The organism is Phycicoccus ginsengisoli (assembly GCF_054779295.1).
On sequence record NZ_BAAGYN010000003.1, the window covers coordinates 1 to 55,139 of the forward strand.

60 protein-coding genes (1 of these 60 running past the window's edge) are annotated in these 55,139 nt (G+C 73.4%); 26 read left to right on the top strand and 34 right to left on the bottom strand.

Annotated features, from left to right (window positions below; translation table 11 throughout):
- Positions 1-172: 172 nt before the first annotated feature.
- Positions 173-1,369 (bottom strand): acetoin utilization protein AcuC, encoded by a 1,197-nt coding sequence (locus ACYVDO_RS05145; protein WP_460933428.1) that lies wholly within the window; start codon positions 1,367-1,369, stop codon positions 173-175.
- A gap of 99 nt (positions 1,370-1,468) precedes the next feature.
- On the opposite strand from ACYVDO_RS05145, the gene ACYVDO_RS05150 reads away from it, so the two are divergent.
- Positions 1,469-2,134, top strand: coding sequence for a potassium channel family protein (locus tag ACYVDO_RS05150; RefSeq protein WP_460933430.1), 666 nt, complete (start codon positions 1,469-1,471; stop codon positions 2,132-2,134).
- A gap of 60 nt (positions 2,135-2,194) precedes the next feature.
- On the opposite strand, the gene ACYVDO_RS05155 is transcribed toward ACYVDO_RS05150, so the two are convergent.
- From ACYVDO_RS05155 to ACYVDO_RS05195, 9 genes are all read right to left on the bottom strand, one after another.
- The gene (locus ACYVDO_RS05155) at positions 2,195-2,719 is read right to left on the bottom strand and encodes a GNAT family N-acetyltransferase (RefSeq protein WP_460933432.1); all 525 of its coding nucleotides are present in this window, start codon (positions 2,717-2,719) and stop codon (positions 2,195-2,197) included.
- Between the two features lie 55 nt (positions 2,720-2,774).
- On the bottom strand, positions 2,775-3,302 hold the full coding sequence (locus ACYVDO_RS05160) for a GNAT family N-acetyltransferase (RefSeq protein WP_460933434.1): 528 nt from the start codon (positions 3,300-3,302) through the stop codon (positions 2,775-2,777).
- Positions 3,295-4,101 (bottom strand): pyrroline-5-carboxylate reductase, encoded by an 807-nt coding sequence (gene proC, locus ACYVDO_RS05165; RefSeq protein ID WP_460933436.1) that lies wholly within the window; start codon positions 4,099-4,101, stop codon positions 3,295-3,297. Before proC ends, ACYVDO_RS05160 begins: the two co-directional genes overlap by 8 nt.
- Before the next feature lie 37 nt (positions 4,102-4,138).
- A complete protein-coding gene (locus ACYVDO_RS05170; protein ID WP_460933438.1) occupies positions 4,139-5,089 on the bottom strand; it encodes a proline dehydrogenase family protein in 951 nt (316 codons plus the stop codon).
- A 66-nt stretch (positions 5,090-5,155) separates the two neighbouring features.
- Positions 5,156-5,890, bottom strand: coding sequence for an ABC transporter permease (locus tag ACYVDO_RS05175; RefSeq protein ID WP_460933440.1), 735 nt, complete (start codon positions 5,888-5,890; stop codon positions 5,156-5,158).
- A complete protein-coding gene (locus tag ACYVDO_RS05180) occupies positions 5,887-6,612 on the bottom strand; it encodes an ABC transporter ATP-binding protein (protein ID WP_460933442.1) in 726 nt (241 codons plus the stop codon). Before ACYVDO_RS05180 ends, ACYVDO_RS05175 begins: the two co-directional genes overlap by 4 nt.
- A gap of 89 nt (positions 6,613-6,701) precedes the next feature.
- On the bottom strand, positions 6,702-7,295 hold the full coding sequence (locus ACYVDO_RS05185) for a TetR/AcrR family transcriptional regulator (RefSeq protein ID WP_460933444.1): 594 nt from the start codon (positions 7,293-7,295) through the stop codon (positions 6,702-6,704).
- Between the two features lie 79 nt (positions 7,296-7,374).
- Entirely contained in the window at positions 7,375-8,214 is an 840-nt protein-coding gene (locus tag ACYVDO_RS05190; protein ID WP_460933446.1) for a sugar phosphate isomerase/epimerase family protein, read from the bottom strand.
- 136 nt (positions 8,215-8,350) lie between these two features.
- A complete protein-coding gene (locus ACYVDO_RS05195) occupies positions 8,351-9,277 on the bottom strand; it encodes a Ppx/GppA family phosphatase (RefSeq protein ID WP_460933448.1) in 927 nt (308 codons plus the stop codon).
- Positions 9,278-9,343: 66 nt separating this feature from the next.
- On the opposite strand from ACYVDO_RS05195, the gene ACYVDO_RS05200 reads away from it, so the two are divergent.
- The 10 genes from ACYVDO_RS05200 (at position 9,344) to ACYVDO_RS05245 (ending at position 17,772) form a co-directional block, all read left to right on the top strand.
- The gene (locus tag ACYVDO_RS05200; protein ID WP_460933450.1) at positions 9,344-9,868 is read left to right on the top strand and encodes a hypothetical protein; all 525 of its coding nucleotides are present in this window, start codon (positions 9,344-9,346) and stop codon (positions 9,866-9,868) included.
- A 4-nt stretch (positions 9,869-9,872) separates the two neighbouring features.
- Positions 9,873-10,676 carry a hypothetical protein gene (locus ACYVDO_RS05205; RefSeq protein WP_460933452.1) on the top strand — a complete coding sequence of 268 codons (804 nt, stop codon included), beginning with the start codon at positions 9,873-9,875 and terminating at the stop codon, positions 10,674-10,676.
- Positions 10,673-11,371, top strand: coding sequence for a class I SAM-dependent methyltransferase (locus tag ACYVDO_RS05210; protein ID WP_460933454.1), 699 nt, complete (start codon positions 10,673-10,675; stop codon positions 11,369-11,371). The genes ACYVDO_RS05205 and ACYVDO_RS05210 overlap by 4 nt, the downstream gene beginning before the upstream one ends.
- Positions 11,372-11,415: 44 nt before the next feature.
- Positions 11,416-11,844 (top strand): SRPBCC family protein, encoded by a 429-nt coding sequence (locus ACYVDO_RS05215; protein ID WP_460933456.1) that lies wholly within the window; start codon positions 11,416-11,418, stop codon positions 11,842-11,844.
- Positions 11,845-11,914: 70 nt separating this feature from the next.
- Positions 11,915-12,382, top strand: coding sequence for a GyrI-like domain-containing protein (locus ACYVDO_RS05220; protein WP_460933458.1), 468 nt, complete (start codon positions 11,915-11,917; stop codon positions 12,380-12,382).
- Positions 12,383-12,493: 111 nt separating this feature from the next.
- Positions 12,494-13,876 carry a DNA repair protein RadA gene (gene radA / locus ACYVDO_RS05225; RefSeq protein ID WP_460933460.1) on the top strand — a complete coding sequence of 461 codons (1,383 nt, stop codon included), beginning with the start codon at positions 12,494-12,496 and terminating at the stop codon, positions 13,874-13,876.
- A gap of 39 nt (positions 13,877-13,915) precedes the next feature.
- Entirely contained in the window at positions 13,916-14,992 is a 1,077-nt protein-coding gene (gene disA / locus ACYVDO_RS05230) for a DNA integrity scanning diadenylate cyclase DisA (protein WP_460933462.1), read from the top strand.
- On the top strand, positions 14,989-15,891 hold the full coding sequence (locus ACYVDO_RS05235) for an HhH-GPD family protein (protein ID WP_460933464.1): 903 nt from the start codon (positions 14,989-14,991) through the stop codon (positions 15,889-15,891). The genes disA and ACYVDO_RS05235 overlap by 4 nt, the downstream gene beginning before the upstream one ends.
- Positions 15,888-17,306 (top strand): MFS transporter, encoded by a 1,419-nt coding sequence (locus tag ACYVDO_RS05240; RefSeq protein WP_460933466.1) that lies wholly within the window; start codon positions 15,888-15,890, stop codon positions 17,304-17,306. The genes ACYVDO_RS05235 and ACYVDO_RS05240 overlap by 4 nt, the downstream gene beginning before the upstream one ends.
- Positions 17,307-17,367: 61 nt before the next feature.
- Positions 17,368-17,772 carry a VOC family protein gene (locus ACYVDO_RS05245; RefSeq protein ID WP_460933468.1) on the top strand — a complete coding sequence of 135 codons (405 nt, stop codon included), beginning with the start codon at positions 17,368-17,370 and terminating at the stop codon, positions 17,770-17,772.
- Positions 17,773-17,792: 20 nt separating this feature from the next.
- Here ACYVDO_RS05245 and ACYVDO_RS05250 read toward each other — a convergent pair whose 3' ends face one another.
- The 4 genes from ACYVDO_RS05250 to ACYVDO_RS05265 form a co-directional block, all read right to left on the bottom strand.
- Positions 17,793-18,293 carry an amino-acid N-acetyltransferase gene (locus tag ACYVDO_RS05250; RefSeq protein ID WP_460933470.1) on the bottom strand — a complete coding sequence of 167 codons (501 nt, stop codon included), beginning with the start codon at positions 18,291-18,293 and terminating at the stop codon, positions 17,793-17,795.
- The gene (locus ACYVDO_RS05255; protein WP_460933472.1) at positions 18,286-19,455 is read right to left on the bottom strand and encodes an LCP family protein; all 1,170 of its coding nucleotides are present in this window, start codon (positions 19,453-19,455) and stop codon (positions 18,286-18,288) included. The genes ACYVDO_RS05250 and ACYVDO_RS05255 overlap by 8 nt, the downstream gene beginning before the upstream one ends.
- 205 nt (positions 19,456-19,660) lie before the next feature.
- On the bottom strand, positions 19,661-22,183 hold the full coding sequence (locus tag ACYVDO_RS05260; RefSeq protein ID WP_460933474.1) for an ATP-dependent Clp protease ATP-binding subunit: 2,523 nt from the start codon (positions 22,181-22,183) through the stop codon (positions 19,661-19,663).
- Between the two features lie 237 nt (positions 22,184-22,420).
- A complete protein-coding gene (locus ACYVDO_RS05265) occupies positions 22,421-22,933 on the bottom strand; it encodes a hypothetical protein (RefSeq protein WP_460933476.1) in 513 nt (170 codons plus the stop codon).
- Between the two features lie 189 nt (positions 22,934-23,122).
- Between ACYVDO_RS05265 and ACYVDO_RS05270 the strand changes: the two genes are divergently transcribed.
- Both ACYVDO_RS05270 and ACYVDO_RS05275 read left to right on the top strand, forming a co-directional pair.
- Positions 23,123-23,959 (top strand): DUF4397 domain-containing protein, encoded by an 837-nt coding sequence (locus ACYVDO_RS05270; protein ID WP_460933478.1) that lies wholly within the window; start codon positions 23,123-23,125, stop codon positions 23,957-23,959.
- A gap of 40 nt (positions 23,960-23,999) precedes the next feature.
- Complete coding sequence (locus ACYVDO_RS05275; RefSeq protein ID WP_460933480.1) at positions 24,000-24,731, top strand: class F sortase; 732 nt, start codon at positions 24,000-24,002, stop codon at positions 24,729-24,731.
- 249 nt (positions 24,732-24,980) lie between these two features.
- Here ACYVDO_RS05275 and paaK read toward each other — a convergent pair whose 3' ends face one another.
- Positions 24,981-26,270: a phenylacetate--CoA ligase PaaK gene (gene paaK / locus ACYVDO_RS05280; protein ID WP_460933482.1), complete on the bottom strand. Its 1,290-nt coding sequence runs from the start codon at positions 26,268-26,270 to the stop codon at positions 24,981-24,983.
- A 195-nt stretch (positions 26,271-26,465) separates the two neighbouring features.
- Between paaK and ACYVDO_RS05285 the strand changes: the two genes are divergently transcribed.
- Genes ACYVDO_RS05285 through ACYVDO_RS05305 form a run of 5 tightly spaced genes read left to right on the top strand, consistent with a single transcriptional unit; the run spans position 26,466 to position 31,422 of the window.
- Complete coding sequence (locus tag ACYVDO_RS05285) at positions 26,466-27,329, top strand: S1C family serine protease (protein ID WP_460933484.1); 864 nt, start codon at positions 26,466-26,468, stop codon at positions 27,327-27,329.
- A 56-nt stretch (positions 27,330-27,385) separates the two neighbouring features.
- Positions 27,386-28,420 (top strand): AAA family ATPase, encoded by a 1,035-nt coding sequence (locus ACYVDO_RS05290; RefSeq protein WP_460933486.1) that lies wholly within the window; start codon positions 27,386-27,388, stop codon positions 28,418-28,420.
- Positions 28,399-29,295 carry a DUF58 domain-containing protein gene (locus tag ACYVDO_RS05295; RefSeq protein ID WP_460933488.1) on the top strand — a complete coding sequence of 299 codons (897 nt, stop codon included), beginning with the start codon at positions 28,399-28,401 and terminating at the stop codon, positions 29,293-29,295. Before ACYVDO_RS05290 ends, ACYVDO_RS05295 begins: the two co-directional genes overlap by 22 nt.
- Complete coding sequence (locus ACYVDO_RS05300) at positions 29,292-30,275, top strand: VWA domain-containing protein (RefSeq protein ID WP_460933490.1); 984 nt, start codon at positions 29,292-29,294, stop codon at positions 30,273-30,275. Before ACYVDO_RS05295 ends, ACYVDO_RS05300 begins: the two co-directional genes overlap by 4 nt.
- Position 30,276: 1 nt before the next feature.
- Positions 30,277-31,422 (top strand): VWA domain-containing protein, encoded by a 1,146-nt coding sequence (locus ACYVDO_RS05305; protein WP_460933492.1) that lies wholly within the window; start codon positions 30,277-30,279, stop codon positions 31,420-31,422.
- 69 nt (positions 31,423-31,491) lie between these two features.
- Here ACYVDO_RS05305 and ACYVDO_RS05310 read toward each other — a convergent pair whose 3' ends face one another.
- Positions 31,492-32,319, bottom strand: a complete 828-nt coding sequence (locus ACYVDO_RS05310; RefSeq protein WP_460933494.1) for an Fpg/Nei family DNA glycosylase — start codon at positions 32,317-32,319, stop codon at positions 31,492-31,494.
- A 35-nt stretch (positions 32,320-32,354) separates the two neighbouring features.
- Between ACYVDO_RS05310 and ACYVDO_RS05315 the strand changes: the two genes are divergently transcribed.
- The 3 genes from ACYVDO_RS05315 to ACYVDO_RS05325 all read left to right on the top strand — a co-directional run bounded on the left by ACYVDO_RS05315 (position 32,355) and on the right by ACYVDO_RS05325 (position 34,877).
- Positions 32,355-32,999, top strand: a complete 645-nt coding sequence (locus ACYVDO_RS05315; RefSeq protein ID WP_460933496.1) for a PadR family transcriptional regulator — start codon at positions 32,355-32,357, stop codon at positions 32,997-32,999.
- Positions 33,000-33,103: 104 nt separating this feature from the next.
- Entirely contained in the window at positions 33,104-34,120 is a 1,017-nt protein-coding gene (locus ACYVDO_RS05320; protein ID WP_460933499.1) for an ATP-binding cassette domain-containing protein, read from the top strand.
- A gap of 1 nt (position 34,121) precedes the next feature.
- Positions 34,122-34,877, top strand: a complete 756-nt coding sequence (locus tag ACYVDO_RS05325; RefSeq protein WP_460933501.1) for an ABC transporter permease — start codon at positions 34,122-34,124, stop codon at positions 34,875-34,877.
- A 21-nt stretch (positions 34,878-34,898) separates the two neighbouring features.
- Here ACYVDO_RS05325 and ACYVDO_RS05330 read toward each other — a convergent pair whose 3' ends face one another.
- A complete protein-coding gene (locus tag ACYVDO_RS05330; protein ID WP_460934265.1) occupies positions 34,899-35,264 on the bottom strand; it encodes a nuclear transport factor 2 family protein in 366 nt (121 codons plus the stop codon).
- Between the two features lie 9 nt (positions 35,265-35,273).
- Positions 35,274-36,236: a non-homologous end joining protein Ku gene (gene ku, locus ACYVDO_RS05335; protein ID WP_460933504.1), complete on the bottom strand. Its 963-nt coding sequence runs from the start codon at positions 36,234-36,236 to the stop codon at positions 35,274-35,276.
- 129 nt (positions 36,237-36,365) lie between these two features.
- Here ku and ligD (ACYVDO_RS05340) point away from each other — a divergent pair, with 129 nt between their 5' ends.
- Both ligD (ACYVDO_RS05340) and ligD (ACYVDO_RS05345) read left to right on the top strand, forming a co-directional pair.
- Positions 36,366-37,310 carry a non-homologous end-joining DNA ligase gene (gene ligD / locus ACYVDO_RS05340; RefSeq protein WP_460933506.1) on the top strand — a complete coding sequence of 315 codons (945 nt, stop codon included), beginning with the start codon at positions 36,366-36,368 and terminating at the stop codon, positions 37,308-37,310.
- Positions 37,303-38,178, top strand: a complete 876-nt coding sequence (gene ligD / locus ACYVDO_RS05345; protein WP_460933508.1) for a non-homologous end-joining DNA ligase — start codon at positions 37,303-37,305, stop codon at positions 38,176-38,178. The genes ligD (ACYVDO_RS05340) and ligD (ACYVDO_RS05345) overlap by 8 nt, the downstream gene beginning before the upstream one ends.
- Here the strand turns inward: ligD (ACYVDO_RS05345) and ACYVDO_RS05350 are convergent.
- The 9 genes from ACYVDO_RS05350 to ACYVDO_RS05390 all read right to left on the bottom strand — a co-directional run bounded on the left by ACYVDO_RS05350 (position 38,175) and on the right by ACYVDO_RS05390 (position 46,123).
- A complete protein-coding gene (locus tag ACYVDO_RS05350; RefSeq protein WP_460933510.1) occupies positions 38,175-38,726 on the bottom strand; it encodes a (2Fe-2S)-binding protein in 552 nt (183 codons plus the stop codon). The two genes, ligD (ACYVDO_RS05345) and ACYVDO_RS05350, sit on opposite strands and share 4 nt — an antisense overlap.
- Before the next feature lie 194 nt (positions 38,727-38,920).
- Positions 38,921-39,256, bottom strand: a complete 336-nt coding sequence (locus ACYVDO_RS05355; RefSeq protein ID WP_379116877.1) for a histone-like nucleoid-structuring protein Lsr2 — start codon at positions 39,254-39,256, stop codon at positions 38,921-38,923.
- 96 nt (positions 39,257-39,352) lie between these two features.
- Positions 39,353-39,565: a hypothetical protein gene (locus tag ACYVDO_RS05360; RefSeq protein ID WP_460933512.1), complete on the bottom strand. Its 213-nt coding sequence runs from the start codon at positions 39,563-39,565 to the stop codon at positions 39,353-39,355.
- Entirely contained in the window at positions 39,562-41,085 is a 1,524-nt protein-coding gene (gene lysS / locus ACYVDO_RS05365; protein WP_460933514.1) for a lysine--tRNA ligase, read from the bottom strand. Before lysS ends, ACYVDO_RS05360 begins: the two co-directional genes overlap by 4 nt.
- 102 nt (positions 41,086-41,187) lie before the next feature.
- Positions 41,188-42,078, bottom strand: coding sequence for a carboxylating nicotinate-nucleotide diphosphorylase (gene nadC, locus ACYVDO_RS05370; protein WP_460933516.1), 891 nt, complete (start codon positions 42,076-42,078; stop codon positions 41,188-41,190).
- Complete coding sequence (locus ACYVDO_RS05375) at positions 42,075-43,820, bottom strand: L-aspartate oxidase (protein WP_460933518.1); 1,746 nt, start codon at positions 43,818-43,820, stop codon at positions 42,075-42,077. The genes nadC and ACYVDO_RS05375 overlap by 4 nt, the downstream gene beginning before the upstream one ends.
- Positions 43,810-44,238 (bottom strand): aspartate 1-decarboxylase, encoded by a 429-nt coding sequence (panD, locus tag ACYVDO_RS05380; protein WP_460933520.1) that lies wholly within the window; start codon positions 44,236-44,238, stop codon positions 43,810-43,812. The genes ACYVDO_RS05375 and panD overlap by 11 nt, the downstream gene beginning before the upstream one ends.
- A 50-nt stretch (positions 44,239-44,288) precedes the next feature.
- Positions 44,289-45,230 carry a pantoate--beta-alanine ligase gene (panC, locus tag ACYVDO_RS05385; RefSeq protein ID WP_460933522.1) on the bottom strand — a complete coding sequence of 314 codons (942 nt, stop codon included), beginning with the start codon at positions 45,228-45,230 and terminating at the stop codon, positions 44,289-44,291.
- Positions 45,227-46,123 (bottom strand): Rossmann-like and DUF2520 domain-containing protein, encoded by an 897-nt coding sequence (locus tag ACYVDO_RS05390; protein WP_460933524.1) that lies wholly within the window; start codon positions 46,121-46,123, stop codon positions 45,227-45,229. The genes panC and ACYVDO_RS05390 overlap by 4 nt, the downstream gene beginning before the upstream one ends.
- Before the next feature lie 113 nt (positions 46,124-46,236).
- Here ACYVDO_RS05390 and ACYVDO_RS05395 point away from each other — a divergent pair, with 113 nt between their 5' ends.
- Complete coding sequence (locus tag ACYVDO_RS05395) at positions 46,237-47,199, top strand: SAM-dependent methyltransferase (protein WP_460933526.1); 963 nt, start codon at positions 46,237-46,239, stop codon at positions 47,197-47,199.
- On the opposite strand, the gene ACYVDO_RS05400 is transcribed toward ACYVDO_RS05395, so the two are convergent.
- Complete coding sequence (locus ACYVDO_RS05400; protein ID WP_460933528.1) at positions 47,183-48,388, bottom strand: cytochrome P450; 1,206 nt, start codon at positions 48,386-48,388, stop codon at positions 47,183-47,185. The two genes, ACYVDO_RS05395 and ACYVDO_RS05400, sit on opposite strands and share 17 nt — an antisense overlap.
- 125 nt (positions 48,389-48,513) lie before the next feature.
- Here ACYVDO_RS05400 and ACYVDO_RS05405 point away from each other — a divergent pair, with 125 nt between their 5' ends.
- Both ACYVDO_RS05405 and ACYVDO_RS05410 read left to right on the top strand, forming a co-directional pair.
- Positions 48,514-49,071 (top strand): hypothetical protein, encoded by a 558-nt coding sequence (locus ACYVDO_RS05405; protein ID WP_460933530.1) that lies wholly within the window; start codon positions 48,514-48,516, stop codon positions 49,069-49,071.
- 29 nt (positions 49,072-49,100) lie between these two features.
- Positions 49,101-50,273: an NADH-quinone oxidoreductase subunit D gene (locus ACYVDO_RS05410; RefSeq protein ID WP_460933532.1), complete on the top strand. Its 1,173-nt coding sequence runs from the start codon at positions 49,101-49,103 to the stop codon at positions 50,271-50,273.
- A 92-nt stretch (positions 50,274-50,365) separates the two neighbouring features.
- Here the strand turns inward: ACYVDO_RS05410 and ACYVDO_RS05415 are convergent, their stop codons facing one another.
- The 6 genes in view from ACYVDO_RS05415 to ftsH are tightly spaced (at most 12 nt apart) and all read right to left on the bottom strand, a layout consistent with a single transcriptional unit that may run on beyond the window.
- Entirely contained in the window at positions 50,366-50,851 is a 486-nt protein-coding gene (locus ACYVDO_RS05415; protein WP_460933534.1) for a DUF3180 domain-containing protein, read from the bottom strand.
- Positions 50,848-51,732 (bottom strand): 2-amino-4-hydroxy-6-hydroxymethyldihydropteridine diphosphokinase, encoded by an 885-nt coding sequence (folK, locus tag ACYVDO_RS05420; protein WP_460933536.1) that lies wholly within the window; start codon positions 51,730-51,732, stop codon positions 50,848-50,850. Before folK ends, ACYVDO_RS05415 begins: the two co-directional genes overlap by 4 nt.
- A complete protein-coding gene (gene folP / locus ACYVDO_RS05425) occupies positions 51,729-52,574 on the bottom strand; it encodes a dihydropteroate synthase (protein WP_460933538.1) in 846 nt (281 codons plus the stop codon). The genes folK and folP overlap by 4 nt, the downstream gene beginning before the upstream one ends.
- A complete protein-coding gene (locus ACYVDO_RS05430; protein WP_460933540.1) occupies positions 52,571-54,313 on the bottom strand; it encodes a phosphatidylglycerol lysyltransferase domain-containing protein in 1,743 nt (580 codons plus the stop codon). The genes folP and ACYVDO_RS05430 overlap by 4 nt, the downstream gene beginning before the upstream one ends.
- Positions 54,310-54,903, bottom strand: a complete 594-nt coding sequence (gene folE / locus ACYVDO_RS05435; RefSeq protein ID WP_460933542.1) for a GTP cyclohydrolase I FolE — start codon at positions 54,901-54,903, stop codon at positions 54,310-54,312. The genes ACYVDO_RS05430 and folE overlap by 4 nt, the downstream gene beginning before the upstream one ends.
- A gap of 12 nt (positions 54,904-54,915) precedes the next feature.
- Positions 54,916-55,139 carry the final stretch of an ATP-dependent zinc metalloprotease FtsH gene (gene ftsH / locus ACYVDO_RS05440; RefSeq protein ID WP_460933544.1) on the bottom strand. Its footprint extends 1,873 nt past the window's final position, so the window shows 224 of its 2,097 coding nt (coding positions 1,874-2,097); the start codon falls outside the window, past its right edge; its stop codon occupies positions 54,916-54,918.

Here is a 55,139-nt window from a genome sequence, read left to right on the forward strand (position 1 = left end):
AAGGCCCCAGCCGAAACACCGCCCTGCGGTACCCAACCCGCGAATATCAGACTGACCGCGCGTCGACCTGACACGCCGCCCCGGACACCCAACCCGCGTGAACGCAGAGGCGCCGCCGACAACCCAGCCGGCGGCGCCTCACCCTGCCCACTTGACAGGATGCGACTACATATCAGTCGAACCAGGGGTCGAGGCCGTGCAGCGGGAAGACCGCCTCGCGCGTGGCCATGATCGCGCGGTCCACGTCGCTGTGCGGGTTGTAGCCCATGTCCCAGGGCTGGTGCCAGATCGGCCCCTCTGCCGGGTCCAGGTCGCCCATCCGCCGGGGCCCCTCGCGCCCGTAGGCCGTCCGCACGTGGTCGAGCCAGTCGGCCGGCACCTCGGCGGTGAGGGGCACCGGCCGGTGCGCCGCGATGGCGGTCAGGTGCGTCCACGTGCGGGGCACGACGTGGACGAGCTCGTAGCCCCCACCCCCCAGCGCCACCCAGCGCCCGCCGCAGACCTCGTGCGCGAGCCGGTGCAGGGCGTCCGCGGCGGCACGCTGGGCGTCGACCGAGAGGGCCAGGTGGGCCAGCGGGTCCTGGACGTGGGTGTCGCAGCCGTGCTGCGTCACCAGCACGTCGGGACGGAAGGCGCGGACGAGGGGCAGCGCGGTCGAGTGCAGGGCCCGCAGCCAGGGCGAGTCCCCCGTCCCGGGGGGCAGGGCCACGTTGGCGGCCGACCCCTCGGCCCCGGGCCCGCCGGTCTCCGACGGCCAGCCGGTGCCGGGGAACAGCGCCCGCCCCGACTCGTGCACCGAGATCGTGAGCACCCGCGGGTCGTCCCAGAAGATGCTCTGCACCCCGTCGCCGTGGTGGACGTCGACGTCGACGTACGCCACCCGCTGCGCGCCGTGGTCGAGCAGCCAGCGGATGCCGACCGCGATGTCGTTGTAGATGCAGAACCCCGAGGCGTTGCCCGCCATGGCGTGGTGCAGGCCGCCGCAGAAGTTGACCCCGTGCTCGGCGCGGCCCTCCCAGACGTCGGCACAGACCTGCCGGGTGCCCTCCACGACCCGCGCGCTCGCCTCGTGCATGCCGCGGAACGCGGGGTCGTCGTCGGTCCCGAGCCCGCGCGAGGTGTCGGCCGCACCGGGGTCCACGGAGGCCTCCCGGACCGCCTCGACGTAGGCCGGCTCGTGCACGCTGGTGAGCAGCGCGTCCTCGGGTGGCTGCGGCGAGAAGACGTCGACGCCCTCGGCGTCGAACACCCCGAGGGCGTCGCACAGGCGTGCGGTGAGGTCGAGCCTCGCGGGGTTCATGGGGTGCCCGGGCCCGAAGTCGTACGCGGTGAAGCCGGGGTCCCAGACCACCCGCACCTGTGAGGGCATGCCGGCACGCTACCCGCCGGAGCAGGCCCGGGCATCCTCCGGTCCCCGGTGCGCCGACGGTGCGGCATACGGCGGGAGAACACGCGGTAGCGTTCCCCCGTGGCGAAGAAGCTGTACGAGGACGACGTCCTGGTGATCGGCCTCGGCCGGTTCGGCGGGGCGGTGGCCGTCGAGCTGCAGCGCCTGGGGCACACGGTCGTGGCCGTCGAGGTCGACCCGGTGCTGGCGGAGTCGTTCCTCGGCAAGGTCTCCAAGATCGTCCAGGCCGACGCCACCCAGCCGGCTGCCATGGCCCACCTCAAGGCGCGCAGCTTCAAGCTGGCCGTGGTCGGCATCGGCTCCTCGGTCGAGGCCAGCGTGCTGTGCGCGATGAACCTCGTCGACGCCGGCATCCCCACGATCTGGGCCAAGGCCCTCACCCCCGAGCACACCCGCATCCTGGAGCGGATCGGCGTGCACCACGTCATCACCCCCGAGGCCGAGAGCGGCCGCCGGGTCGCGCACCTGCTCAACGGCAAGCTGATGGACTACATCGAGTTCGACGACGGCTTCGCCATCGTCAAGATGCGCCCGCCGCAGGAGGCCATCGGCTTCACGCTGGCGCAGAGCGCCATCCGCTCGAAGTACGGCGTCACCGTGGTCGGCGTGAAGTCCCCCGGCGCCGACTTCACGTATGCCGTGCCGGAGACCAAGGTGAGCGGGCACGACACCCTCATCGTGAGCGGCCCGACGTCCCTGATCGAGCGGCTCGCGTCCCGCCCCTGACCCCGGCCTCGAGGGGGTCGAGGCAGGGGGGAACCGACGCGGGGTCGGGTCGGGTGGTGCTCAGCGCAGGGTCGGCACGCCGCGGTCGTCCCCGAGCGGCAGGACCATCGCGATCTCGTCCTCGTCACCGTCGCTGACCCGCATCGGCCGGCGGGTGTCCGTGGGGCGGAACCCGAACCCGCTGGCGAAGGCGACCGCCCGGCCGTTGTCCGTCCCGACCCAGTACGCGAGGTGGCTGCGGCCCTGGGCGCGGGCCGTGTCGGCGCCGGCCTGCACGAGCTGGGTCGCCACCCCGGTGCCCCGTGCAGCCGGGCGCACCCACAGGCCGAACAGCTCGGCCACCCGTTCGGGGGCGTCCTCGGCGTGCCCCACGCTCGCCACCCCCACGGCCTGCCCGTCGGCGTCCTGCGCCAGGAGGCGCTGCGAGCGGCGCATCCGCAGCCGCCAGAGCTCCTCGTCGTACCCCTGCTCCTGCGCGAGGGTCGCCGCGAAGGCCTCGGGCGACTCCTCCAGGGCGGCCAGCCGGACGGAGCGGTAGGTCTCCCACTCGTCCTCGGTCAACCCCCGCACGGTGATCTCGCTCATGCGCCCCACTCTCGCATGCACCGGGTCCGCGAAGTCAGATGGGTTCGCCCAGAGTTCACCAAGATCGAGCCCCGTCGCCACCGAGCACGAGCTCCATCTCCAGCTCGGTGATGGTGGGGTCGTGCGGCATCACGCTGGTCCGACCGGTGGGTACGAAGCCGATCCGCTGGTACAGCGCGCGGGCGGGGGCGTTCTCGTGGGCCACCTCGAGCAGCACCCGGGACAGGCCCTCGGCCACCGCCGAGTCGAGCACGGTGCGCACGAGCCGCTCCCCCACGCCCCGGCCGCGGGCCGCGGGGTCGACCCACATCCCGACCAGGACGCACTCGTCCCCGGGCTGGTCGGGCAGGCGGAAACGCGCCACGGACCCGAGCGGGCGGTCGCCGTCCAGCGCGAGCCAGGTGTGCGACTGGGCCACCATCCGACGCCACTCCTCGTCGCTGCGGGCGGCCGCCTCGGCATACGTCGTCCCGAAGGCGCGCGGCGCGTCCTGGAGCATGGCGAGCCGGACGTCCCGGTAGTTGCGCCAGGTCGACCCGTCGACGCGGACGACCCGCACCTCCTGCGTGGTGGTCTCAGTCATGGCCGGACGCCAGCTCGTGCGAGCGACGGGCCGCAGCCTCCATCGCCGAGATGAAGGCGGCCCGGACCTTGTGGTCGTCGAGCGTGCGCAGCGCGGCCGCGGTCGTGCCGCCCGGGGAGGTGACCTGCTCGCGCAGGACGGTGGGGTGCTGGCCGGTCTCCCGGATCATGGTGGCCGCGCCGAAGAGGGTCTGGACGACCAGCTCGGTGGCGGTGGGGCGTGGCAGCCCCAGGACGACGCCGGCCTCGATCATCGCCTCGACGACGTAGAAGATGTATGCCGGTCCCGAGCCGCTGATGGCGGTGACGGCGTCCTGGTGCTTCTCGGCGACCTCGACGACCCGGCCGCACGAGCGCAGCAGCTCGGCCGCCTCGGCCAGGTGCGGGGCGTCGGCGCTGCGGCCGCCGCTGATCGCGGCCATCCCCTGGTCGACGAGCGCGGGCGTGTTGGGCATGACGCGCACCACCGCGACGCCTTCCGGCAGCCGGCTCTCGAGGAACGACGTCGGTATGCCGGCGGCGAGGCTCACGACGAGGTTGCCCGGCTCGACGTGGTCGCGGATCTCCTCGACCAGGCCGGCCATGTCCTGCGGCTTCACGACCAGGACGAGCGTGTCGGCGGCCTCGGCCGCCTCGAGGTTGGACATCGCGCGCACGCCGTAGCGCTCGACGAGCTCGTCGGCGCGTTCGGGGCGCCGCGTGGTGACCACGAGGTCGGACACGCTGCGCCCGGACCGGACCAGTCCCGACAGCAGGGTCTCGCCCATGACGCCGGCGCCGAGGATCGCGACAGTAGACATGACGCCAGTCTCGCAGCCGGGCGGCGGCCGGCGCCCCTCAGTTCCTGGTGACGAGACCGCGCAGGAAGAAGGCGGTGTTGGCGGGGCGCTCGGCCATCCGGCGCATGAGGTAGCCGTACCACTGCTCGCCGTACGGCAGGTAGACCCGCATCTGGTCGCCGCGGTCCGCGATCCGCTTCTGCTCCTCGGGCCGGATGCCGTAGAGCATCTGGTACTCGAAGGTCGTGGCCTCGCGCTCGTGGTGCGCGGCGAGCGCGCCGGCGATCTCGATGAGGCGCGGGTCGTGGCTGGCGACCATGGGGTAGCCCCCGCCGCCCATGAGCACCTTGAGGCACCGCACGTAGCTCTGGTCGACCTCGGAGCGGGACTGGAAGGCGACCGACTCGGGCTCCTTGTAGGCCCCCTTGCACAGCCGCACGCGGCTGCCCTCGTGCGCCAGGTCGCGGCAGTCCGCCTCGCTGCGGCGAAGGTAGGACTGGATCACGGCACCGACCCATGGGAAGTCCTGGCGCAGCTCGCGCAGCGTCTCCAGCGTGGCGTCGGTGGTGGTGTGGTCCTCCATGTCGAGCGTCACCGTCGTGCCGGCGGCAGCCGCGGCCTCGCAGATCTCGCGGGCGTGCTCGAGGGCGATCTTGTCGCCGTCGCCGGGCAGGTACTGGCCGAGCGCGGAGAGCTTGAGGCTCACCTCGCCCATGCCGTGCTGCGACAGGTCGGCGTCGGCGAGGGCCCGCAGCAGCGCGAGGTAGGCGTCGCGGGTGCGGATCGCCTGGGTCAGGTCGGTGGTGTCCTCGCCCAGGTAGTCGATCGTCGCCAGCCGGTTGGTGGTGCGCAGCTCGGCCGTCGCACGGACGACGTCCGCCGTGCTCTCGCCGGGGATGAACCGGTGCACGACCTGGCGGCTGACCGGCGCCTTCTCGACGGTGCGCCGGACGGCGTCGCTCTTGGAGAGCTGGAGCAGGCTGTTGCGCAGCAGGTCACTGGCGTCCACGGGGTTCCTTTCGGGCGGGCCGCCGTCAAGGTTAGTGGTGGGCGGCCTCCTCCACGACCGCGGGCCTCAGGCCGTGCGCCGGCGCAGGGTGAGGCTGCCGAGGACCAGGGCGAGGACGACCCACAGCGCGATGACCGCCGCGTCGGACGCCACGTCCCCGCCGGGGGCGGCACTGGTGGTCACCGACTTCATGGCGTCCACGGCATACGACAGGGGCAGCACGTCCGAGACCCACCGCAGCACGTCGGGCATGCTGTCGCGGGCCACGAGCAGGCCGCAGAGCAGGAACTGCGGCAGCACGAAGGCCGGCATGAACTGCACCGCCTGGAACTCCGTGCGCGCGAACCCGCTCGCGAGCAGGCCGAGCGCGGTCCCCAGGACGGCGTCGAGGACGGCCACGACGACGAGCAGCCACAGCGACCCCGCGACGTCGAGCCCGCAGACCCACACGGCGAACGCGGTGGTGACCAGCGCCTGGGCGACGGCCATGACGCCGAAGGCGATCGCGTAGCCGAGCATGAAGTCGCCCTTGCCCATCGGCGTCGTGAGCAGCCGCTCGAGCGTGCCGGAGGTGCGCTCGCGGAGGGTGGCGACGCTGGTCACGACGAACATCACGATGAACGGGAAGACGCCCAGCAGGGCGGCCCCGATGGAGTCGAAGACCGGCGTGCCGCTGAAGACCCAGGCGAGCAGCCCCATGAGGACGAGCGGCACCACGAGCATCAGGGCGATCGTGCGGTGGTCGGCGCGCAGCTGGGCCAGGACCCGCCCGGCGGTGACGGCGGTGCGGCGCAGGTTCATCGGGCGGCCTCCTCGGCTCGGTCGATGAGGGCGAGGAACGCGCCCTCGGCGTCGTCGGCGCCGGTGCGGTGGCGGAGCTCCTCGAGGGTCGCGTCGGCCAGCACCTCGCCCTCGCGCAGCAGCAGGAGCCGGTCGCACCGGGAGGCCTCGTCCATGACGTGGCTCGACACGAGCAGCGAACGGCCCTGTGCCGCAAGGCGTCCGAACAGGTTCCAGAGGTCCCGGCGCAGCACCGGGTCGAGCCCCACGGTCGGCTCGTCGAGGACGAGCAGCTCGGGGTCGTCGACCAGTGCCGCGGCCAGCGACACCCGCGAGCGCTGGCCTCCGCTCAGCCGCCCCACGAGGACGTCGGCGTGGCTCGTCAGGTCGACGGCCTCGATGGCCGAGTCGACGGTGGCCCGGTCGGCGCCCAGGACGTCGGCGAAGTAGCGGACGTTGGCCCGCACGGTGAGGTCGTCGTAGACGCTCGGCGACTGGGTGACGTAGGCGACGCGCCGGCGCAGCGACGGCGAGCCGGCCGGTTCGCCCAGCACGCGCACGTCCCCGGCAGCCACGACCTGCACCCCCACGATCGCGCGGATCAGCGTGGACTTGCCGCTGCCGCTGGGCCCGAGCAGCCCCACCACCTGGCCGGCGGGGATCCGCACGGAGAGGTCCGGCAGGACGGTCCGTCCGCCGCGCACCACCCGGAGGTGGTCGATCTCGATGGCGTTTTTCATCATGCGTTGAATATAACTCCGTGCCCCGCCGGCGACAAGGGCCCCACGCCCGGCGATCCGCAGACGGACCGGGGCCCCGGCGGCACTCGAGGTCAGGGCACGAGGTAGCGCTGCAGGCCGGGGCCGACCCACGCCACGAGCTCGTCGTGGCTCGCGGCGACGACGGCCGGGAACTCCACGACGTAGCGCATCATGGCCACTCCGATCATCTGCGAGGCGGCCAGCCCGGCCCTCAGCTCGAGGTCCTCGGCGCAGACGCCGTCGGCAGCCAGCGCCTGGGTCACCCGGCCGAAGATCTCCCGGGTGAGGAACTCGCGCAGCATGCGGGTGGCCTCCTCGTGGCTCACCGCCGACCGGATCAGCGCCTGGAACCGCGGCCTGCCCTCGGGCGAGTCCCAGACCCCGAGGAAGGTGCGCACGAGCGCGGCGCCGACCTCCTCGCGCGGCCCGGCGAGAACCCGGTCGACCAGCGCGACGGGGTCCACCGGGACGTCCATGACCGCCGCGAACAGCTCCGGCTTGCCGTCGAAGTAGTGGTGCACCAGCGCCGGGTCCACCCCCGCCCGGCGGGCGATGGCCCGCAGCGAGGTCGCGTCGTAGCCGGCCTCGGCGAACTCGACCCGCGCCGCGGTGACGATCCCCGCCTTGGTGTCCGCGCCGCCCGGACGGCGCCCGCGCGGGCTCACCGGTCCCCCACCGTGGGCCTCACCGGGAGCCGCATGGGGCTCTCACCGGCGGCCGTCATCGCGTTCTCACCGGCAGCCCTCATCGGGACCTCACCGAGCCCTCACCGGGCGTCGCCGGGGAGGGCGCGGCGAGGTGCAGGCGGGCGAAGGCAAGCGCCTCGGCGAGGTCCACCTCGCGCTGCTCGGGCGCGACGCGGCGCGTCCCCACCTCGACGACGACGGCTCCGGCGAAACCGCGGGTGGCCAGCAGCTCGAGGAACTCGGCGCAGGGCTGGGCGCCGCGGCCAGGCACCAGGTGCTCGTCCTTGAGCGACCCCAGGCCGTCGGCGAGGTGCACGTGCCGCAACCGGGCCCCGAGCGCCCCGGCCATGGCCATCGCGTCGGAGCCCGCGGTGGCCGTGTGGGAGAGGTCGAGGGTGACGTTGTCGTACGCCTGTGGCACCGGGTCCCAGTGCGGCAGGTAGGCCTCGAACTCCCGCTGCCGCGCGCGCCACGGGAACATGTTCTCCACCGCCAGCGCCACCCCGCTCTCGTGCTCGCGCACGGCGATGCCCTCCACGAAGTCGCGGGCATACTCCTTCTGCCAGCGGAACGGCGGGTGCAGCACGACGGTCGAGGCGCCGAGCTCCCGGGCCAGCTCGATCGAGCGGTCCACCTTGGTCCACGGGTCGGTGCTCCACACCCGCTGGGTGAGCAGCAGCGTGGGGGCGTGCACCGACACGACCGGTATGCCGTGCAGCTCGGACAGCGCCGCGATGGCGCCGGCCTCCTGGGAGACGGGGTCGGTCCAGACCATCACCTCGACGCCGTCGTAGCCGAGCCGCGCGGCGGTCGCGAACGCCGAGGCGCACGACTCGGGGTAGACCGATGCGGTCGACAGGGCCACCGTGGCACCTGGGATCGACACCGCTGCGGCCATGTCCCGAGCGTACCGAGCGGTCCCCGCACGGGCCCGGGCCGCCGCCCACGGAGCGTGCCCGGACGCGGGGAGAGCGGGCCCCGGCGCGGGGAGGACGCCCCGGCGCAGGGACTGCGGGCGAGCCCCGTCCCGCGGCTCAGCGCATGGCGTCGAGGCGGTCGAGCAGCAGTCCCTCCCGCAGCGCCCACGGGCAGATGTCGAGGCGCTCGAGGCCGAGCAGGTCCATGGCCGCCTCGGCGACGAGCGCGCCCGCGAGAAGCTGCCGCGAGCGCTCGCGCGAGACGCCAGGGAGCTGGGCCCGCTGCGCGGCCGTCAGGGGCTCCACCCGGGCCACGATGGCGGTGACGTCGTCGCGCCCGAGCGAGCGCGGCGCGTACGGCCCCTCGCTGCTGGGCGCGGCCCCCGCGATCCGCGCCAGCGAGCGCATCGTCTTGGAGGTGCCGACCGCGCGGTCCACCGGCCCCACCTTGCTGATCGGGCGCACGGCCGACGCCATCCGCTGGCGCACCTGTCGACGCACCTCGCGGACGACCTCGGGCGGGGGCGGGTCCTCGTACAGCAGGTCGCGGGTGAGCCGGCCCGCCCCCAGCGGCAGGCTGACGGCGGCGTCGGGGTCCTCGTCCATGCCGGCGGCCAGCTCGAGCGAGCCGCCACCGATGTCGACCACCGCGAGCGTCCCGCTGGACCAGCCGAACCAGCGCCGGGCGGCCAGGAAGGTCAGCCGCGCCTCGTCCTCCCCGGAGAGCACCCTGAGGTCGATCCCCGTGTCGGCGCGCACGCGCTCGAGCACCTGCTCGCCGTTCGGCGCCTCGCGGATCGCGCTGGTGGCGAACGCCATCACCTCCTCGACCCCCTGGTCCTCGGCGACCGTGAGGCACTCGCGCACGAAGCCCGCCAGCGCCTCCTCCCCCGAGTCGGCGATCCGGCCGTCGTCGAGGACGTGCTCGGAGAGCCGCAGCTCGATCTTGTGCGACGTCGCCGGCAGCGGCTGCGCGCCGCGGTGGGCGTCGACCACGAGCAGGTGCACGGTGTTGGACCCGACGTCGACCACTCCGAGGCGCATGGGCCGACGGTAGACCCGGGTAGGCGCGCTCACGCGCCGACGACCGCCCGGTGGTCATGATGGGGGATGCCCTCCGCACCCGGCCCCCGGACCGACGAGCGCGCGCAACGGTCCCCGGTGGCCGACCGCGTGTGGCCGCGGACCGCGGCCCTGGTCCTCCTCGGCTGGGTGCTGCTCGCGTGGGACGTGTTCGCGGCCGGGATCAACACGGCACCGTTCTTCGGCGACATCCCGTCGCGGGACCGCTACGCCGAGTCAGGCGCCACCCTGCTGACCGCGCTGGTGCCGGTGCTGCTGCTCTGCACCATCGGCCTGTTGTCGCGCTGCCGGTCCGGGCTGCTGGCCCTGCTGGTCCCGGCGCTCCTCGTGGCGGTGGCTGGCGCCGACATGGCGGGCAGCCCGGGCGACCCCGCCGACCCGGACCCCGACCGGCCCTTCGCCGCCGCCGACCTCGTCTCGGACCTGACGAGGCTGAACTGGACCGCGACCGGCATCCTCGTCGTGGTGCTCGCGGTCGTGGTCGTCCACCACGTGCGCCGGTCCGCAACGCGGCCCGATCCGCAGTCAGGACAACGGCGCGACGTAGGGTGACCGCGTGGCAGAGACCCCGCTCGACACCGCCCGGATCTGGGTGGAGTTCACCGACCCCGACGACAGCGACCAGCGGTTCCGCTGCGACCTGACCTGGCTCACCTCGAGCTGGACGTGCATCTTCGGCAGCGGCTGCCGCGGCATCTACGCCGACCGGCCCGACGACGGCTGCTGCACCCTCGGGGCGCACTTCACCGACGACGACGACGTCAAGCGGGTCAAGCGGGTCGTCAAGGAGCTCGGCGCGGACGAGTGGCAGCACCACCCGGGCTCGACCAAGCAGGCCGCCTGGACGGAGGTCGAGGACGACGCGCTCAAGACCAAGGTCGTCGACGGCGCCTGCATCTTCCTCAACCGGCCCGGGTTCCCCGCCGGCGCGGGCTGCGCCCTGCACCAGCACGCCGTGCTCACCGGCAAGGCGCCGCACACGGTCAAGCCCGACGTGTGCTGGCAGCTGCCCATCCGCCGCACCTACCGCAAGGTCGAGCTGCCCGACGGGTCCTCCTGGCAGGAGGTCACGATCACCGAGTACGACCGTCGCGGGTGGGGTCCGGGGGGCCACGACCTCGACTGGTACTGCTCGGCCAACCCCGAGGCACACGTGGGCCGGGAGCCCGTCTTCCGCAGCAACAGGGGCGAGCTCGTCGAGCTCATGGGCGAGGGGGCGTATGCCGAGCTCGAGCTGCGCTGCGAGGCCCACCTCGCGAGCGTGAAGGCGGCGCAGAACGCCTACTCGCGCAAGATGCTGCCGCTCCTGGTCCACCCGGCGACGCTCGCCGCCCAGGACGCCGCGCGCAACCGCCGGTGAGCGACCTGCCCGGGCCCACGCGCAGCCCGAACATCTGGGACAGCCCGGACGTCTACGAGCTCGAGAACCTCGGCGCCGACCGGGCGGGCCTGGTCGAGGCCGCGATGGCCGAGCACCACCCCTTCGAGGGCGCCGACCTGCTCGACGTCGGGTGCGGCAGCGGCTTCCACCTGCCCCGCTTCCTCGCCCTCGGGTGCGCCTCGGTGCTCGGCGTGGAGCCGCATCCTCCCCTGGTCTCCCTTGCGCGCCAACGGGTTTCCGGTACGCCGCGGGTGCGCGTCGAGGAGGGCGTGGCCCAGGCCCTGCCGCTGCCGGACGACTCCGTGGACATCGTCCACGCGCGCTGGGCGTACTTCTTCGGGGCCGGCTGCGAGCCCGGCCTCGCCGAGGTGGAGCGGGTCCTGCGACCCGGCGGCACGGCATACGTCATCGACAACGACGCCACGCGCTCGACGTTCGGGCGCTGGTTCGCCCGCGCCTACCCCGGCTACGACGCCCTTGCGGTGCAGCGGTTCTGGACCCGGCAGGGCTGGCAGCGCCACCCGCTCACGATCACGTGGGAGCACGACAGCCGCGAGGACCTCGAGGCCGTGGTGCGGATCGAGTTCCCGGAGACCGCCGCGGAGGGCATCCTCGCCGAGCACGAGGGCACGTCCGTCGACTACGCGGTCAACCTGTGGTGGCGCCGCTTCTGAGACCGGCGCAGGATGTGGGGCACCGCAACCAAGGGAGGTTCCCCATGACCGGTTCCATCGCCAGGGCTCAGACCGAGGTCGCTGCCACCGCGCAGCGGGTGTGGGAGGCGCTGACCGACCCCGACCAGGTCGCGCAGTACATGATGGGCAGCCGGGTCGAGACGGACTGGCAGGTCGGCAGCCCGATCACGTGGTCGGGCGAGATGGACGGCAAGCCCTACCAGGACAAGGGCGAGGTGCTCAGGGCCGACCCGGGCTGGCTGCTCGAGGTGACGCACTACAGCCCGCTCATGGGCGGCGAGGACCGGCCGGAGAACTACCACACCGTCCGCTACGAGCTCGCGCAGTCCGACTCCGGCACGGTCGTCACGCTCACCCAGGACGGCTGCACCGACGAGGAGCAGGCCGAGCAGTTCTCCCAGAGCTGGCAGGGCATGCTCGACGGCATGAAGCGGGTCGTGGAGGGCGGCTGAGCCGGGTCGATGGTCCCTGCCCCGGTCCGCGCCGGGCTCCTAGCGTGGGAGGGGACGAAAGGGGCCCGCCGTGTACGACATCACCCTCACCCACGAGAGCGGTCGCCGGGTTGCCGTGACCTCCTACCAGGCGCGACCCGAGGAGATCGGCCCCAAGGCGCAGCAGACCTTCGCCGCAGTGGCGGCACACCTCGCGCGCGTGGGGGTGCCCGTGGGCGGGCCGGCCGTCTCCTGCTACACGATGGGGCCACAGGTGTTCGAGGTCGCGTCCGGGTTCGTCGTCGGCGAGGACTTCGAGCCCGGCGAGGGCGTGGAGGAGTGCAACCTGCCGCCGTGCGAGGTCGCGACCACCACCCACGTCGGGCGGTACGAGGACCTGGGCCAGGCGTACGAGGCGCTGCGCTCGGGCGTGGCCGCCCAGGGCCGGCGGCTGGCCGAGGACGGCATCATGTGGGAGGAGTACTGGAGCCCGCCCGGGACGCCGCCCGACCAGGTCAAGACCGTCATCAGCTGGCCCGTCGCTCCCCGCGAGGGCTGAGCCTCACGAGGGCTGAGCCCGCGAGGGCTGAGCCCATGAGGGCTGAGCCCTGCGCGGCGCGGGCGGGGCGCCTGCGGACCGCTGTCGGCCCCGCCCCGTAGGTTCGGGGCCATGGCGGTGAAGACGAAGAGCTCCGGCGGGTACCGCTGTTCGGAGTGCGGCTGGGGCACGGTCAAGTGGGTCGGCCGCTGCGGGGAGTGTCAGGCGTGGGGCACCGTGGGCGAGGTCGGCGCGGTGAGCGTGCGCACCACGGCGGCGACGCGGGTCGACCGGCCCGCGCTGCCCATCGGCCAGGTGGACGTGCGGCGTGCCGAGGCGAGGCCGACCGGGGTCGGCGAGTTCGACCGGGTCCTCGGTGGCGGCCTCGTCCCCGGCGCCGTCGTCCTCGTCGCCGGGGAGCCGGGCATCGGCAAGTCCACGCTGCTGCTCGACGTCGCGGCCCGGGCGGCCCGCCAGGAGACCGGCCGCACCGTCCTCTACGTCACGGGCGAGGAGTCGGCCGCCCAGGTCCGGATGCGGGCCGAGCGGATCGAGGCGATGGCCTCGACGCTCTTCCTCGCCTCCGAGACCGACCTGGCCACCGTGCTGGGCCAGGTCGAGGCGATCCAGCCCGACCTGCTCGTCGTCGACTCGGTGCAGACCATCGCCAGCGGCGAGGTCGAGGGAGCCGCCGGCAACGTCAGCCAGGTGCGCGAGGTCGCGGCGTCGCTCATCGCCGTGGCCAAGGCCCGGGGCATCGCCACCCTGCTCGTCGGCCACGTGACCAAGGACGGGTCGATCGCCGGGCCGCGCGTGCTCGAGCACCTCGTCGACGTCGTCGTGCAGTTCGAGGGCGACCGGCACTCGCGGCTGCGGCTCGTGCGCGCGGTCAAGAACCGCTACGGCCCCACCGACGAGGTCGGGTGCTTCGACCTGTCCGACGTCGGCATCGTCGGGCTCGCGGACCCCAGCGGCCTGTTCCTGTCGCGCAACACCCTCTCCGTGCCCGGCACCTGCGTCACCGTCACGCTCGAGGGCCGCCGTCCGTTGATGACCGAGGTCCAGGCCCTCGTCGCGAAGTCCGAGATCCCCACGCCCCGGCGCGCGACGAGCGGCCTGGACTCGGCCCGGGTCGCGATGATCGTCGCGGTCCTGGCCAAGCGGGCTGGCGCCCCCATCGGTGGCAGCGACGTCTACCTCTCCACCGTGGGCGGGGTGCGGCTCACCGAGCCGGCCTCCGACCTCGCCGTGGCGCTGGCGATGGCCAGCGCGGTCAAGGACGCGCCGCTGCCGACCGACGCGGTCGCGTTCGGCGAGCTCGGCCTGGCCGGCGAGCTGCGCCCGGTCACCGGCATCCCCCGCCGGTTGGCGGAGGCGGCCCGCCTCGGCTTCGGCACGGCCTACGTGCCGGCGGGCACGGCCGGCAACGGCCCGGCGCCCGAGGGCATGACCGTCGTGGAGTGCCCGGACATCCGCTCCGCGGTGCGCGCCGCGCTGCAGTCCCCGCCCGGATAGACTCCCGCCAGACCGACCGGCAGAAACAAGGGGCCCTGAGTGGAACTTCGCGAGGACGATGCGCTGCGCGCCACCCTCGCCGCCGTGGCACCCGGCACCGAGCTGCGGGACGGCCTCGAGCGGATCCTGCGCGGGCGCACCGGCGCCCTCATCGTGCTGGGCCACGACCGGGTGGTCGAGAGCCTGTCGACCGGCGGCTTCCCGCTGGACGTCGAGTTCTCGGCGACGCGGCTGCGCGAGCTGGCCAAGATGGACGGCGGCATCGTCCTGGACCAGGAGGCCTCGCGGATCCTGCGCGCGGCGACCCAGCTGGTCCCGGACCCCTCGATCGAGACGAGCGAGTCGGGCACGCGCCACCGCACGGCCGAGCGCGTGGCCAAGCAGACCGGGTACCCGGTCATCTCCGTGAGCCAGTCGATGCGGATCGTCGCGCTCTACGTCGACGGGCGCCGGCACGTGCTCGAGGACTCCAGCGCGATCCTGTCGCGCGCCAACCAGGCCCTGCAGACCTTGGAGCGGTACAAGGCTCGCCTCGACGAGGTGACCGGGACGCTGTCGGCCCTGGAGATCGAGGACCTCGTGACCGTCCGCGACGTCGCGAGCGTGCTGCAGCGCCTGGAGATGGTGCGCCGGATCCGCGACGAGATCTCCGGCTACGTCGTCGAGCTCGGCGTCGACGGCCGGCTGCTGACCCTCCAGCTCGAGGAGCTCACCGGGGGCCTGGGCAACGACCGCGAGCTCGTCATCCGCGACTACCTCCCCGAGGCGCGAGCCGAGCTCACCCTCGAGGAGGCGATGGAGGCCCTCGAGGCGCTCACGTCCACCGAGCTGCTCGACCTGTCCGCCGGGGCCAAGGCCGTCGGCTTCACCATCGGCGGCGACGCGCTCGACTCGGCCGTGAGCCCGTGCGGGTACCGCCTGCTGAGCAAGGTGCCGCGCCTGCCGGGGGCGATCGTCGACCGGCTCGTCGACCACTTCGGGAGCCTGCAGAAGCTGCTGGCCGCCAACCTCGAGGAGCTCATGGACGTCGAGGGCGTGGGCGAGGGCCGCGCCCGGGCGGTCCGCGAGGGCCTGTCGCGCCTCGCCGAGTCGAGCATCCTCGAACGCTACGTGTGACCCGCTCGGCAGCCCCCGAGCTGCTGCACGCCCGCGTGCTCCCCTGGTATGCCGCGAGCTCCCGTGACCTGCCGTGGCGCCGGGACGACGCGACCGCCTGGGGTGTGTTCGTCTCGGAGGTGATGCTGCAGCAGACCCCGGTCGTCCGGGTCCTGCCCGTGTGGCAGGAGTGGCTGGCGCGCTGGCCCGCCCCGGCCGACCTGGCCGCCGAGGCGCCCGGAGAGGCGGTGCGCGCCTGGGGGCGGCTCGGGTACCCCCGGCGGGCCCTGCGGCTGCACGCGGCGGCGACCGACATGGTGGCGCGGTTCGGCGGCGCCGTCCCGGGCACCGAGGCGGAGCTGCTGACCCTGCCCGGCGTCGGCACCTACACGGCGGCCGCCGTCGCCACCTTCGCCTTCGGCGAGCGCACGACCGTGGTCGACACCAACGTCCGCCGGGTGATCGCCCGGGTCGTCGAGGGGGTGGAGTACCCCGCACCGTCCCCGACCCGGGCCGAGCTCGTCCGCGCAGGAGATCTCGTCCCCACCGCGCCCGAGCAGGCGCGCACCTGGAGCGTCGCGGTGATGGAGCTCGGCGCCCTCGTCTGCACCGCACGCACCGCGCGCTGCGACCAGTGCCCGTTGGCCGACCTGTGCGCGTGGCGGCTCGCGGGCCACCCTGCCCACACCGGACCGGCACGTCGTGGGCAGTCGTGGCACGGCACCGACCGGCAGCTGCGCGGCCTGCTCCTCGCAGCCCTGCGGCGCAGCCCCGACCCCGTGCCGCGATCGGTCCTGGAGTCGGTGTCGGACGACGTGGTCCAGCGTGAGCGCTGCCTGGACTCGCTGGTGGCCGACGGACTGGTCGAGCCCCTCGACCACGACCTCTTCGCGCTGCCGGGCCGGCGTCCGTCCGCATGAGCACCGGTCCCCGGCCCGCGGGGGGCGACCGCCCGGACGCGAGGCACCGCAACACCGAGGGGCTGCGGCGCGGAGCCGCACGAGCGGGCCGGGCGATCGGCCGCGGCACCGTGGCAGGAGCCCGCCGGGCGCGCGCGTACACCGCCTCCGCCGGCGCGGGCGAGACCGGGCTGGCACGGCTCATCGAGCTGCACTTCGTCAACCTCATGGGCGACGCCGCCCTCACGGTCTCGCTCGCCGGCACGATCTTCGCGATCCCCACGGACGAGGCCCGTGGCCAGGTGGCGCAGTTCCTCGCCCTCACCATGGCGCCCTTCGCCCTGCTGGCGCCGTTCATCGGGCCGCTGCTCGACCGGTTCAGGCACGGACGCCGGTGGGCCATCGGGACCACGCTGGCCCTGCGCGCGTTCCTCTGCTGGGTGCTCGCGGGGGCCGTCGCCGAGCACTCGGCATGGCTGTTCCCCGCCGCGCTCGGCTGCCTCGTCGCCTCCAAGGCCTACGGCGTGACCCGGTCGTCCGCGGTGCCCCGCCTCCTGCCGGCCGGGTTCAGCCTCGTCAACGCGAACTCGCGCAGTGCGCTCGCAGGCGTGGCCGGGATGGCCATCGGCGGCGGCCTGGCCGGCGCGGCCGCGCAGGTCGGCCCGGAGTGGTCGCTGCGGCTGGCGTTCCTCATCTACGTCGTCGCGACGATCCAGGCGATCCGGCTCCCGGCGCGCGTCGACTCCAGCGTGGGCGAGCGCGACATCGCCGACACGGTGCCGCTGCACCTGCCGCCTGCCGCCGGGCACGAGTCCAGGGGCGGCCCCTTCCGGCGAGCGCGGGCCCGGGTCGCCGCCCTTCCGGCGACGGTCCTGGCGGCTCTGTGCAGCGCCATCGGCTCCCGGCTGCTCGCGGGCTTCCTCACCCTCTTCATGGCCTTCCTCATGCGGGAGAACCCGATCCCCGGCCACAGCGGCACCGTCGTGCTCGCGCTGGTCGTGGGCGCCGCCGGTGCGGGCAACGCCCTGGGCACGGTCGCCGGCAACGCGTTGCGACGCCGGCGGCCGGACGTCATCGCGGCCGTGGCGCTCATCGCCGACGTCCTGGCCTCCCTGGCGGCGGCCGTCTTCTACTCGCTCGGCACCCTGCTCGCCCTCGGCCTCGTCGCCGGGCTCACCACCCAGCTCATCAAGCTCAGCAGTGACGCGGTGGTGCAGCGGGACATCGACGAGTCGGTGCGGACCAGGGTCTTCGCCTGGTCGGAGACCGTGCTCCAGATCGCCTGGGTGGTCGGCGGAGGCCTCGGGATCGCCCTGCCCCTCGTGCCGCAGCTGGGGTTCGGTGTCGTCACCGCCGTCCTGGTCCTCGTGCTCGCGGCTTCGGTCCGCATCCGGATGCGGGCGCACCCTCGCGCGAGCGGGTGGACGCCCGCCTGACGCGCGACTGTCAGCCGGTCCTGCCACGGTGGGGGTCCCGACGTCCGCGAGGAGGAGTGCCGTGACCGACGACCTCACACCCGAACCACGCCCGCACCTGACCGGGTGGCTCGGCACCGTGCTGAACACCCCGGACCCCCGGAAGCTGGCTCGCTTCTACCGCGACCTGCTCGGGTGGCCGATCGGCACCGACGACCCCGAGTGGTGCACGATCCGCGTCCCGGGCGCCCGGGCCAACCTCGCCTTCCAGCGCGAGCGGGCCTACCAGCACCCCACCTGGCCGGCTCGCCCGGGCGACCAGCAGATGATGCTGCACCTCGACGTGGGCGTGCACGACCTCGCGACCGCCGTTGGGCACGCGGAGGCGGCCGGGGCGACGGTGGCCGACTTCCAGCCGCAGGAGGACGTCCGGGTGATGCTGGACCCCGACGGCCACCCGTTCTGCCTGTACCTCGACCGGGACTGAGGGATCGTCGACCGGCCGGCTCAAAGCGTGCGGAGCATGCGGGTGTTGCCCAGGGTGTTGGGCTTGACCCGTTCGAGGTCGAGGAACTCGGCCACGCCCTCGTCGTAGGAGCGCACCAGCTCGGCATAGACCTCGGGGTCCACCGCCTGGCCCTCGATGACCTCGAAGCCGTGCCGGGCGAAGAAGTCCACCTCGAAGGTGAGGCAGAACAGCCGGCTGAGCCCGAGGGCACGCGCGTCGTCCACCAGCACGTCGAGGAGCCGGCCGCCGACGCCCGTGCCCTTGGCCTCCGGGCGGACAGCAAGGGTGCGGACCTCGGCGAGGTCCTCCCACATGACGTGCAGGGCGCCGCAGCCGACCACGACGCCGTCGAGCTCGGCCACCCGGAACTCCTGCAGCGCCTCGTAGTACGTCACGGCGTCCTTGGACACCAGCACCCGCGACTCGGCCAGGGGCCGGACGATCTCCCGGATCGTGCGGATGTCACCCGCCCGGGCCGGGCGGACGACCAGGTCAGGCACTGAGGTGACCGTCCTTCATGTCCGCGAAGACCGACCTGGCCCCGCCGCCGAGGAGCACCACCGACTGCCCGTCGCGGGTGCCGACGTCCCCCGGCACGACCTTGTTGGGGATCCTCTCGGCAGGAGAGAGGTACAGGCTTGCCGACAGGTTGAGCACCTCCTCGACCGACAGGTCGGTCTGCAGGTGCGGCGCCATCCGGGAGAGCATCCTTGCGAGCTGCGCGGCCCCGGCCTTCTGGGCCATGGCGACGCCGGCCTTGATCAGGACGCCCTGGTTGGCCGAGCGGCCGAAGTCGCCGTTGGGCAGGTGCTTGCGCTCGCGCGCGAAGGCGAGGGCGTGCTTGGCATCGAGCCGGTTGGTGCCCGGCTTGACGATCTGGAACCCGTCGACGCTGGTGAGCGACTTGCTGGCGACCATGACGATGCCACCCAGGCCGGACACCATCGCCCGGAACCCCTTGAAGCCGGTGATGACGTAGCCGTCGATGGGCAGGCCGGAGACCCTGGACACGGCGTGCACGATGCCCGACACACCCCCGAAGACGAGCGCCGCGTTGATCTTGGCGTTGCCGCCGCTCGCGAGCGGCACCCACGAGTCACGCGGGATGCCGACGATGCCGCCCACGCCCTTGGCGGGGTCGACGCCGATGATGTGCAGGGCGTCGCCACGGCACTTGGTCACCGGCTGGGGGTCGCGGGCGTCCGAGCCGATGGCAAGGACGCGCATCGTCCTCAGCGCCGGGCGGCCGACCGACAGCGACGGCCACCAGCCCCCGACGACCGTCCAGCCCTTTGCGCCCTTGACCAGCAGCGTGAGGTCCTTGCCCGTCGTCACGGTGGCGATGGACGTCCCCTTCCACGTCCCGGTCGTGCCCACCACCTGCGGGGGCTGGGCGACCGGCTTGCGCTTGCCGAGGGCCGCGGCCACCGCACCCGAGGAGGCGACGCCCCCACCGAGGTACAGGGCAGTCAGCACGCCCAGCAGGTCGGCGGGCAGTCCGGCGCCGGTCACCCGGGGCTTGGGCGGGGCGGTCGTGGTCGTCGTCGACGACGAGCTCGGGGCCGCGGCCTTGGGCTTGGCCTTGGAGCAGGCCGCCAGCACGAGGGAGGCCGCGACACCGCCGAGGACCACGGAACGACGGGGGAGGTTCTCGAAACGCACGGTCTCCAGAGTAGGGGGGCGCAGGCTCCGTCCCGACCACGGGACACGCGAACGGCCTGGCTGACCGCGCCCGGACAGGCGAAGGGGCGGCACGGCGCAGGGGCGGCACGGCGAAGGGGCGGCACCCCGTTCGGGTGCCGCCCCTTCGTGGCCTTCCGGTATGCCGCGTGGTCGCCCACGCGGCATACCGGCTGGTGCGTCCGGCTCAGCTCTCGCTGGCGTCGCCCACGGTCTGCACGATCGGCAGGTCGAGGCTGCCGGGGTGCGGGGTGCCGGTGAAGGTGAACGTCTCCGCCTTGCCCTCGCCCTCCGTCGCGACCAGGACCAGCTCGCCGGCCTTGAGCTCGCCGTAGAGGATCTTCTCGGACAGCACGTCCTCGATCTCGCGCTGGATCGTGCGCCGCAGCGGACGGGCGCCGAGGACCGGGTCGTAGCCCTTCTTCGCCAGGAGGCTCTTGGCGTCGATGGTGAGCTCGATCCCCATGTCCTTGTCCTTGAGCCGCTTGTCGAGCTTGGCGATCTCGAGGTCGACGATGGCGACGATCTCCTGCTGCGTGAGCTGGGGGAAGACGATCGTGTCGTCGACGCGGTTGAGGAACTCGGGGCGGAAGTGCTGCTTGAGCTCGTCCTGGACCTTGTTCTTCATCCGCTCGTAGTCGCTGCGGGAGTCGGGCCCGGCGGAGAAGCCGAGCGAGACGCCCTTGGCGATGTCACGGGTGCCGAGGTTCGTGGTCATGATGATCACGGTGTTCTTGAAGTCGACCATCCGACCCTGGGAGTCGGTGAGCCGGCCGTCCTCGAGCACCTGCAGCAGGCTGTTGAAGATGTCCGGGTGGGCCTTCTCCACCTCGTCGAACAGCACCACCGAGAACGGCTTGCGCCGCACCTTCTCGGTGAGCTGGCCGCCCTCCTCGTACCCGACGTAGCCGGGAGGCGAGCCGAACAGCCGCGAGACGGTGTGCTTCTCGGAGTACTCGCTCATGTCGAGCTGGATCAGGCTGTCCTCGTCACCGAAGAGGAACTCGGCGAGCGTCTTGGCCAGCTCGGTCTTACCGACACCGGTCGGGCCGGCGAAGATGAACGAGCCACCGGGACGACGCGGGTCCTTCAGGCCGGCACGGGTGCGGCGGATCGCCTGGGACAGCGCCCTGATGGCGTCGTCCATGCCGACGATGCGCTTGTGCAGCTCGTCCTCCATGTGGAGCAGCCGCGAGGACTCCTCCTCGGTGAGCTTGAAGACCGGGATGCCCGTGGAGGCAGCCAGGACCTCGGCGATGAGCTCCTCGTCGACCTCGGCCACGACGTCCATGTCGCCGGACTTCCACTGCGACTCGCGCTCGGCCTTCTGGGCGAGCAGCTTCTTCTCGTCGTCGCGCAGGCGCGCAGCCTTCTCGAAGTCCTGCCCGTCGATGGCCGACTCCTTCTCGAGCCGCACCGAGGCGATCTTCTCGTCGAACTCGCGCAGGTCCGGCGGAGCCGTCATCCGGCGGATGCGCAGCCGCGCGCCCGCCTCGTCGATCAGGTCGATCGCCTTGTCCGGCAGGAACCGGTCGTTGATGTACCGGTCCGCGAGGTTGGCCGCCGAGACCAGCGCGGCGTCCGTGATGGACACGCGGTGGTGCGCCTCGTAGCGGTCGCGCAGGCCCTTGAGGATCTCGATGGCGTGCGACAGCGTCGGCTCGGCCACCTGGATCGGCTGGAACCGGCGCTCGAGCGCCGAGTCCTTCTCGATGTGCTTGCGGTACTCGTCCAGGGTCGTCGCGCCGATGGTCTGCAGCTCGCCGCGGGCCAGCATCGGCTTGAGGATGCTGGCGGCGTCGATCGCGCCCTCGGCGGCACCCGCACCCACGAGGGTGTGGATCTCGTCGATGAACAGGATGATGTCGCCGCGCGTGCGGATCTCCTTGAGGACCTTCTTCAGCCGCTCCTCGAAGTCACCGCGGTAGCGGCTGCCGGCGACGAGCGCGCCGAGGTCGAGGGTGTAGAGCTGCTTGTCCTTGAGTGTCTCCGGGACCTCGCCCTTGACGATGTCCTGGGCCAGGCCCTCGACGACCGCCGTCTTGCCCACACCGGGCTCGCCGATGAGGACGGGGTTGTTCTTGGTGCGGCGGGACAGCACCTGCATGACCCGCTCGATCTCCTTCTCGCGCCCGATGACCGGGTCGAGTTTGCCCTCGCGGGCGGCCATGGTGAGGTTGCGGCCGAACTGGTCGAGCACCAGCGAGCCGGCAGGAGTGCCCTCCTGCTGGACGCCCGCGCCGACACCGGCGGTCGCGCCACCCTCCTTGCCCTGGTAGCCGGAGATGAGCTGGATGACCTGCTGGCGCACCCGGTTGAGGTCCGCGCCCAGCTTGACGAGGACCTGGGCCGCGACGCCCTCGCCCTCGCGGATGAGGCCGAGCAGGATGTGCTCGGTCCCGATGTAGTTGTGGCCGAGCTGGAGAGCCTCGCGCAGGCTCAGCTCGAGGACCTTCTTCGCACGGGGCGTGAAGGGGATGTGGCCGCTCGGGGCCTGCTGGCCCTGGCCGATGATCTCCTGGACCTGCTCGCGGACCGACTCCAGCGAGATGCCGAGGCTCTCGAGAGCCTTGGAGGCGACGCCTTCACCCTCGTGGATGAGGCCGAGCAGGATGTGCTCGGTCCCGATGTAGTTGTGGTTGAGCATGCGCGCCTCTTCCTGCGCGAGCACGACCACCCTCCGGGCCCGATCGGTGAACCGTTCAAACATCTCTTCTGCTCCTGCCTATCGAGATCATCTCGATGCTATCCGTGCTGCCTGACCGTGGCGCGGTCCATTCGGCGACCGATACGGGATCGGGACGAACGGACCAGTCCTCCCGCGTCCGAACTGCGGGCCGGCCACGTGGCTCACCGTGCGCAACGCGGCGGTTCTCCGGCCTGTTCCCGGGGCTGAGTCGGGTCCGCTCCATTCCGCCGTGGGCGGACACGCCTGCCGTCGGCAGCGTCACGCGGCGGGCCCCTTCCTGCGGACCTCCTCGACCTGCTCCATCGCCGTGCGGAGCTCGCCGAGCCAGGCGTCCGACCGCTCGCCGACGAGCTTGACGCACCAGGCGAGCGCGTCGGCCCGCGAGCGCGCGACCCCGGCCTCGACGAGGGTGTCGAGCACCCGGCGCTCCGGCTGGCGCAGCCGCGTCATCACCGGCGCGGCGAGGTGCGTGAAGAGCGACTCGTGGCCGCCGACCCGCACCCCCCAGCTGACCTTGCGGCCGGAGAGGTGCTCGAGCTCGCGGGCGATCTCGACGCGGCGCTCGCGGGTCTCCTCGCGGAAGGTCTTCGCCCGACCCCGGGCCGCCACCTCGCGGTCGGCGTCGTCGGTGTCGTCGGGCAGCTCCGGGGCGGCGAGGTCGCCCCAGATGATGAGCTCGTCGCGGTCGCGGGCGACCTCGACGGGGCCGGTGAACCATTCCTGCGGCAGCCGGCCGGCGAGCCAGGCCTCGGCTGTTGTTCGTGTTGTCATGTAATCATGATTACCCAGCAACGCCATTCGGGGAAGGCGTGCGGCGTCCGCCCACGGCGAACGGGGCGCAGAGGGACAAACTTGTTCATCACGACGTCTCCGTGAAGAAGTTCCAATCCGTTCTCCACCGGGGTGCGAACGACGGGCACCAGGCACCCGCCGGGGGTTGCCTCGTCGAAAGGAACTGTCATGAGCGCTACCAGGAGCACGACCCTCCGCGCGGTCCTGGCCGCCGGAGCCGTCGCCGCCGGGACCGCCGGCCTCGCCGCGCTGCCCGCCCAGGCCGCCTCCACGGCCACGGTCACGGTGGTCCACGGCATCCCGAAGACCCCCGTCGACGTGTACGTCGACGGGAAGAAGGCCCTGTCGGACTTCACCTTCAAGACCGTCACCGACCCCATCAGCCTGCCGGCCGGCTCGCACCAGATCGCCGTCCGCCCCGCCGGCGCGGCCAGCGGCTCGAAGCCGATCCTCACCCTCGCCCCGAACCTGCCGGCCGGCGCCAACGCCACGGTGGTGGCCTACCTGACCGCGGACGGCAAGCCCGCCCTCAAGCCGTTCGTCAACCCGACGACGGCCGTCCCTGCCGGGATGGGTCGGGTCATCGTGCGGCACACCGCCGCCGCCCCCGCGGTCGACGTGCTCGCCGGCGGCAAGCCGATCATCACGAAGCTGACCAACCCCAACGAGTCCATGCTCATGGTGCCCGCCGGCACGGTCTCCGCCTCGGTCGCAGCGGCCGGGACCACCAAGCCCGTCATCGGCCCGGTCGACCTGCCGGTGACCGCAGGCAAGACCCTCGTGGTCTACGCCATCGGCAGCCTCCAGGACGGCAGCCTCACCGCCGTGACCCAGAGCTACGCGAGCGGCGGCAGCTCCGCCCCCGGCTCGGTCAACGCGGGCACCGGCGGCCAGGCGGGCGACCGTGGGCCGGCGACCGCGCTGCTGGTCCTCTCCGGCCTCGCGGGCGCCGCCCTCGTGGTCGGCGGCTCGCGCCATCGGGCGACCGCGACCGTCCGGCGCTGACGCAGCGAGCCCAGACAGCACGGACAGCGCAGACAGCACCGTGAGCGACACCGGGCGCCGGTCAGGGCGGGGCATCCTCCCCGTCGTGGCCGGCGTCCTGGTGCTCGCGGCCACCGCGGTCGGGGTCGCCGTCAAGCTGTCCGACCGGCCCCTGCCGGACGCCGGGTCCCTCCCCGTCGCCGCGCGGACCTCGTCCTCGACCCCGTCGTCCTCGACCCCCTCGTCCACCACCGAGACCTCGGCGCCCGGGCCCAGCACCCCCGTGGGTGACCCCACGCCAGCACCGACCGCCCCCTCGAACGGCCTGACCATCGCGCCCGACCGCTCGTTCGAGCCCACGACCCTGCGCGTTCCCGCCATCGGCGTGGTCGCGCCGGTGGTGCCGACGGCGGTCGACGGTCGGGGGGCACTCGGCATCCCCGACGACCCGCGCCAGGTCGGCTGGTGGTCCGGCGGCGCCGCACCGGGGTCCCCCTACGGCACCACGCTGCTCGCAGGTCACGTCGACTCCGCGAGCAAGGGCCTCGGCAGCCTCGTCGACCTCAGCCGCACCCCCATCGGCGCGCGGGTCACGGTCAGCGGGCCCGGCGGCGCCAGCCAGGCCTACCGGGTCGTGGCCCGCCGCTCCTACCCGAAGGCGACCCTCCCCGTCCGCGAGCTCTTCCGCCAGGACGTGCCCGCCCGGCTGCTGCTCATCACGTGCGGCGGCCAGTTCGACCGCAGCACGGGCCACTACGAGCGCAACGTCGTCGTCTTCGCCGTCCCGGCCTGACGAAGGGAACGACCGGCGGCTTCCCTCCTGCCCGTGACGGTGACATGCCGAACGGGGCTCGCTCGGAACCGTTTCGCCTCCAGCCCTCGGGCGCGCACCGCAATCGGGCCCGCGCGGAACCGCTTCCGCCCGAGGAGGCGCCGTGCGCCGGGAATCGGACCCGTGCGGAACCGTTTCGCACAGGGGGAAGGCGGGCGGGGCGCCGAGGGGACGACCGCGCGCTCGACCTGGGGGGCAGGGGCGCCAGGCTCAGCGCAGGTGGCGCTGGTCGCTGATCCGCCTGGCCTTGCCGAGCGACCGCTCGAGGCCGTGCGGGTCGAGCACCTCGACCCGCACGGTCACGCCGATCCGGTGCTTGATGCGGCTGGCGAGCTCGCGCGCCATACCGGCCCGCCCGTCCGCGCTCGACGACGCGGACGCGGCCTCGACCTGGACGGTCAGCTCGTCCATCCGCCCCGGCCGGGTGAGCACGCACAGGTAGTGCGGCGTGAGGCCCTCGACCGTCAGGATCTGCTCCTCGACCTGCGAGGGGAACACGTTGACCCCGCGGACGATCATCATGTCGTCGGTGCGCCCGGTGATCTTGGCCATCCGGCGGAACTGCGGGTGCGCGGTCCCCGGCATGAGCGTCGTGAGGTCGCGGGTGCGGTAGCGGACCACGGGCATGGCCTGCTTGGTGAGCGACGTGAAGACCAGCTCGCCCTCCTCGCCGTCCGGGAGCACGTCGCCGGTGATCGGGTCGACCACCTCCGGGTAGAAGTGGTCCTCCCAGACGTGCAGGCCGTCCTGGGTCTCGCCGGACTCCTGCGAGACGCCGGGGCCCATGACCTCGGACAGCCCGTAGATGTCGACGGCGCGGATGTTGGAGCGGCGCTGCACCTCCTCGCGCATCGCCTCGGTCCACGGTTCGGCGCCGAAGATGCCGATCTCGAGCGAGGTGTCCTTCGGGTCGACCCCCTGCGCCTCCATCTCGTCGAGGATCGCCAGGAAGTACGACGGCGTCACCATGATCACCCGCGGGCGGAAGTCGACGATCAGCTGGACCTGCCGCTCGGTCATCCCGCCGCTGACCGGCACCACCGTGCAGCCGAGCCGCTCGGCCCCGTAGTGCGCGCCGAGCCCGCCGGTGAACAGGCCGTAGCCGTAGACGACGTGCAGGACGTCACCCGGCCGCCCGCCCGCCGACTCGATCGAGCGCGCCATGACGTCCGCCCAGGTGTCGATGTCGTCCCGGGTGTAGCCGACGACCGTGGGCCGGCCCGTCGTCCCGCTCGAGGCGTGGATGCGCACCACCTGCTCGCGCGGGACCGCGAACATCCCGAACGGGTAGTTGTCGCGCAGGTCCGCCTTGGCCGTGAACGGGAACCGCGCCAGGTCCGACAGCTCCCGCAGGTCGTCGGGGTGCACGCCCGTGTCGTCGAAGGCCTTGCGGTAGTGCGGGACGTTCTCGTAGGCGTGGCCCAGGCTCCAGCGGAGCCGCTCGAGCTGCAGGGCACGGAGCTCTTCGACGGTGGAGACGACGCTGTCCATGCCCGTCATCCTCGCACCGGCCGGTCCGCGCCGGTATGCCGTGTGCCCCGGGCGGTGCGCCCCGCCCGCGCCCCGCCCGCGCCCCGTCCGCGCCCCGTCCGCGCCCCGCGAGGGTCCCGCTCCGGGCGGCTCCCCACCTGGGAACTTCCGGTGAAACCGCTGCACCCGTGTCGCGCCGCGACGTTCGGACGTACGCTCGCAAGGGTGGACCGGCTGGGGCTCCCTTCGGTCGACCGCGAGCCCAGGGGGGAGACGGTCGACCCCTCGCCACGCCGCCCGTGGCACGACCGGCTGCCCCGTCCGCGCGGCCGGGCCCTCCTCGCCACCCTCGTCCTCCTCGTAGGGCTGCTGGCGCTGGGGACCTGGGCCATCACCCGCGGGCCCGACACCCCTGCGCTCACGAGGGCGGACGTCGACAGCGCGGTGCGCAAGGGCGTCGCCGACGCCCAGCAGAAGGCGCGCCAGGCACCACCCGACGCGGCCACGGCATACGACACCGCGCGGCCCTCGCTCGTCACGGTCGAGGGCAGGCTGCCGGACGGCACGTCCACCGGCGCAGGCACGGTCATCGCGCAGGACGGCTCGGTGCTGACCGCGCTGCACGTCGTCGCCGGGGCCACCGGCGTGCAGGTCACCTTCGCCGACGGCACCACGTCGCCCGCGACCGTCGCGAAGCAGGACGCGTCCGCGGACATCGCCGTCCTCACGCCGAGCGGGCTGCCGCAGGTGCTCGTCCCCGCCGTCCTCGGTGGCGGGGTGGAGGTGGGGGACGCGGTGTTCGCGCTGGGCAACCCGCTGGGCCTCACGCACTCCCTGTCGGCAGGGGTCGTCTCTGCGACCGGCCGCACCGTGGAGGTCGACAAGGGCCGGACCCTCAAGGACCTCATCCAGTTCGACGCCGCCGTGAACCCGGGGAACTCCGGCGGCCCGCTGCTCGACCGGGACGGGCAGGTGGTCGGCGTCGTCACCGGCCTGGCCAACCCCTCGCGACAGGGCTTCTTCGTCGGCATCGGCTTCGCCGTGCCCATCGCCACCGCGGGCGGCGCCGCCGGAGCCCCGCCCCAGTGACCGCACCGCCCCGTCCGCACGACGGCGACCACCCCACGACCCCCGAGGAGCACGGCATGGACCCGCACCGACCCGAGGCCGGCGGCCAGCACCCGCTCGAGCAGGCGCTCTACGAGGTGAAGAAGACCATCGTGGGGCAGGACCAGCTGCTCGAGCGCATGCTCGTCGCCCTCCTCGCCCGCGGCCACCTGCTCGTGGAGGGCGTGCCGGGCCTGGCGAAGACGATGGCGATCAAGACGCTGGCCCAGGCGATGGGCGGGCAGTTCCAGCGGATCCAGTTCACGCCCGACCTCGTGCCGGCCGACGTGGTCGGTACCCGGATCTGGAACCAGAAGGAGGGCGACTTCCAGGTCTCGCTGGGGCCGGTCTTCGCCAACCTCGTCCTGGCCGACGAGATCAACCGGGCCCCCGCCAAGGTGCAGAGCGCCCTGCTCGAGGTCATGCAGGAGCGCCAGGTCACCATCGGCCGGCAGACCTTCGGGGCACCCGACCCGTTCCTCGTCATGGCGACCCAGAACCCGATCGAGTCCGAGGGGACCTACGCGCTGCCGGAGGCGCAGGTCGACCGGTTCATGCTCAAGGTGCTCATCGGGTACCCCTCTGCCGCAGAGGAGTTCGTCGTCGTCCAGCGGATGACCACGACCTTCGAGAAGGCCCAGCAGGTGCTCACGACGGAGCAGCTGCTGGAGTACCAGCAGCGCACCGACCGGGTCTACGTCGACCCCGCCGTGGTGGAGTACGCCGTGCGGCTCGCGACGGCGACCCGCTCCCCCGGCGACGTCGGGCTCGGTGAGCTCGCGCGCTACATCTCCTTCGGCGCCAGCCCGCGCGCCTCGATCAACCTGGTCCTCGCGGCCAAGGCGCTGTCGTTCCTGCGCGGCCGCGACTTCGCCCGTCCCCAGGACGTGCGCGACCTCGCCCGCGACGTGATGCGGCACCGGCTGGTCCTGTCGTACGAGGCGCTCGCGGAGGGCATCTCCGCGGACGACCTGCTCGGGCCGGTCCTCGACGCGGTCGGTATGCCGGACGTCCCGCTGCGCGACCGCCGCCACCACTCCAGCGAGGCACCGTGGACGCCGCAGCCACGCTGAGCCCCGAGAGCCTCCTGCGCCGGCTGCAGTGGCGCGTCGTGCGCCGGCTCGACGGCCGGCTGCAGGGCGACCTCCGCACGCTGTTCCGCGGCAGCGGCCTGGACTTCACCGACCTGCGCGAGTACGAGGCGGGCGACGACCTGCGGCACATCGACTGGAACGTCACGGCGCGGATGGACACGCCCTACGTCCGGGAGTACGTCGAGGACCGCGAGGTCACGGCCTGGCTGCTGCTCGACCGGTCCGCCTCGATGGCGTTCGGGCCGGTGGACCGGCAGAAGTCGCTGGTGACGACGGAGGTGGCGATCACGCTGGCCTACCTGCTCGCCCGGAGCGGCAACCGGATCGGCGCACTGCTGCTGGACTCGGGCGTGCGCACGATCCCTCCCGGCTCGGGGCGCAACCAGGTGCTGCGCATCTCGCGAGCCCTGCTCGAACCCCCTCATGAGCCGGCGGACAGGGCCACCACCGACCTCGGGGTGCTGCTCCACGCGGGTCTGGGCGTCGCCCGCCGCCGCTCCCTCGTCGTGGTCGTCTCCGACTTCATCAGCCAGCCCGGATGGGAGCGGCCGTTGTCGCTGCTCACCCGTCGCCATGACGTGGTGGCCCTGCAGGTGGCCGACCCGCGCGAGACCGACCTGCCCTCGGTGGGGATGGTCTACGTCGAGGACGCCGAGACCGGGGAGCAGATCTTCGTCGACACGAGCGACCCCGTCTTCCGCGAACGGATGGCGACGACTGCCCGGGAGCGGCAGGAGAAGCTGGTCGCGGCGGCCCGTAGGGCCGGCACCGACCTGCACCGGGTTGGCACCGACGACGACCTCGTGCGCTCCCTCGCCCGGATCTCCGAGCTGCGCCGCAGGAGGCGCGGATGACCTTCGAGTGGCCCCTCGCCCTGCTGGCCCTCCTGGCGGTGCCGGTGCTCGTCGTCGCCTACCGCGCCCAGCAGCGCCGCCGGGCGGCGGGCCGCGAGCGGCTCGCGGCGCAGGGCTTCGTGGTGCCCGACCACGCAGGGGTCGACCGCGGCCGGCACCTGCCCGCCGTGCTGCTGCTGGGCGCCCTGACGCTCCTGCTGGTCTCGCTGGCGCGGCCCGCCGCCACCGTCGCCGAGCCGCACCGGGAGGGGACGGTCGTCCTCGCCTTCGACGTCTCGACCAGCATGGGAGCCACGGACGTGACCCCCACGCGCCTCGATGCCGCCAAGGCCGCGGCGAGGACGTTCGTGCGCAGGCAGCCCTCGGCCGTCCGCCTCGGGGTCGTGGCGTTCGGCGACAGCGCGGTGGTGGCCCAGCAGCCCACCGACGACCGGACGCAGGTGCTGGCCGCCATCGACCGGCTCAGCCCGCAGGGCGGGACCTCCCTCGGGCAGGGCATCGTCGCGGGCCTGGGGGCCATCGCCGGCAAGCCGCTCACGCTGCCCTCCAAGGAGGACGGCGCCCTCGACGGGGTGGACATCGGCTACTACCGCTCGGCCGCCATGGTGCTGCTCTCCGACGGCGAGAACACCACGCCCCCCGACCCGCTGGCGGCGGCCGACCTCGCCTCCACGGCCGGGGTCCGCATCTACCCCGTCGGGCTCGGCAGCCCGAGGGGGACGGTGCTCAAGGTGGACGGCTTCTCGATCTCGACCGCCCTCGACGAGGCCACCCTGCAGCAGATCGCCCAGCGGACGGACGGCACGTACCGGTCGGCGTCGGACGCGGCCGCCCTCGCCAGGGTCTACGACTCCATCGACCTCGCGTGGACCACGCGCAGCGAGAAGCGCGAGGTGACGTCGTGGTTCGCGGCCGGCGCCGCGCTGCTGCTGCTCGCCGGCGCCGCCCTGTCGATCCTGCGCTCGGGGCGGGTGGTCTGACGTGCGCATCGGCCTCCCCTACGCCCTGCTGGCCCTGCTCACCGTGCCGGCTCTGGCGGCGGCGTACGTCTGGCAGCAGCGCCGTCGCCGACGCCAGGCGATCCGGTTCTCCAGCGTCTCCCTCCTGCGCGCGGCGCTGCCGCGGCAGCGCCGGTGGCGCAGGCACGTCCCCGTGGCCCTGGTACTGGCCGCGCTGGCTCTGCTGGCCGTGGCCGGCTCCCGGCCGCAGGTGCGGGCGCAGGTGCCGGTGTCGAGCTCGGCGGTCATCCTGGCGATCGACGTCTCGGGCTCGATGTGCTCCACCGACGTCCAGCCCAACCGGCTCACGGCCGCCCAGCAGGCGGTGCGGCAGTTCATCGAGCGGCAGGACGGCGACCTGCGCATCGGGCTCGTCGTCTTCTCCGGGTTCTCCGAGCTGGCGGTGGCGCCCACGACCGACCACGACCAGCTGCGACGCGCCGTCGACGGGCTGACGACGGGCCGGGGCACCGCCATCGGGTCGGCCATCCTGAAGTCGATCGACGCCATCGCCGAGATCAACCCCGAGGTCGCCCCGTCCGACAGCACGGCGGCACTGCCCCAGACCGACCCCAACCAGCCGGCCCCCTCCCCGACGGTGCCGGGTACGCCGACGCCCGGGGCCCCCGCGCCCGGCGCCCCTCCGAGCGGGGTCCGGACGGCGCCGGAGATCGTGGTGCTGCTCACCGACGGCGCCAACACCAGGGGCGTCACGCCTGCGGCGGCCGCCCAGCAGGCGGCCCAGCGCGGGGTGCGCGTCTTCCCGATCGGCTTCGGGACGACCCAGCCCACCCAGATGGTGTGCACCCGCCAGCAGCTCGGCGGCGGGGCGCTCGACGGTCCGCCCGGAGGCTTCGGCGGCGGTTTCGGCGGGGCCATCGGCCCGGGGGGGCGCAACTTCCTCGTGGTCGACGAGCCCGCGCTCGAGAACGTCGCCCGCACCACCGGCGGCCGGTACTTCAAGGCGGAGGACTCCGGCCAGCTGCAGGACGTGCTCAGGGACCTGCCGGCCCAGGTGGACCGGCAGGAGCGCACCGTGGACGTCAGCGTGGGCTTCGCGGCGCTGGCCGCGCTGGTGCTCGTCCTCGGCCTCGCCCTGTCGTGGCGGTGGGCGGTCCACCCGCAGTGACCCTGGAACCGCAGTGAGGCTGGAACGGCAGTGAGGCTCGAACGGCGCTGACGGTGGAACGCCTCGGGGTCAGCGGCGACGCTGGCAGCGGCCGCACCAGAACAGGTTCCGGCCCGCGACGACCTGGGTGCGCACCCGGGAGCCGCAGACCCGGCACGGCTCGCCCTGGCGCCGGTAGACGTAGGAGGTCCGCTCGGCCAGCGGCGTGGCCGACCCGCCGGCGAGCTCGGCCCGGACCTGCTCCACCTGCTCCTCGACCGTGACGATGCGACCGGTGGCCACGCCCAGCGGGAGCAGCTGGACCAGGTCGCGCCAGATGGCGTCCCAGGTCGTGCGCCGGATCTCGCGGCCGGGACGGAACGGGTCGACCCGCTGGCGGAACAGGACCTCGCACCGGTAGACGTTGCCCACGCCGGCGAGCACCGACTGGTCCATGAGCAGCTCGGCGACGGTCTTGCCGCTGCGGCTGATCCGCCGCCACGCGACCTCGGGATCGGGTTCGGGCCGCAGGGGATCCGGTCCGAGCCGCGCCGTGACGGCCTCGACCTGCTCGGGCGTGATGACGGCACAGAGGTTCGGGCCGCGCAGGTCGGCGACGTGCCCGTCGGTCTGCAGCCGCAGCCGCACCTGCCCGGTGACCGGCGTGGCCCCGGCATACTCGTGCCCGTCGACCGAGAACTTGCCGATGAGGCCCAGGTGCACGTGCAGCCACGCGTCGCCCTCGAACTCGACGAACAGGTGCTTGCCCCACGACGTGGCGTGCACGAGCTCGCGCCCGCTCAGCAGCGCCGCCCCGGCGGCGAATCGCCCCTGGGGGCTGGTGGCCTCGGGGCGGGTCCCCGCGAAGGCCCGGTCGAGGTCCCGCGCGAGGGCGTGGAGCGTGTGGCCTTCGGGCATGTCTCCCATTCTCGGGCAGACCTACACTGCTCGGCATGGCGGCCACCGAGACCCGACTGCTGCTCCTCGGCACCGTCATGCTGTTCGAGCCGGTCAACGGCTACCAGCTGCGGCGCGAGCTGTTGTCGTGGCAGGTCGAGGACTGGGCCCACGTCAACCCCGGCTCGATCTACTCGGGGCTGGCCACCTTGGCCAAGCAGGGCAACCTCGAGCGCCACGACCTCGTCGACGGCAGCCGCGAGGTCGCCGTCTACACCAGCACCCCGGCGGGGCGCGGTGAGTTCGAGCGCCTGTGGACCGAGGCCGTCGAGGAGGTGGACCTCCTCTCGCCGCTGCCGTTCCACACCGGCCTGGCCCTCATGCCGCTGATGCCCCGCGACCGGGTCCTGCAGGCCCTGCGCACCCGGCTCGCACACCTCGACGCCAAGGTGCGCGAGCAGATGGACCAGAAGCGCGACCTCGGCGCGATGCCCCCGCACGTGCGGGCGATGGCGGACCTGTGGATGGGGCTGGCCCAGACCGAGCGGGAGTGGCTCGTCGACCTCACCCGGCGGATCGGTGCCGGCGAGCTGTCCCTGCGGGGCGAGCCCGCCGACTGGGAGGCCCCCGCGAACGACCCGGGCTGGCAGATGGCCGGCGACCGCCGGCGCTACCTGGAGCTGCTCGCCCGGAGGCGATGAGTTCGACGCCCCGGCCCGGTCCTAGGGATGTAGGCCGCTTGACGCCGAGTGTTCAATGTTGAACACTGTTCAAGCTTGAACACTATCCGGGGACAGGAGCGGGGATGATCCACGCACGAGGTCTGGTGCAGACGTTCCAGACGCGCGAGGGAAAGAAGAAGACACAGGTGCGGGCGGTCGACGGGGTCGACCTCGACGTGGCCGAGGGCGAGGTGGTCGGCTTCCTCGGCCCCAACGGCGCGGGCAAGACGACGACGCTGCGCATGCTCACGACGCTGCTCAAGCCGACCGCGGGCACGGCGACGGTGGCCGGGTACGACGTGGTCACCGAGAGCGAGAAGGTCCGGCGCAACATCGGCTACGTCTCGCAGAGCGGCTCCACGGGCACGTTCGCCCGCGCGGGCGACGAGGTCGTCGACCACGGGATGCTCTACGGCATGCGGTCCGCCGACGCCGAGCGCCGGGGCAGGGAGCTGTTCGCCCAGCTCGACCTCGAGGGCCTGTGGACCCGGCAGCCCAAGACCATGTCCGGGGGCCAGCGCCGCCGGCTCGACATCGTCATGGGCCTGATCCACGAACCGACCCTGGTCTTCCTCGACGAACCCACGACCGGGCTGGACCCGCAGGCCCGGGCCAACCTCTGGACCCACATCCGCGACCTGCGCACCCGCCGGGGGGCGACCGTCTTCCTCACCACGCACTACCTCGACGAGGCCGACGCCCTCAGCGACCGGATCATCATCATCGACCACGGGACGATCGTGGCCGCCGACACCAGCGACAACCTCAAGGCCCAGGTCTCGGGCGACCTGGTCGACCTCCAGGTCGTCGACCCGGACCTGGTCACCGAGGCGGCCAAGCGGCTCGACGCCATCGCCGAGGAGGGCCGTGACGGAGCCGACGCGGTCGAGGTCGACGGCAACCACGTGCGGGCCCGGGTGCAGCGGGCGGGCAAGGCCGTCCCCGGTCTGCTCACCGACCTGCGCGAGGCCGACGTCGACCTCGAGTCGATCGAGGTGATCCGCCCGACCCTCGACGACGTGTTCCTCACCCTCACCGGCCGGTCCCTGCGCGATGCCGAGGACACCAACCCGGCCGGCACGACCTCGAAGGAGAAGTGACGTGCAGTTCCTGCGTGAGTCCTTCATCATCTTCCGCCGCCAGCTGCGGATGAACCTGCGCAACCCCGCTTGGGTGCTCATCGGCCTGATGCAGCCGGTGCTCTACCTGTTCCTCTTCGGGCCGCTCCTGGAGCCGCTGGCGAAGCAGTTCGGCTACGCCAACAGCTGGACCTTCTTCGTGCCCGGCATGCTCGTCCAGCTCGGGGTCTTCGGCGCGTTCTTCGCCGGCTTCGGCCTCATCTCCGAGTGGCGCGACGGCGTCATCGAGGCGGAGCGGGTGACGCCCGCGAACCGCACCGCCCTGCTCATGGGACGGCTGTGGCGCGACCTGCTCCAGCTGCTCGTCCAGGCCGTCGTGCTCATCGGGCTCGGGTACGTGCTGGGGATGGACGCCTCCTTCGGCGGCGCGGTGCTCGGCGTCGTGCTGACCCTGCTCATGGGCGGCGCCTGCGCGGCCGCCTCGAACGCCCTCGCCCTCACGACCAAGAGCGAGGACGTCATGGCGCCGGTCATCAACGTCGTGATGATGCCGGTCCTGCTGCTGTCGGGGATCCTGCTGCCGATGACGCTCGGCAAGGAGTGGCTGCAGCGGGCGAGCGACTTCATGCCGGTCCGGTGGATCACCGACGCGGTCCGCACCTCCTTCGTCGGCGACTTCGGCAACGACAAGATGCTCTGGGGGACGGTCTGGGCGCTCGTCCTCTTCGTCCTCGCGATGTGGTGGGGCACGGCGACCTTCCGGCGGGAGAACGCCTGACGCCTCCGGCGCCGGTCCCGGTCAGCCGGCCGGGACCGGCGTGCCCTGGTGGTGCCGCAGCTGCCAGCGTCCGTCGCGGCGCACCCACACCGACGAGCGGTGCGCCCGCCCCCGCGCCGTGACCGAGTCGTAGGTCAGCAGGACCACGTCCGGCGCCAGGGCGGTGGGGACCAGCTCCTCGGCGCGGACGTCGACCCGCCCCTCGTGCGCCTCGGCCTCCATCAGGTCCAGGACCGAGTCGCGGTCCCAGACGGTGCCGGACGCACCGACCTCGCGGAAGTCGGGGTGCAGCAGCAGCCCGGCGCTGAGCCGGTCACCGCGCACCGAGCCGGTCAGCAGCGCGCGTTCGCAGTCCTCGACGACGGACAGGTCGTCGGCGGTGGGCATCGCGCTCACTCAGCTGGCCTTCTTCGCCGTCTTCTTGGCGGCTGTCCCGGACGCCGACTTCGAGGCGGACTTCGAGGCCGCCTTCTTCGCCGGCGCCTTCTTCGCCGGCGCCTTCGTCGCGCCCGCCCGGCCGGTGGAGGCCTTCGTCGCGGGAGCCTTGCCGGCCGCCGACTTCCGCGGGGCGGGCGCCTCGCCGCGGGAGGCCTTGGCCTTGTCGACCGACCGCTTGAGCGCGGCGAGCAGGTCGACCACCTCGCCGGACTCGTCCTTGGACTCGGGCGTGAACTGCACCTCGCCGCCCTCGACCTTCGCCTTGACCAGGGCCTGCAGTGCCGCGGCGTAGTCGTCCTCGTACTCGTCCGGCTCGTAGTCGCCGGCGAGCTGCTCGATGAGCAGGTCGGCCATCGCGAGCTCCTGCTTGGTCGCCTTGGCGTCGTCGTCGAGCGTCGCGAAGTCGGGCTTGCGGATCTCGTCCGGCCACAGCATCGTCTGCATGACGATGACGCCCTCGTGCACGCGCAGCACCGCCATCGTCATGCGGGTGCGGATCGACACGGTGACGACCGCCATGCGGTTCTCGCGCTCGAGCGCGTCGCGCAGCAGGATGTACGGCTTGGTCGAGGCCTTGTCGGGCTCGAGGTAGTACGACTTGTCGAACAGCATGGGGTCGATCTGCTCGGCCGGGACGAACTTCTCGACCGAGATCTCCTTGCTGCTGGTCGCCGGCAGGTCCTTGAAGTCCTCGTCGGTGAGGACGACCATCTCGCCGTCCTCGGTCTCGTACCCCTTGGCGATGTCGTCGTAGGACACGACCTCGCCGTCGATCGAGCAGATCCGCTGGTACTTGATCCGGCCGCCGTCCTCGCGGTGCACCTGGCGGAACTGCACGTCGTGGTTCTCGGTGGCGGAGTACAGCCGGATCGGCACGTTGACCAGCCCGAACGACACCGCACCCTTCCAGATGGCTCGCATGGGTTCGATCTTCGCGTATGCCGCGCGGCGGCGCCACGTCCCTTTTCCGCAGGCCACGCGCCCGGCCGGCTGCCGCCACGCTCACGGCGGACCCGTCGCCGGCGCGCCGGCGCTGACAGAATGCCCGACATGCGCCCGATGCTGGCCACCCCGGCCACCGCCGTCCCCACGGGGCCGGCCTGGCTGCACGAGGTCAAGTGGGACGGCATGCGAGTGCTGGCCGACGTCCGCGACGGACGGCTGACCCTGACCTCGCGGGCGGGGAACGACGCCACGGCCAGCTTCCCCGAGCTCGCCGGGCTCGCCGACCTCTACGACGACATGCTCCTCGACGGGGAGGTCGTCGCCCTCGACGGCGGGCGGCCCTCGTTCGGCGCCCTCGCCGAGCGGATGCACGTGCAGGACCGGCGCAAGGCCGAGCGACTCGCCACCGTGCGACCGGTGACCTTCATGGTGTTCGACCTGCTGCGGCTCTACGGGTCGGACCTCACCGGCCAGCCGCTGTCGGCCCGGCGCGAGCTGCTCGAGCGCCTCGACCTCGACGGCCGGCACTGGCAGGTGCCGCCGGTCTACGACGACGGGCAGGAGCTCTTCGCCGCCACGCTCGAGCAGGGGCTCGAGGGCGTCGTGAGCAAGCGACGCTCGTCGACCTACCTCCCGGGGCGGCGGTCCACCGACTGGGTGAAGTCACCGCACCGCACGACCCAGTCGGTCGTCGTCGGGGGCTGGCGTCCCGAGAAGACCAACGACTCCGGCCGGCTCGGCGCGATCCTGGTCGGCGTCCCGGACGGCTCGGGCGGCTGGGCCTTCGCCGGCAAGGTGGGCAGCGGGATCGCCGGGCGCGCCGCCACCCTCCTCGCGGAGGACATCGGCACCGAGACGATCGCCCGGTCGCCGTTCTCCACCCCCGTGCCGCGGCCGGACTCGGCCGGCACCACCTGGGTGGAGCCCCGGCTCGTCGTCGAGGTGCGCGCGCTCGAGGTGACGAAGGACGGCCGGCTGCGCCAGCCGGCATACCTCGGGGTGCGCACCGACCTCACCCCGGCGGACCTGCAGGAGGTGGACGGTGCCTGAGGGGGAGGTGACCCGCGTCGAGGTGGCGGGGCGGCGTCTCAAGCTGACCAGCCTGGACAAGCTGCTCTACCCGCACACCGAGACGACCAAGGGCGAGGTGCTCAACTACTACGCCCAGGTGGCGGACGTGATCCTGCCGCACCTGGCCGGGCGCCCCGTGACCCGCGTGCGCTGGCCGCACGGGACGTCGGACCAGAGCTTCTTCGAGAAGAACCTCCCGTCCGGGGCGCCGTCGTGGCTGCCGCGCGTCCAGGTCGACGACGTGACCTACCCGATGGTGCAGGACCTGTCGCACCTCACCTACCTGGTCAACCTCAACTCGATCGAGCTGCACGTGCCGCAGTGGCGCGTCGACGACGACGGGCGCCGGCTCCACCCCGACCGGCTCGTGGTCGACCTCGACCCGGGCGCCCCCGCCGGGCTGGCGGAGTGCGCGCAGGTGGCGCTCATGGTGCGCGAGCGGCTCGGCGAGCTGGGACTGGACCTCTACCCCGTCACCAGTGGCAGCAAGGGGATGCAGCTCTACGCGACGATGCCCGGCGACCTGTCGTCGGACCAGACGCGGGACCTCGCCCAGCAGCTCGCGCAGGAGCTCACCAAGAAGCACCCCGACCTCATCGTGTGGAAGATGACCAAGTCGCTGCGGCCGGGGAAGGTGTTCCTCGACTGGTCGCAGAACGTCGCCGCCAAGACGACGATCTGCCCGTACTCACTGCGCGGCAAGGACTCCCCCACCGTCGCAGCGCCGCGCACCTGGGAGGAGGTCGAGCAGGGCGCCGAGGGCGGACGGTTCGAGCAGCTCGACCTCGAGGAGGTGCTCGAGCGGCTCGACTCCGGCGGCGACCTGCTGGAGGACCTGCTGGACTAGCCCGGCGGCGTCACGTCTGGTGGCTGCCCCACGGCCGGGTGTCCCACGGCCGGATGTCCCACGGGAGGCACCGCGCCGGTGGCGCCCGTGGCGAGGGAGGGAGTACGACGCCGCAGCCGGGGGCACCCGGTGCATTCGTGCGTCCCCGGCAGGACGTAGAGGTAGCAGCAGGAGCCGCGCTCCGGTGCGGGCAGGCCCCGGGCCCGGGACAGGGCGATCGACCAGACGTCGCGGACCATCTCCAGCCGCTGGTGCGGCCCGAGGTGGACCCCCGGCCGGTACGTGAGCGCCAGCTCCGTCGCCGGCCCGAGGTATGCCGTGTGCGCGGCCTCGACCCGGCGCTCGAGCGGCGCCGCAGTCGCCGTCGCGGCGCGCAGCTGGACGGCGACTGGGTAGAGCTGGTGCGGCTCGAGCGCGAAGCTCAGGCCCGCGCCGAGCGGGTCGACGACGTGCCCGGTGTGCACGGCGGCGAAGGCGGCCGGGACGGCCGCGACCTCGAGCAGCCACTGGAGCACGAACGCCGCGGGCATCGCCGGTGGGGGCGGCACGGTCCGCTGCCGGGCCGTGCCCTGCGACAACGCTGCGCGCCACGGCGCGGTCGGGTCGTCCCCGGCGCGCTGGCCGGCGAGGACGTCCGCCCAGCGCCACGGCAGGTCCGGGTCGTCCGGACCCGCCGCGCACAGGGTCGGGTAGGGCAGGACCGGCCGGAGCCGGTCGACGAGGGAACGGGCGGAGATGGCGGTCAGTGCGCCTTGTCGTACGCCGCCTGGATCTCGGCGGAGATGCGGCCGCGGTCGCTGACCTGGTGGCCGTTGGCCCGCGCCCACTCGCGGACGTCGGCGAGGTCGCGCTTGGCGCCGCCACCCGACCGGCTCGAGGTGGAGCGGGCGGGGGCCCGGCGTCCCGACGCGCGGCGGGCGTGCCCGACGTACGGCGCCAGGGCGTCGCGGAGCTTGGCGGCGTTCGCGGCGCTGAGGTCGATCTCGTACGTCGTGCCGTCGAGGGCGAACGACACCGTCTCGTCGGCCTCGCTGCCGTCGAGGTCGTCCTCGAGGACGATGTTCACACGCTGGGCCATCTGGGTTCCTCTCAGGGAAAAGGAAATCCTTACGAGAGGAAGATAGCCGGGAAAAGCGGCGCCGCAAAAGCGGGAGGTTGATTTCCCCGGCCTTTCTCAGTCCTTTTCCGGGGGTGCCGGGGAAATGTCCGCCGCCTTTTCCCGGGATTGTTCCTTTTCGTGCTCGCGTTCGTGCTCGCGGTCCCACTGGGAATGCGCGAGGCGTTCCTTGCGGTCCCCCTCGATCATGTTCTTGACGACGATCCAGAACAGGAACCCGACACCGGCCGAGGGGATGATGGCGGCGATGTAGGGCCAGACACCGCTCATCGGGAGACCTCCGGCTTGAGGTGCGGGAAGAGGATCGTCTCGCGGATGTTGGCCCCGGTGAACAGCATGATCATCCGGTCGATGCCCAGGCCGAGGCCACCCATCGGCGGCGCGCCGTACTCGAGCGCCCGCAGGAAGTCCTCGTCGAGCTGCATCGCCTCGTGGTCGCCGCCGGCGGCCTTGACCGACTGGGCGGTGAGGACCTCGCGCTGCACGACCGGGTCGACGAGCTCGGAGAAGCCGGTGCCGCGCTCGACCCCCGCGATGATGAGGTCCCACGCCTCGATGTGGCCCGGCTTGGAGCGGTGCGGCCGGGCGAGCGGCTGCGCCACCGCCGGGTAGTCGCACAGGAAGGTCGGCTGCAGCAGGGTCGGCTCGACCAGCTCGCCGAGCAGCTCCAGGAAGACCTTGTCCTTGTCCCAGCCGGGGTCGACGTCGACGTCGTGCTTCGCGGCATACGCCAGCAGGGTCTCGAGGTCGGTGTCGATGGTGACGGTCTCGCCGAGGACCTCGCTCACCGCGTCGTAGACCGGGAGCCAGCGCCACTCGGCGTCGAGGTCGACGGTGCCGCGCTCGGTCTGCACCGTGCGGGAGCCGAGCGCGTCCGCGACGCCGAGGTAGAGGTCGCGCATGAGGGCGCCGATGGTGGTCTGGTCGCCGTAGGCCTGGTAGGCCTCGAGCATGGTGAACTCGGGGCTGTGGGTGGCGTCGACACCCTCGTTGCGGAAGATCCGGCCCATCTCGTAGACGCGGTCGACGCCGCCCACGACGGCCTTCTTGAGGTTGAGCTCGAGCGCGATGCGCAGGGTCATGTCCTGGTCGAAGGCGTTCATGTGGGTGCGGAACGGCCGCGCCGCCGCGCCGCCGTGGACCAGCTGGATGATGGGGGTCTCGACCTCGAGGTAGCCCTGGCCGTCGAGGACGCCGCGGATGGCGGACAGCGCGCGGGCCTTGGTGCGCACCATGTCGCGGGACTCCTGGCGCACGATGAGGTCGGCGTACCGCTGGCGGACCCGGGCCTCCTCGGACAGGTCGTGGTGCAGCACCGGCAGGGGGCGCAGCGCCTTGGACGCCATCTGCCAGGTCTTCGCCATGACCGACAGCTCGCCGCGCTTGGAGGAGATGACCCGGCCCTCGACGAAGACGTGGTCGCCGAGGTCGACGTCGGCCTTCCAGGCCGCGAGCGACTCCTCGCCGACCTCGGCCAGGCTGAGCATCACCTGCAGGCGGGTCCCGGCGCCCTCCTGCAGCGTGGCGAACGCGAGCTTGCCGGTGTTGCGGATGAAGATGACCCGGCCGGCGACCCCGACGAGCTCGTCGGTCTCCTCACCGGCCTCGAGGTGGCCCCACTGCTCGCGGACCTCGCCGAGCGTGTGGGTGCGGTCGACCCAGACGGGGTAGGCATCCCGGCCCTCGGCGAGCAGGCGGTCGCGCTTGTCCCGCCGGACCTTCATCTGCTCGGGCAGGTCGGTCTCGGGCGTGGCGACGGTCGTCTGGCCGGGGCTCTGGGTCACCCGCAAAGGGTACCCAGCGCGCCTGCGCCACCCTCAGCCGCGGTCGAGGAGGCAGGACATGCCGACGTCCGGCGCCGCGCGTCGGCATGTCCTGCCTCCTCGACGGGTTCAGGCGGGGTCGGCGTCGTCGACCAGGTCGAGGGCGAGGTCGAGGATCGGGCTGGAGTGGGTGAGGCCGCCGACGGACAGGTAGTCCACGCCGGTCTGGGCGTACTCGCGCGCCACCCCCAGGGTCAGGCCGCCTGTCGCCTCGAGCTCGACCTGCTCGCCCGTGGCCCGGACCGCCTCGACCGTCTCGCGCAGCAGTGCCGGCGACATGTTGTCGCAGAGCAGGAAGCGGGCGCCCACGCCGACCGCCTCGACGGCCTCCGCCACGGTGGTGACCTCCACCTGCACCGGCACCTCGGGGTGGGTGGCGCGCACCGCGGCATACGCCCTGGAGAGCGAGCCCGCGGCCAGCTTGTGGTTGTCCTTGATCATCGCCACGTCGTACAGGCCCATGCGCTTGTTGGTGCCGCCACCGGCCCGGACCGCGTACTTCTCCAGCGCCCGCAGGCCCGGCGTCGTCTTGCGGGTGTCGAGCACGGTCGCGCCCGTGCCCTCGAGCCGGCGGGCCCAGTCCCACGTGTGGCTCGCGACACCGGAGAGGCGGCAGACGAGGTTGAGCATCGTGCGCTCGCCCTCGAGCAGCACCCGGGTCGAGCCGCGCAGGACGGCCAGGACGTCGCCGGCGCCGACGAGGTCGCCGTCCTCGTGCGGGCAGTCGATGACGAGCGGCTCGGCCCCGAGCCGCCGGGCCACCTCGTCGAAGACCAGCCCGATGACCGGCGTGCCGGCGAGGACGCCGTCGGCCCGCGCGACGAGGTGGGCCGTGCTCACCTGGTCGCCCGGGATGGTGGCGTCGGTCGTGACGTCGACGCCCTGCGGGCCGAGGTCCTCCTCGAGGGCGGTGCGGACCACCGCGAGCGCGGCCTCCTGGGGGAACTGCAGGTCGGTCACGCGGGTGCCTCCGTCTGGACGGGTTCGTAGGTGGTGGTCACGACGCCGTCCCGTCCGCGCGAGGCCACGGTGTGGCCCCGCCAGCGGGCGTCGTCGAGGTCGGGGAAGTCGTCGCGCACGTGACCGCCGCGGGTCTCCTCGCGCAGGGCCGCGACCACCGCGAGGAGCTGGCCGACGTGCAGCAGGTTGGTCGTCTCCCACGACTGCGGCCCGGGCTCGGCGGTGTCGGCGTCCAGGGGCTCGGCCGCCAGCAGGGCGAGCTCGCCGGTCGTGCCGGCGAGCGACTCCGCCGTCCTCACCGCACCCGCCCCGGCCGTCATCGCCGTCTGCAGCCGGACCCGCTCGGCCTCACCGAGCAGGGCGGCGGCCCCGGGTGGGCGCCCGGCCTGCCCGGGCGGCACCGGCGGCAGCTCGCCGGCCGCCAGCCGGGTGGTGAGGTCGTCGGCGATCCGCGAGGCGAAGACCAGGCCCTCGAGCAGGGAGTTGGACGCGAGCCGGTTGGCGCCGTGGACACCGGTGCACGAGACCTCGCCGCAGGCGTAGAGGCCCTCGACCGAGGTCCGGCCGTGCAGGTCGGTGCGCACGCCCCCGGAGGCGTAGTGCTGGGCCGGCGCGACGGGCAGCAGGTCGGTGGCCGGGTCGAAGCCGAGCTCCCGGCACCGGGCGACGATGGAGGGGAACCGCCGCTCGAGGAACTCGCGGCCGAGGTGCCGAGCGTCGAGGTAGACGTGGTCGCTGCCGGTCTCGCGCATCCGCTGCGCGATGGCGCGCGACACGACGTCGCGTGGGGCGAGGTCGGCGAGCGGGTGGCGGCCCTGCATGAAGCGGACCCCGTCGCCGTCGACGAGGAACGCCCCCTCGCCACGCACCGCCTCGGAGATGAGCGGCTGCTGGCCGCTGGCTCCCGGGCCCAGCCACAGCACCGTCGGGTGGAACTGCACGAACTCGACGTCGGCCACGTCGGCACCGGCCCGGACCGCGGCGGCGAGCCCGTCGCCGGTGGCCACGGAGGGGTTGGTCGTCGCCGCATACACCTGGCCCAGGCCACCGGTCGCCAGGACGACGGCCCGCGCGCGGGCGGCACCCACGCCGTCGCGCTGGCCCTCCCCGATGACGTGCAGGGTGACGCCGCACGCGCGCCCGGTCGCGTCGAGCAGCAGGTCGAGGACGAGCGCGTGCTCGATGACCTCGATGCCCGGGTCGTCCAGGACCTGGTGCAGGGCCGCGATGAGCGCCCGCGAGATCTCCTTGCCGGTGGCGTCGCCGCCGGCGTGCGCGATGCGGTCGCGGTGGTGGCCGCCCTCGCGGGTCAGCTTGAGCTCGCCCGCCTCGTCGAGGTCGAACTCGGCGCCGAGCGCCACCAGCTCGCGCACCCGCTGCGGGCCCTCGGTGACCAGCGCCCGCACGGCGTCGACGTCGCAGATCCCGACGCCGGCGACGAGGGTGTCGTGCAGGTGCTCCTCCGGGGAGTCGGCCGGGTCGAGGGCGGCCGCGATGCCGCCCTGGGCCCACTGGGTCGAACCCTCCGAGAGCACCGTCTTGGTGACCAGCAGGACGTGGTCGACCCGCTGGCGCAGCCGCAGCGCGGCCGTGAGGCCGGCGATGCCGGAGCCCACGACGATGACGTCGGCCTGCGCGGTCCACCCGGGCTGCGGGGCGCGCAGCCGGCCGGGCAGGCGGAGTATGCCGGTGTGCTCGGTGCCGTCCAAAGTGCCGACGGGCGTGCCGGCCTCAGGCGTCATGGCCGCGGTGGGTGACGGCGGAGGTGTGCAGCCCGAACCCGTCAGGCACGTCGCCGGCGTCGTGGCCGACCTCGACGATCCGGTTCTGCCGGTCGACGAAGACGACCTGGGGCTCGAACGTCCGCGCCTCGGCGTCGTCCATCGCCGCGTACGCGATGATGATGACGGTGTCGCCGGGCGAGATCAGCCGGGCCGCCGCGCCGTTGATGCAGACGGTCCCCGAGCCCCGCTCCCCCTCGATGGCGTAGGTCGTGAGCCGGTTGCCGTTGTCGACGTCGACCACGTCCACCTGCTCCCCGGGGAGCAGGCCCGCGGCGTCCATGAGGTCGCGGTCGAGGGTGAGCGACCCGACGTAGTGCAGGTCGGCCTGCGTGACGGTCGCGCGGTGGATCTTCGCGTAGAGCATGAAGCGCTGCATGACGGGTTCCTGGGGGCGCTGCGGCTGGGACGGTCGGCTGCCGGTCGCGGTCAGGCGGTGGTGGCCGAGTCGACGTCGGAGAAGACGTCGAGAGCGCCTCCGCCGGGGCCGACGGAGATGGGCAGGTTGTCGATCAGCCGGGTGGTGCCGACGCGGCCGGCGACCGCCAGCAGCGCCTCGCCCCGGTACCACTCGGGGACGTCCTCCAAGGTCGCCGGGTGGACCAGGACGAGGTAGTCGATCAGTGCCAGTGGCTCCCGGACGAGCACGGCCCGCGCCGCGCGGCGCACCGCCGACGGCCCCTCGGCGGCCGCGGCCGCCCCGGCGTCCAGCGCGCGCGACAGGCACAGGGCGACCTCGCGGTCGGTCTCGGTGAGGTAGGCGTTGCGGCTGCTCATGGCGAGACCGTCCGGCTCACGTACCGTCGGCACGGAGACGACCCGCACTGGGAAGTCGAGGTCGCGCACCATCCGGCGGATGAGCAGCAGCTGCTGGGCGTCCTTCTGGCCGAAGTAGGCGCTGTCGGCGGCGGTGAGGTGGAACAGCTTGGCGACGACGGTCAGCATCCCGTCGAAGTGGCCGGGGCGCGCCTGGCCCTCGAGCACGGTGCCGAGCGGGCCGGCCGAGATGCGCACGCCCGGGTCGCCGTCCTGGTAGACGACGTCCGGCGTCGGGGCGAAGACGAGGTCGACGCCCGCGCTGCGGCAGATCTCCATGTCGGTGTCGAAGGTCCGCGGGTAGCGGGACAGGTCCTCCTTCGGCCCGAACTGCAGCGGGTTGAGGAAGATCGTGACGATGACGTGGGCGGCCTCCTGCCGGGCCAACCGGATGAGCGTCGCGTGACCGTCGTGCAGGGCCCCCATCGTCATCACGACGGCGACGTCGCCGTCGCCCAGCGCCCGCCGGGCCGCCCGCAGCTCGTCCCGGGTCCGGGCCACGGGGGGCACGGGCAGCCCCTCCGGGGCCCGGGGGGCGGTGTCCTGGTCGGTCATGGGCGCTCCTCGTCGTGCGCGAGGACCTCCAGGAGGGGCTCCGCGGCGTGGGGTCGAAGGCGGCCGGCGGCCAGGGCGCGCTCGGTGGTGGCCCGCGCGAGCGCGACGTAGGTGGGCCGGACGTCGGGGGTCAGGGTTCGGAGTTGGCGCAGGTGCTCGGCCACGGTACCGGCGTCCCCCCGCGCCACGGGGCCTGTGAGAGCGGCGTCACCCCGACGCAGGGTGTTGTCGAGCGCCGCCTCGACGAGCGGTCCGAGCATGCGGTCGGGAGCCTCCACCCCGGCGGCGCGCAGGGCCTGGAGCGACTGCGAGACGAGGGTGACGAGGTGGTTGGCGCCGTGCGCGAGGGCTGCGTGGTAGAGCGGCCGGGCCGCCTCCTCGATCCACACCGGCTCGGCCCCGACCTCGACGACGAGCGCCTCCGCGACGGCCCGCAGCGGCTCGGGGGCGGTGACGCCGAAGCAGCACTCGACGAGCCGGTCGAGGTCGAGCGCCGTGCCGGCGAACGTCATCGCCGGGTGCAGCGCCATGCCGAGCACCTGGTGGCCGGCCGGCCCGAACACCTCGAGCCCGTGCCGCCCGGACGTGTGCACGACGAGCTGGCCGGGCTGCCACGCACCGGTGGCGGCGAGCCCGGCGACCAGCCCCTCGAGTGCGTCGTCGGGGACGGCCAGGACGACGAGCTCGGCGCGGCGCACGACCTCGTCCGGGGGCAGCACCGGCACCCCCGGCAGGAGGTCGGCGGCGCGGACGAGGGAGGCCTCGCTCACCGCGGAGACGGCCACGACGTGGTGGCCCACCCTTGCCAGCGCGGCGCCCAGGACCGAACCGACCCGTCCGGCGCCGACGACGCCGACCGTGAGGCGCGCCGGGCGCTCGTCGCTGCTGGTCACGGGCCCAAACCTATCGCCGCCCGCACGCCCCGCCGCGAGCGCCCGGCTGCGGGGCCGCCCGACCGGCCGCGGCCGCCGGGACCCCGGGGCACCGACGGCCGTAGGTTGGGCCCGTGGCGCAGACCTGGTCGACGGTGTGGCAGGACGCGCTCTACGGCCCGCGCGGCTTCTACCGCGCCCGCGGTGGGCCCGCCGCCCACTTCATCACCGCCACCCACGGCCCCACGGGCCGCGTCCTCGCCCGGGCCCTGCTGCGGCTCGCCGACGAGCACGGGCTCACCGGCGTCGTGGACGTGGGCTGCGGCGGCGGTGAGCTGCTCGCGCAGCTGTATGCCGTGCGGCAGGGCGAGCAGCCCACGGCACCGTCGGTGCGGCTCACCGGCGTGGACGTGGGTCCGCGCCCCGGCCAGCTCCCGAACGAGGTCGCGTGGCTCGTCTCGCCCGGCGGCCCGGCACTGCCCGACGAGCTCGACGACCTGCGCGACGTCCTCGTCGTGGCGCACGAGTGGCTCGACGTCGTGCCGTGCACCGTCGCGGAGGTCGACGACCGAGGCATCCTGCGCGAGCGGCTCGTCGACCCGGTCACGGGGGTCGAGTCGTGGGGCGGGCCCCTCACCGGTGAGGAGCTGGCCTGGGCCGAGCAGTACTGGCCGACGGCCGGCCCGGGCGAGCGGGTGGAGGTCGGGCTCGCCCGCGACCGGGCCTGGTCGGCCCTGCTCGACAAGGTCACCGGCGGCCTGGTGCTCGCGGTCGACTACGGCCACACCGCGGCGACGCGGCCCGTGCACGGCACGCTCACGGCATACCGGCTCGGGCACCGGGTGGACCCCGTGCCGGACGGGACCTGTGACCTCACCGCGCACGTGGCCATGGACACCCTGGAGCACGACGAGGTCGTCGACCAGCGCACGGCGCTCGCGCGGCTCGGCGTCCAGGGCCGGACGCCGCCGGTGGAGCTGGCCCGCGCCGACCCCGCCGGCTACCTGCAGGCGCTGCAGGAGTCGAGCGCGGCGGCGCACCTGCGCGCCCCCGGCGGCTTCGGCGACTTCCTCTGGGCGTTCAGGCGACGGGGCTGACGACGAGCCGCTCGAACCCGCGCAGCACGAACGTCGGCCGCTGCACCGCCTCGACCAGCTCCAGCCCGGGATGGCGCCCCAGCAGCGTGCGCACCGAGATCGCCAGCTCGAGCCGGGCCAGCGGCGCCCCGATGCAGAAGTGGATGCCGGCGCCGAACGCCAGGTGCGGGTTCGGGTCGCGGGTCGGGTCGAACCGGTCGGGGTCGGCGAAGACCTTCGGGTCGCGGTTGGCGGCGCCGAGCAGCGCGGCGACCTTGTCGCCCGGCTCGAGCTCGATGCCGGCGACGGACGCGGGCTCCTTGGCGGTCCGCTCGAAGAGGTGCAGCGGGCTGTCGTGCCGCAGGAGCTCCTCGACCAGCTGCTCGAGCGCTGCCTCGTCGCGGACGTCGACCTGCGGCTGGTCGGGCGCGGTGAGCCACGAGTGCAACCCGTTGCCGAAGCCGTTGACGCTCGCCTCGTGGCCCGCGTTGAGCAGCAGGACGGCGGTCGCCACGAGCTCGTGGGCGGACAGCCGGTCCGAGCCGTCGCGGGCCTGGACGAGGTCGCTCAGCAGGTCCTCGCCCGGCGCCTTCGCCCGGTCCGTCGCCAGCTCCTCGACGTAGGCCGCGAAGGCCGCGGCAGCCTCGCGGGCCGCCTGCTCCTCGGCAGGCGTGCGGTCGACCTCGTACATCCGCACGATCGCCTGCGACCACGGCCTCAGGTGGTGCCGGTCGGCCTCGGGCACGCCGAGCAGCTCGGCGATCACGAGCACCGGCAACGGTTCGGCATACTGCTCGATCACGTCGAACGGCCCACTGTCGGGCAGCTGCGCGAGCAGGCCGGCGGCGAGCTCCTCGATCCGTGGCGCGAGCCGCTGGACGTGGCCACGGCCGAACGCGCCGGCCACGAGGCGGCGCAGCCGGGTGTGCTTGGGCGGCTCGCTGTCGAGGATCGAGTCGGCGTGCAGCCAGTTGAAGGTGTCCCAGTCGTCCTCGGGCGTGCGCGGGCCGAAGACGCGGCCGAGGCGGCGGTCGCGCAGGACCGCCCCGGCCTCGGCGTGGCCGGTCGCCAGCCACGTGCCCATCCGGCTGTGCCAGGCGATCGGTGCCTGCTCGCGCAGGGCCGCCATGGCGGGGTAGGGGTCGGCGACGACCGCCGGGTCGCCGAGGTCGAGCAGGTCGGCGGCGTCGAGCGAGGACTTCGTGGGCACGGGAACAGCCTGCCGCAGGCCTCCGCCCGCTGTCAGGCAGGGTCCACCACCTGCACGTTTTGGGCCGATACCGGTGTCCACGGCACACTGGATCGCTGCTGAACCTCGAAAGGACCCCTGTCCCCATGACCTTCCAGCACCGTGCCCGCGTGGTCGCCGGCCTCGCCGCCGTCGCCTCGCTCGCCCTCGCCGGCTGCGGTGGCAGCCCGACGGGCGCCGACGTCACCGTGACCGTCACGCCCACGGTGACCGCCAAGGCGGCCCCCGCGAAGAAGACCCCGGCCGCCACCGCGACCAGCGACGTCAAGGGTCGTGCCTTCGACTACGGCACGGTGACCAAGGTCGGCACGGTGGCCGGCACGACCGTCATCGAGCTCGACCGCTGGACCTGGAAGGGCCTCGACGACGCCAAGCTCGCCCAGCAGGGGGTGCCGACGGCGCCGTTCAAGGGCGCGGTCCCCTACGAGAACCAGAACGCGAAGCTCACGTACTCGATCCCCGTCGCCGACGGCGCGAGGATCCTCGTCCACCACTGCGTCGCCGCGGACCAGCCACTGCAGACCAAGTCCGCCGACGCGGCGGCGCTCGCGAAGCTGCCCGACCGCGAGAACACCGTCCTGGTCAAGCTCGACGACCAGGGCCGCATGGTCGCCGCGGACAACATCCCCGGCTGCCCCGGCTAGACCCCGACGCACCCGGCTAGCCTGCAGGCATGGGCACCACCGGCGACCAGCGCGAGCTCACCGTCGGCATGGGGGCGAGCGGCCTCGCGACCGCCGACATGGTGCTCAACATCGGCCCCCAGCACCCGGCCACCCACGGGGTGCTGCGGCTGCGGATCGTGGTCGACGGCGAGCGCATCGTCAGTGCCGACCCCATCGTCGGGTACATGCACCGCGGCGCCGAGAAGCTGTTCGAGGTGCGCGACTACCGGCAGATCGTGGTGCTGGCCAACCGGCACGACTGGCTCTCGGCGTTCGCCAACGAGCTGGGGGTCGTGCTCGGCGTCGAGCGGATGCTCGGCATGGAGGTCCCGGAGCGCGCGGTCTGGGCCCGCACCCTGCTGGCCGAGCTCAACCGGGTGCTCAACCACCTGATGTTCCTCGGCTCCTACCCGCTCGAGCTGGGCGCCATCACCCCGATCTTCTACGCGTTCCGCGAGCGCGAGGAGCTCCAGGCGGTCATGGAGGAGGCGTCCGGCGGCCGGATGCACTACATGTTCAACCGCGTCGGGGGCCTCAAGGAGGACCTCCCGGCCGGCTGGCTCGACCGGGTCGCCCACGCCGTCTCCTCGGTCCGCCGCCGGCTCCCCGACCTCGAGTCGATGCTGGTCGGCAACGAGATCCTCGAGGCCCGCACCAGCGGGGTGGGGGTGCTCACGCCGGAGACGATCGCGGCATACGGCGTCTCGGGGCCCATCGCCCGCGCGTCCGGCGTCGACGTGGACCTGCGGCGCGACGAGCCCTACCTCGCGTATGCCGAGCTGTTCGCCGAGGGTGGGCCGGGCCGGGTCGTCACGCGCACCGACGGCGACTGCCTGTCCCGGCTGGAGGTGCTGCTCGAGCAGGTGCACGTCAGCCTCGACCTCGCCGAGGCCTGCCTCGACCGGCTGCGGTCGCTGCCGCGCGGCCCGGTCAACGTCCGGCTGCCCAAGGTGCTCAAGGTGCCCGAGGGCGACCTCTACACCGCCACCGAGAACCCCCTCGGCTTCAACGGCTACTACCTGGTCTCCCGCGGCGAGAAGACCCCGTGGCGGCTCAAGCTGCGCTCGGCGTCGTTCAACAACGTGTCGGTGCTCGGCGAGGTGCTGCCGGGCAACCTCGTGTCGGACATGGTCGCGATCCTCGGCTCGATGTTCTTCGTCGTCGGCGACGTCGACAAGTAGCGCCGCCCTCTCGCCGCACGTCGGGCCACCAAGCCCTCGACCGACCCCACCGGAGCGCGACTCAGTGGCCCTAAGTCGGGATGGGGCCGGGGTCAGGCGTCGTCGCGGCCGTCGTCGCGCCGGTCCTCGCCACCGCCGTCGATGCGGCACATGCGCTGGGTCAGCATCCCTGCGACCGCGAGCAGGGCGGCGGCCACGCTGACGGCCAGCAGCCGGAACAGTGCGTCCCGGTAGCCCGGCAGGTCGAGGTCGGCCACCGCGTGCGGCACGAGCCCGGCGTACCAGCCGAGGACGGCCGACCCGGTGAGCCCGGCGGCCTGCGCCAGCACCAGGGTGCGGGCCGCCCGGATCGGGCTGAGCGTCTTGGTCGCCCGGCCCCGGATGAAGCGGCGCACGGGAAGGCCCGCCGCGAGCACGAGGACCGCCATGAGGACGAGCAGCACCGCGGAGACCCAGGATGGCGCCGAGAGCAGGTGGCCGCGCCCGAGGTAGACGCGCCACCCCACGAACGACACCAGCCCCACGACGAGCGCGATCGCCACGAGCTGCGACCAGCGCAGCCCCGTGCCGGAGTTCACCACGGGCCCTCCAGGAGGTCGATGTCCGGCCCGGGGCGCACGCCCGAGGTGTCGAGCCCGGCGACGATGTCACCGACCCGCCGCACCTGCCCGGCCACCCGCAGCACGGCCTCCGGGTCCGCCTGCAGCCACGGCACCAGCACGAACGCGCGCTCGTGGGCCCGCGGGTGCGGCAAGGTCAGGGTCGTGGTCTGCATGACGACGTCGGTGTCGAACACCGGGTCGCCGTACTGCACCAGGTCGAGGTCGAGGGTCCGCGGGCCCCAGCGCACCTCGCGGGTGCGCCCGTGCTCGCTCTCGATGTCGTGCAGCCCGGCCAGCAGCGACGACGGTGCCAGGTGCGTGGTGCCCGTGACGACCGCGTTGAGGTATGCCGGCTGCTCCGGGCCGCCGACCGGGTCGGTCTCGACGACGCGGGAGACGGCGGTGACGTCGAGCAGCCCGTGCAGGGCCAGTGTCGCGTCGTGCAGCGTCTCGGCGGAGTCGCCGACGTTGGACCCGAGCGCGACGACGACGGGAGTGCGCCGCTCGCGGGCCACCACGACCTGTACGTCGGTGAAGGGGACCCCCACGGGCGCCTCCGGCTTGTGCACCGTGACCTCGACCGCCTCGACGAGGGGGCGGGCCAGGACCCGGTCGGCGATCCGTGCCGCGAGCGCCTCGATGAGGTCCAGCGGCTCTCCCTCGACGAGCGCGACGACGTCGGCGGCCACATCCGCGTAGTTGACCGTGTCGGCCAGGTCGTCGCTGGACCCGGCCGGCGCCAGGTCGACGTCCATGGTCACGTCGACGACGAAGGTCTGCCCGTCGCGCTTCTCGAAGTCGAGGACGCCGTGGTGCCCCCGGGCCGAGATGCCCTTGAGGACGATCTGGTCGGTCATGGCGCCTCCTGCAGGGCCCTGGCCACTCGCATCGCGTCGAGGGTGGACGGCACGTGGTGCACGCGTACCCCCCACGCGCCGAGCCTGGCGGCGTGCATCGACGTGGCGGCGGTCGCCACGTCACGGTCCAACGGCTCGCGCGGCGGCCCGCCCTCGGGCACCCCCAGCCGGCCGAGGAAGGTCTTGCGCGAGGTGCCCACGAGGACCGGGTGCCCCAGCGCGAGGAGCTCACCCAGGCGGGCCAGGAGGGTCCAGTTGTGGGGGGTCAGCTTGGCGAACCCGAAGCCGGGGTCGAGGACCAGCCGGTCCTCGCGCACCCCCTGCGCCGTCAGCGCGTCGACCCGGCCGAGCAGCTCGTCGCGGACCTCCCGCACGACGTCGTCGTAGACCGCGCGCGACTGCATGCCGGCGCTGTGGCCCCGCCAGTGCATGACGACGAACGGCACGCCGGCGTCGGCGACGACCGCCCCCATCGCGTCGTCGGCCAGCCCCCCGCTGACGTCGTTGACGAGAGCCGCGCCCGCTGCGAGCGCCGCCTCGGCGACCTCGGCCCGCATGGTGTCGACCGACACGACCGCGCCGTCCTGGGCCAGGGCCCGCACGACGGGCAGCACCCGGCGCAGCTCCTCCTCCACCGAGGGGCGCTCCGCCCCGGGCCGGGTGGACTCCCCGCCCACGTCGAGGACGTCGGCGCCCTGGGCCAGCAGCTCGTGCCCGTGGGCGACTGCCGCGTCGGGCTCGAACCACTGCCCACCGTCGCTGAAGGAGTCGGGGGTCACGTTGACCACGCCCATGACCACCGGCAGGCCGTCGGCGCGGCGCAGCGGCCAGTCGGCGGTCATGCGGCCCCCACGGCCTCGCGGGCGCCGCCGAGCCGGCCGAGCTTTGGCCAGACCAGGAACGCCTCGGCCTCCAGCGCCGCCAGTGCGACCCGCGGCAGGTCGGACGCCGCCGGGTAGACGAGGAACCTCGGCTGCCACTGCGGCTGGAACTTGGCGTTGAACCGGTACAGGCTCTCGATCTGCAGCCAGCGGGAGGCGAAGAGCAGGACCCGGCGCCACAGCCGCAGCACCGGTCCGGCTCCGAGGCGCTCGCCGCGCTCGAGCGCGGAGCGGAAGGCCGCGAAGTTGAGCGAGACCCGGCGCACCCCCAGCTCGGGCGCGCGCTGCAGGGCGGTGGCGATCATGAGCTCGTTGACGCCGGCCTCGGCCGTGGAGTCGCGGCGCATCACGTCGAGCGACATGCCGTCCTCGCCCCACGGCACGAACTGCAGGAACGCGCGCACGACGCCGTCCTGGCGAGCGGTGACGAAGACGCAGTCGGGGTCCGCGGCCGGGTCGACGAGCCGGCCGAGCGCCATCGAGAAGCCGCGCTCGGTGTCGGACGACCGCCAGGCGGACGCGTCCTTCATCGCCTCGTCGCGCATGGCGGGGTCGACGTCGCGCACGCGGGTGACCTCGACGGCATACCCGGCACGCTCGATCCGGCCCACCATCTGGCGCACGTTGCGCATCGGCCGTCCCTGGAGGGTGAACGTCGTCGTGTCGACGACCGCCTCGTCGCCGAGCTCGAGGGCGGTGAAGCCCGTCTCCCGGACCCACACGGTGCCCGCGTGCTCGGAGCAGCCGAGGACGGCCGGGGTCCAGGCGTGGTTGCGCGCCTCCTCGAGGAACGCCTCGATGGCCCCCGGCCACGCCTCGGGGTCGCCGAGCGGGTCTCCGCTGGCGAGCATGACGCCGCTGACGACGCGGTAGGCGACGGCGGCCTTGCCGGTGGGCGACCAGACGACGGACTTGTCGTGGCGGGTGTTGAAGTACGCGAGGGAGTCGGCGTGCCGCTGCATGAGCAGGCGCAGCCGGGACTCGTCGTCGTCGGTGAGCTCGGGGCGGGGCTCGGCCGGTCGCAGGGCCAGGTAGACGGTGGTGAAGGCGGTCATGAGACCGAGCCCGAGCAGGAGGGACCCGACGATGTCGTCCGCGCGGGTGTGGGTGAACTGCAGCGGCCCGCTCACCCCGACCGCGCCGTAGAGCAGCTCCCGCACGAGGTCGGGGAAGGAGGGGAAGCCGCCGACGATGTGGCGGCGGTTCATCCAGATCGCAGCGGTCCCGGCGAGGAACGACACGGTCCCCAGCACCAGGAAGGCGCGGACCGCACGCCACCGGGTGCTCGGGTCGCCGAGGGCGAAGAACTCGCGCCGGTAGCGCACGAGGAGGGCCAGCGCCCCCAGCGAGACCAGCGTCGAGATCGGCTCGACCTTGGCCGCGTGCAGCACCACCGAGATCCCGAGGAGCGTGACCGCCGCGCGCCAGGCGCGCCGCTTGCGCCGCTTGAGCGAGTGCCCGAGGACGAACAGCAGGACGCCCGACACGACGGTCGCGGCAGCCGCGGCGTCGGACAGGGCGCCGGGCAGCACCTCGGTCACCTCGACCAGCCGGTGCCGCCAGCTGTGCAGCAGCCCGGTGAGCAGGTCCAGCAGCCCGATGAGGTAGGTGAGGTTGCCCAGGAGGGCCGGCGCCCTGCTGGCGGCCAGGAACCCGGGGAGGCGGGGGGTGGGGGTGCGCGTGCTCTCCCGACCGCTCACCGCTTGCCCCCGAGCAGGAGGGACATCGCCTCCGCCCGCGTCGCGGGGTCGCGCAGCTGGCCGCGCACGGCCGAGGTGATGGTCCGCGACCCGGGCTTTCGGATCCCGCGCATCGACATGCACAGGTGCTCGCACTCGACGACCACGATGACGCCCTGCGCGCCGAGGTGGGTCACGAGCGCGTCCGCGACCTGGGTCGTGAGCCGCTCCTGCACCTGGGGCCGCCGGGCGTACATCTCGACCAGCCGGGCCAGCTTGGACAGGCCGGTGACCCGGCCGTCCCGGGCGGGGATGTACCCGACGTGGGCGACGCCGTGGAACGGCACGAGGTGGTGCTCGCACATGGAGTACACCTCGATGTCGCGCACGAGGATCATCTCCTCGTGCTCGATCTCGAACGTCTTGCTCAGGACGTCGGCCGGGTCGAGGGCGAGGCCGGCGAAGAACTCGCCGTACGCGCGCGCGACCCGTGCCGGCGTCTCGACGAGGCCCTCGCGGTCGGGGTCCTCACCGATGGCGATGAGCAGCTCACGGACGGCTGCCTCGGCACGCGCCTGGTCGACCACGTGCCGTGGCGTCTCGGATGGCATCGAGGTGACGCCTCAGTGCTGCCCGGCGCCGGGGTCGACCGGGTCGCTCCCGGGCGTCTCGATGATCTGCGTGGGCGGGTGCTCCTCGGCCGACTTCACCGCACCGGCCTGCGCGGCCCGGTCGATCGCCGCCGCGGTGTGGCGGTCGGTCCCGGCGGACTGCAGCCCGCTGCCGTTCTGCGCGGCCCGCTCCGCCGGCGTGAGCACCGGCGGCTGGTCGGACAGGAACCGGGTCT

Coding starts and splice junctions, on each gene's coding strand:
- ACYVDO_RS05145 (WP_460933428.1), bottom strand. CDS start 1,369: ATGCCCTCACAGGTGCGGGTGGTCTGGGACCCCGGCTTCACCGCGTAC.
- ACYVDO_RS05155 (WP_460933432.1), bottom strand. CDS start 2,719: ATGAGCGAGATCACCGTGCGGGGGTTGACCGAGGACGAGTGGGAGACC.
- ACYVDO_RS05160 (WP_460933434.1), bottom strand. CDS start 3,302: ATGACTGAGACCACCACGCAGGAGGTGCGGGTCGTCCGCGTCGACGGG.
- proC (WP_460933436.1), bottom strand. CDS start 4,101: ATGTCTACTGTCGCGATCCTCGGCGCCGGCGTCATGGGCGAGACCCTG.
- ACYVDO_RS05175 (WP_460933440.1), bottom strand. CDS start 5,890: ATGAACCTGCGCCGCACCGCCGTCACCGCCGGGCGGGTCCTGGCCCAG.
- ACYVDO_RS05180 (WP_460933442.1), bottom strand. CDS start 6,612: ATGATGAAAAACGCCATCGAGATCGACCACCTCCGGGTGGTGCGCGGC.
- ACYVDO_RS05190 (WP_460933446.1), bottom strand. CDS start 8,214: ATGGCCGCAGCGGTGTCGATCCCAGGTGCCACGGTGGCCCTGTCGACC.
- ACYVDO_RS05195 (WP_460933448.1), bottom strand. CDS start 9,277: ATGCGCCTCGGAGTGGTCGACGTCGGGTCCAACACCGTGCACCTGCTC.
- ACYVDO_RS05200 (WP_460933450.1), top strand. CDS start 9,344: ATGCCCTCCGCACCCGGCCCCCGGACCGACGAGCGCGCGCAACGGTCC.
- ACYVDO_RS05215 (WP_460933456.1), top strand. CDS start 11,416: ATGACCGGTTCCATCGCCAGGGCTCAGACCGAGGTCGCTGCCACCGCG.
- radA (WP_460933460.1), top strand. CDS start 12,494: ATGGCGGTGAAGACGAAGAGCTCCGGCGGGTACCGCTGTTCGGAGTGC.
- ACYVDO_RS05240 (WP_460933466.1), top strand. CDS start 15,888: ATGAGCACCGGTCCCCGGCCCGCGGGGGGCGACCGCCCGGACGCGAGG.
- ACYVDO_RS05260 (WP_460933474.1), bottom strand. CDS start 22,183: ATGTTTGAACGGTTCACCGATCGGGCCCGGAGGGTGGTCGTGCTCGCG.
- ACYVDO_RS05265 (WP_460933476.1), bottom strand. CDS start 22,933: ATGACAACACGAACAACAGCCGAGGCCTGGCTCGCCGGCCGGCTGCCG.
- ACYVDO_RS05270 (WP_460933478.1), top strand. CDS start 23,123: ATGAGCGCTACCAGGAGCACGACCCTCCGCGCGGTCCTGGCCGCCGGA.
- paaK (WP_460933482.1), bottom strand. CDS start 26,270: ATGACGGGCATGGACAGCGTCGTCTCCACCGTCGAAGAGCTCCGTGCC.
- ACYVDO_RS05290 (WP_460933486.1), top strand. CDS start 27,386: ATGGACCCGCACCGACCCGAGGCCGGCGGCCAGCACCCGCTCGAGCAG.
- ACYVDO_RS05300 (WP_460933490.1), top strand. CDS start 29,292: ATGACCTTCGAGTGGCCCCTCGCCCTGCTGGCCCTCCTGGCGGTGCCG.
- ACYVDO_RS05310 (WP_460933494.1), bottom strand. CDS start 32,319: ATGCCCGAAGGCCACACGCTCCACGCCCTCGCGCGGGACCTCGACCGG.
- ACYVDO_RS05315 (WP_460933496.1), top strand. CDS start 32,355: ATGGCGGCCACCGAGACCCGACTGCTGCTCCTCGGCACCGTCATGCTG.
- ACYVDO_RS05320 (WP_460933499.1), top strand. CDS start 33,104: ATGATCCACGCACGAGGTCTGGTGCAGACGTTCCAGACGCGCGAGGGA.
- ACYVDO_RS05330 (WP_460934265.1), bottom strand. CDS start 35,264: ATGCCCACCGCCGACGACCTGTCCGTCGTCGAGGACTGCGAACGCGCG.
- ku (WP_460933504.1), bottom strand. CDS start 36,236: ATGCGAGCCATCTGGAAGGGTGCGGTGTCGTTCGGGCTGGTCAACGTG.
- ligD (WP_460933506.1), top strand. CDS start 36,366: ATGCGCCCGATGCTGGCCACCCCGGCCACCGCCGTCCCCACGGGGCCG.
- ACYVDO_RS05355 (WP_379116877.1), bottom strand. CDS start 39,256: ATGGCCCAGCGTGTGAACATCGTCCTCGAGGACGACCTCGACGGCAGC.
- ACYVDO_RS05360 (WP_460933512.1), bottom strand. CDS start 39,565: ATGAGCGGTGTCTGGCCCTACATCGCCGCCATCATCCCCTCGGCCGGT.
- ACYVDO_RS05375 (WP_460933518.1), bottom strand. CDS start 43,820: ATGACGCCTGAGGCCGGCACGCCCGTCGGCACTTTGGACGGCACCGAG.
- panD (WP_460933520.1), bottom strand. CDS start 44,238: ATGCAGCGCTTCATGCTCTACGCGAAGATCCACCGCGCGACCGTCACG.
- panC (WP_460933522.1), bottom strand. CDS start 45,230: ATGACCGACCAGGACACCGCCCCCCGGGCCCCGGAGGGGCTGCCCGTG.
- ACYVDO_RS05405 (WP_460933530.1), top strand. CDS start 48,514: ATGACCTTCCAGCACCGTGCCCGCGTGGTCGCCGGCCTCGCCGCCGTC.
- ACYVDO_RS05410 (WP_460933532.1), top strand. CDS start 49,101: ATGGGCACCACCGGCGACCAGCGCGAGCTCACCGTCGGCATGGGGGCG.
- folK (WP_460933536.1), bottom strand. CDS start 51,732: ATGACCGACCAGATCGTCCTCAAGGGCATCTCGGCCCGGGGGCACCAC.
- folP (WP_460933538.1), bottom strand. CDS start 52,574: ATGACCGCCGACTGGCCGCTGCGCCGCGCCGACGGCCTGCCGGTGGTC.
- folE (WP_460933542.1), bottom strand. CDS start 54,903: ATGCCATCCGAGACGCCACGGCACGTGGTCGACCAGGCGCGTGCCGAG.